Origin of the sequence: Streptomyces sp. NPDC025273 (genome assembly GCF_040638585.1) — a bacterium.
Lineage (GTDB): Bacteria > Actinomycetota > Actinomycetes > Streptomycetales > Streptomycetaceae > Streptomyces > Streptomyces cinereorectus.
In genome coordinates this window covers 1-57,671 of the sequence record NZ_JBEZYP010000025.1, presented here as the reverse complement: position 1 = coordinate 57,671, position 57,671 = coordinate 1, and the positions used below count along the sequence as shown (strand labels likewise).

Genomic DNA, 57,671 nt, shown 5'->3' with positions numbered 1-57,671 from the left:
CAGGAGCCGGGACGCCCTCAACGCGGCCACCAGCAGGGCCGTCAAGGACGGGCACCCCGATCTGACCCCCGGGCATCTGCTGCTCGCACTGCTCGCGGGCGAGGACAACGCGAACATCATCGATCTGCTGGCGGCGGTCGACGCCGACCAGGCGGCCGTGCGTGCCGGGACCGAACGGCTCCTCGGCGCGCTGCCCAGCGTCACCGGGTCGACCGTGGCGCCGCCCCAGCCCAACCGTGAGCTCCTCGCCGTCATCTCCGACGCCGCACAGCGGGCGAAGGAGCTCGGCGACGACTACCTCTCCACCGAGCACCTGCTGATCGCCGTGGCGGCGAAGGGCGGCCGCGCCGGTGAGATCCTCGACGGGCAGGGAGCCGGCGCCAAAAGGCTGCTGGACGCATTCGAGAAGAGCAGGGGAGGGCGCCGGGTGACCACTCCCGACCCCGAGGGCCAGTACAAGGCCCTGGAGAAGTTCGGCACCGACTTCACGGCCGCCGCGCGCGAGGGCAAGCTGGACCCGGTCATCGGCCGCGACCAGGAGATCCGCCGCGTCGTACAGGTGCTGTCGCGCCGCACGAAGAACAACCCCGTGCTCATCGGTGAGCCCGGCGTCGGCAAGACGGCCGTCGTCGAAGGGCTCGCCCAGCGCATCGTCAAGGGTGACGTCCCGGAGTCCCTGAGGAACAAGCGGCTCGTGTCCCTGGACCTCGGTGCCATGGTCGCGGGCGCCAAGTACCGCGGCGAGTTCGAGGAGCGGCTCAAGACCGTCCTCTCCGAGATCAAGGAGAGCGACGGCCAGATCATCACCTTCATCGACGAGCTGCACACGGTCGTGGGCGCGGGCGCCGGCGGCGACTCCGCGATGGACGCGGGCAACATGCTCAAGCCGATGCTGGCGCGCGGTGAGCTCCGCATGGTCGGTGCCACCACCCTGGACGAGTACCGCGAACGCATCGAGAAGGACCCCGCCCTGGAGCGCCGCTTCCAGCAGGTCCTGGTCGCCGAGCCGTCCGTCGAGGACACCATCGCGATCCTGCGCGGGCTCAAGGGCCGCTACGAGGCCCACCACAAGGTCCAGATCGCCGACTCCGCGCTGGTGGCCGCGGCGACCCTCTCCGACCGTTACATCACCTCCCGCTTCCTCCCCGACAAGGCCATCGACCTGGTCGACGAGGCGGCCTCCCGGCTCCGTATGGAGATCGACTCCTCCCCCTTGGAGATCGACGAGCTCCAGCGCGCCGTCGACCGGCTGCACATGGAGGAGCTGGCGCTCAAGAACGAGACCGACGAGGGTTCCAAGCAGCGTCTGGACAAGATCCGTCGCGACCTCGCCGACAAGGAGGAGGAGCTGCGCGGTCTCACCGCCCGCTGGGAGAAGGAGAAGCAGGGCCTCAACCGCGTCGGTGAGCTCAAGGAGCGTCTGGACGAACTGCGCGGACAGGCCGAACGCGCGCAGCGCGACGGCGACTTCGACACCGCGTCCAAGCTGCTCTACGGGGAGATCCCGGGCCTGGAACGCGAGCTGGCCGAAGCGGCCGAGGCCGAGCAGGAGGCTGCCCGGGACACCATGGTCAAGGAGGAGGTCGGCCCAGACGACATCGCCGATGTCGTCGGCGCGTGGACCGGCATCCCGGCCGGACGCCTCCTGGAGGGCGAGACCCAGAAGCTCCTGCGCATGGAGTCCGAGCTGGGCAGGCGCCTGATCGGGCAGGGCGAGGCGGTGCGCTCCGTCTCCGACGCGGTGCGCCGCACCCGCGCGGGAATCGCCGACCCCGACCGCCCCACCGGCTCGTTCCTCTTCCTCGGCCCGACCGGTGTCGGCAAGACTGAGCTGGCCAAGGCCCTCGCGGACTTCCTGTTCGACGACGAGCGGGCCATGATCCGCATCGACATGAGCGAGTACGGCGAGAAGCACAGCGTCGCCCGCCTCGTCGGTGCGCCGCCCGGCTACGTCGGCTACGAGGAGGGCGGCCAGCTCACGGAGGCGGTCCGCCGCCGCCCGTACAGCGTCGTCCTGCTGGACGAGGTCGAGAAGGCCCACCCCGAGGTCTTCGACATCCTGCTCCAGGTCCTCGACGACGGCCGCCTCACCGACGGGCAGGGCCGGACGGTCGACTTCCGCAACACCATCCTGATCCTCACGTCGAACCTGGGCAGCCAGTTCCTGGTCGACCCGCTCACCGAGCCCGAGGTCAAGAAGGAGCAGGTCCTGAAGGTCGTGCGGGCGTCGTTCAAGCCGGAGTTCCTCAACCGGCTCGACGACCTGGTCGTCTTCTCCGCCCTGTCGGGCGAGGAGCTCGCCCACATCGCGGGCCTCCAGATCGGGCGCCTCGCCGGCCGGCTGGCCGACCGGCGGATCACCCTCGACGTGACCCCGGACGCCCTGGCCTGGCTGGCCGACGAGGGCAACGATCCGGCGTACGGCGCCCGGCCGCTGCGCCGGCTGATCCAGACCGCGATCGGGGACCGGCTCGCGAAGGAGATCCTCGCGGGCGAGGTCAAGGACGGCGACACGGTGCGGGTGGAACGTTCCGGGGACGGCCTCCTCGTGGGGACGGCGCCCCCCGCCAAGACGCTGTAGACCGCGTGTGTGCCCCTGGCCGGAACCGATCGCTGTCCCGGCCGGGGGCACACGTGTGCCGGACGTCGTCGCATTGACGGGTGTATTCAGCACTCATTGCCCGGCGAAGCCATTCGGTCCGACCTCGCGGAGGCGCCCACGAAATTGCGCCGAAAATTTGCATTCCATGGCTGAATGGCAGACGCAAGCGGTCCGATCCTTGCTATTTGTATCCTGACGGTACATATCGCCACCCTTGATCGCTGTGGATCCGGGCCGGTGAGGACGCCCGGGATTCCGCCCGATATCCGGATATTACGGACCGCGTTTCCTTCTCTGTGAGCGAGGTCCAGGGCAATTCGGCAGCCGGTATGGTGCGCGCATGACGGATCGGGAGCCTGATGGGATGAGTGCGGAGCCGGATGATCGCAGAAGTGACAGCCTCATTCGCCTCAGCGAATTCCGTACGCTGTGGGCGGCTTTCGCGCAGTCGGTGCTGGGCGACCAGCTGGCGCGGGTGGCGCTGTCGCTGCTGGTCTTCGAGCGCACCGAGTCGGCCGGCTGGACCGCGGCGACCTACGCCCTGACAAGTCTGCCCGCCCTGCTGTCCGGGGTGCTCCTGACCGGGCTGGCAGACCGTTTCCCCCGGCGCACGGTCATGATCGGCTGCGACCTGGTGCGTGCCGTACTCGTCGGCCTGATGGCTCTGCCCGGTACCCCGTTGCCGCTGCTCGCCGGACTGCTGGTGCTCGCGCAGCTCGCCGAGGCCCCGTTCGGCGCCTCGCAGGGGGCCCTGATGCCGGCCGTACTCGGTGAGCGCCTGTACGAGCGGGGGCAGCGGGTCATCATGATCACGCACCAGGCCGGCCAGCTGGTCGGCTTCGCGGTCGGCGGTGTGCTCGTCGTGTGGCTGGGCAGCCACGTCTCACTGGGCCTCAACGCCGCGACGTTCCTGATCTCCGCGGTCCTGATCCGGCTGGGCGTGAAGGCGCGTCCGGTGGACGCGAGCGCCGGCGCTCGGCCGAAGCGGGTGCACACCCAGATATCGAGCGCGGCGGCCCTGATCTGGGCGGACCCCCGGCTGCGTTCCCTGGTCGCGCTCGGCTGGCTGGCGGGGTTCATCGTGCTGCCGGAGGGCCTTGCCGCTCCCTTCGCGGAGGAGGCCGGCGCGAGCGCCGCATCGGTCGGGCTGCTGCTCGCCGCGCACCCCACGGGCATGGTCCTGGGCGCCGCCCTCCTGGGGCGGGCGTCCGTCGGTGACGAGCGGCGCCGCCGGCTGCTCGGGCCGCTGGCGGTGGGCGCGAATCTTCCGCTGCTCGTCTACTGGGCGGGTCCGGGGGTGGGGATCGCCCTGCTGGTGCTGATGGTGTCGGGCATCTGCTCGGCGTACCAGATCACCGCAGGAGCCACCTTCGTGCTGCTCACCCCGGCCGGCCAGCGCGGTCAGGCGCTGGGACTCGCCCGGTCCGGGCTGACCGCCGTGCAGGGGATCGGTGTCGCGGCGGGCGGGCTGGCCGCGCAGCTGTCCGGGTCCTCGGCTGTGACGATCGGCGGGGCGGGCCTCGTCGGGACGCTCTGCGCGATCATGGTGGCGTTTTCCTGGGCGAGGGCCCGGGAGACGGGCGCCGGGACGATTCCCCTGAGCGCGTAGGACTACTGGCCGCCGATCGCGGCTAGGGTCGATGGCAGGAAACCACGAGCGATCCACAGGAGTACCCAGCGATGTCTATCGATCCGTCCTCGATTCCCAACTTCGGGGGCCAGCCCGAGCCGCAGCCGACAGGACCTGAGGGCCCCGTTGTCCCTGACCAGGACCTCGTCAAGCAGCTCCTCGAGCAGATGGAGCTGAAGTACGTCGTCGACGACGAGGGTGACCTCGCCGCGCCGTGGGAAGAGTTCCGCACGTACTTCATGTTCCGCGGCGAGGAGGAGCAGCAGGTCTTCTCGGTGCGTACGTTCTACGACCGCCCGCACGCCGTGGACCGGCGTGCCGTTCTCCTCGACGCGATCGACGACTGGAACCGCCGCACCCTGTGGCCCAAGGTCTACACGCACGCCCACGAGGGCGAGGAGGGCGCCGCGGCCTCCGTCCGGCTGATCGGTGAGGCGCAGATGCTCATCGGCACCGGCGTCAGCCTGGAGCACTTCGTCTCCTCGACGGTCAGCTGGGTGCGCGCCTCGATCGAGTTCGACAAGTGGCTCGTGGAGCACCTGGGCCTGGAGACCGGTGAGGGGAAGACCGAGGGCGGCGAGCCCACGGAAGCCTCCCCGGAGGCCTGATCCGGCCCCACCGACGCAAGCCCGGCCCGGGGCGGCGGTCATCGCGACCTCTGCCCCGGGCCGGGCTTCTCGCCGCTCCGGACGGTCTCAGCGCACCGCGAGACTCCTCAGCCGGCCGACCGCCTCGGTGAGCACCTCCGTACGCTTGCAGAACGCGAAGCGCACGAAGGGCGCGCCCTGGTCGCGGTGGTCGTAGAAGACCGCGTTCGGGACGGCGACGACCCCGCACCGTTCGGGCAGCGCCCGGCAGAACGCCAGGCCGTCGCGTTCACCCAGCGGGCGGATGTCGGTGGTGACGAAGTACGTCCCGGCCGGCCTGTAGACCTCGAAGCCGGCCTCGGTGAGGCCGCCGCTCAGCAGGTCCCGCTTGGCGCGCAGGTCCGCGCGCAGCTCGTCGAAGTAGCTGTCGGGCAGGCGCAGCGCCTCGGCGACGGCGTACTGGAGCGGCCCGCCGGAGACGTACGTCAGGAACTGCTTCGCGGAGCGGACCGCGGTGACCAGCTCCGGGCTCGCGGTGATCCAGCCGATCTTCCAGCCGGTGAACGAGAAGGTCTTGCCGGCACTGCTGACGGTGACCGTGCGCTCGCGCATGCCGGGGAAGGAGGCGAGCGGGATGTGCTCGCCCTCGAAGACCAGGTGCTCGTAGACCTCGTCGGTGACGACGAGAAGGTCGCGCTCGCACGCGAGTTCGGCGACGGCGGCCAGCTCGTCGCGGGACAGCACGGTGCCGGTGGGGTTGTGCGGGGTGTTCAGGAGGATCAGGCGGGTGCGGGGGGTGACGGCGGCACGGAGCTCGTCGAGGTCGAGCTGGTAGGCGCCGTCGTGCGGGTGGAGCGTGACGGGGACCCTGGTGCCGCCCGCCATGGCGATGCAGGCGGCGTACGAGTCGTAGTACGGCTCCAGGGCGACGACCTCGTCGCCGGGCTCCAGGAGCGCCAGCAGGGCGGCTGCGACGGCCTCCGTGGCGCCGGCGGTGACCAGGACCTCGGTGTCGGGGTCGTACGCCAGTCCGTACCGTCGGTGCTGGTGCTCCGTGATCGCGCTACGCAGCTCGGGCACGCCCGAGCCGGGCGGATACTGGTTGCCGTGGCCGGCGCGCAGGGCCCGGACCGCGGCCTCGCGGACCTCCTCGGGGCCGTCGGTGTCGGGGAAGCCCTGGCCGAGGTTGATCGATCCGGTCCGTACGGCCAGCGCCGACATCTCGGCGAAGATCGTCGTGCCGAACTCGGCGAGGCGGCGGTTGAGCAGCGGTCGTCCCTGTGTCATGGGCGCCATCCTGTGCCGAAGCTCTGGAGTTGCTCAACTCCGCTTTGGCTCGGGCGGGGCGTGGGAATCGCCCTGTCACGGAAGAAGCGGGGACCTCGCTTCGGGGGAAGAGTAAGGATGTGAGGTCGGTGGAGCTGTTCATCTTCATCGTGTTCATCGTGCTGGTGTGTGTGGGGGCGGGAGCCCTGATGTCGGGAAACCGGAAGAAGCCGACGGCGGGACGCCGCGGGCGTGGGGGGCGCCGGAGCGCGGACAGCGGCGGTTCCGGCGGTTCCGACGGCGGCAGCTGGTGGGCCGGTGACGGCGGGTCCGGCCACTCCTGCGGCGGCGGAGGCGGCTGCGGCGGCGGAGGCGGCGACTGACGGGGCCGCCGCCCTCGGACGGCGCAGGGCCATGCGCCCGTGAGGTGCCCGGGCGGGCCGAACTCCCGCCGGGCGCCTTTTTGTTGGGCCGGGCCAGAACAGATGAACCGTGCTGCCCCCGAGGGGATGGAAACCACGTCAAGTTGGGTAAATACGCTGTGAGTGCGGCGTAGTTCGTGATTCCCTCGCTGTAGCGAACCTTCAGCCCTCGGACCCGAGTTGGGCCGGATCGGGCGTTTCCCTCCCCCCATGTGCACCGCACGGGGGCGCCCCCTGCCCACGTGTCCACGTGTGTTTTGCGGAGCGGACCCATGCTCACGACCCTGCAAACTGCCTATTCCGATACCCGTGCCGCCGATCTGGCCTGGGCGCTGGGGCGGGAACCCCTTCCCGCCCTCGCCGTACTCGACCTCCAGCTGTCCGGCGCCAAGCTGCAGATGAGGCTGCTCGGCGCGTCCCACCAGGTCCTGCTGGAGGAGGAGCGCACCACGTGCTCCGAGACCGTCGCCTGCATCCCCGGCAGCAGTTCGCCCCTGCCCCTCGGTGTCGCCGAGCGGCTGGGCGACCGGGAGTACGAGTTCGCGGCCCGCGTCGAGACGCTCTCCGAGGGGTCGTTCGCGGGGCGCGCGCAGGAGCTGCTCGCACTGGTGGCCGATCATCCGCACGGTCTCGCGGGGACGTTCCCCGGCAGCCCGTACGCCTTCACCGCGATGCTGGCGCAGCGGGCCGACGGTCAGGTGCTGTGGCGCACTTGGCACGCCTACCCGCAGGAGGGCCAGTTGGTGGTGACCCGGACGCGGGTGGGTGTGCGCAGGGCGGCACCGGTTCCGTGAGCGGGTGGGAGCCCCGCGCGTGCGGTGCGGAGCGGATCGGGTCCGGTATGCGCGCGGGCGGTGTCCGGGGTGCGTTACTTACACCCTTGTGGGTGACAAGCGGCGATCTCTCCGTGACGTAGCGTTCCCTTCATGATCGACCAGCAGGTGTCGCTGCGAGGGGGCGCGGCGCGGCTTCCCGTCCGGCCGCGGACCGGCCGGCTCCTCGTGCTGGCCGCGGTCTTCGTCTGCGCCGCGTGCGGCCTGGTGTACGAGCTCGAGCTGGTCGCGCTGGCCTCGTACCTGATCGGCGACTCGGTCACGCAGGCCTCCGTCGTGCTCTCCGTGATGGTGTTCGCGATGGGCCTCGGATCACTTCTCGCGAAACGTTTACGCAGCCGTGCCGCTGTCGGTTTCGGGCTCGTCGAGGCCGCACTCGCACTCGTCGGCGGCACCTCGGCGCTCGTCCTGTACGCGTCGTTCGCCTGGCTCGGTGAGTCGCGCTACGCACTGGTCGGGTTCTCCCTCGCGATCGGGATCCTGATCGGTGCGGAGATCCCGCTGCTGATGACGCTGATCCAGCGGGTCGACCGGCAGGACGCGGGCGGGGCCGTCGCGGACCTCTTCGCCGCCGACTACGTGGGCGCGCTGGTCGGCGGGCTCGCCTTCCCGTTCCTGCTGCTGCCCATGATGGGCCAGCTCACCGGTGCGCTGTTCACCGGAGCGGTGAACGCGGCGGCGGGCGGCGCGCTGGTGCTGTGGGTGTTCCGGCGGGATCTCGGTCCCCGCTCGCGCCGGCTCCTGATCGCCGTCGACGTCACGGTGATCGCCGTGCTGGCCACGGCCACGGTCCTGGTCGACGACTTCGAGCGGGCGGCACGGCGTGCGGTGTACGGGGACGAGGTGCGGGTCGCCGTACGGACCGGGGTGCAGGAGGTCGTCCTCACCGGAGAGGGACAGGGCTCCCTCGGTCTCTACCTGGACGGCCGGCTGCGGGTCAGCTCCCGCGACGGCCACCGCTACCACGAGGCGCTGGTGCACCCCGGGATGGAGGGGCGCCGTGCGCGGGTGCTGATCCTGGGCGGCGGCGACGGGCTGGCCGCCCGCGAGGTGCTGCGCTATCCGGACGTCGGGTCCGTCGTGGTGGTCGAGCTCGATCCGGCCGTCACCCGGTTGGCCCGTACGGATCCGGCACTCTCCGGGCTCAACGGGCACGCCTACGACGATCCGCGGCTGACGGCGGTCTCCGGGGACGCGTTCAACTGGCTGCGGGTTACGCGTGACCGCTACGACGTGGTGGTCTCGGACCTGCCCGATCCGGGGATCACGGCCGGCACCAAGCTCTACTCGGCGGAGTTCTACGGGCTGGTCGCCCAGGCCCTGCGGCCGGGCGGGCGGATCGTGGTGCACGCCGGGCCGCCGGGCAGCCGGCCGGAGACGTACTGGACGGTGGAGGCGTCGATGAGGGCGGGCGGCCTGGCGACCCGTCCGTACCGCGTCGAGGGGCGTCCCACGGGCGTCGCGCCGGGCCCGCACCGGACCACGGACGCGTCGCGGGCGCCGCGTGACTGGGGGTTCGTGCTGGGCGCCCGGCACGAGGTGGGACGGCTCGGCATCGACCCCCGGGCACCGGTGCCGAGGTCGCTGGGGGAGCGGGAGCTGCTGGCGGCCGGGCGTTCGGCGGAGCGCGTACGGCTGCGGGGGGCGCTGCCCTCGACGCTGGCGCACCCGCGGTACCGGGAGGAACCGTGAGCGGACCGGGGCGGTGCGGTCCCCACGGTGTACGGGGTGTGGAAGCGCTGACGGGACGGCCGGGGCTGAGTAGGCTCGGGAGGTATGGAGCATGAGGTGTTCGTTCCGGTTCCGGTCGCGTCCCTTCGTCGGACGCTGGCTGATCCCGTGCGTGTCGCGCGCTGCGTACCGGGACTCCAACAGGACGCCGATGAGTCGGCGGGCCCGCTGGCCGGCCGGCTGAAGATCCGGATCGACGGCCACACGATCACGTACCGCGGGGCGCTGACGCTCGCCGACCGGGGAGGTGACGCCTTCTCCGTGACGGGGGAGGGTGTGGAGGCCAGGGGTACGGGCGGGGTGAAGCTGGCCCTGACCGTCGGGCTCACGGAGACGGACGGCGGCACGAGGATCGCGTACACCGGGTCGGCGAGCGGCGACGGCCGCATCGTGGACCTGGAGGACGCGGCGGCGCTCGCCGCGGCGCACCGGTTGCTGGACCGCTTCACCCAGCAGCTGGTGACGGAGTCGCTGGCCACCCGGGGCGGGGAGGAGCCCGCCTCCGCACAGGTCCCCTACACCGCTCCCGCCTCGGCTCCTGACCCGGCACCCGGGGCCGCAGTGGACGAGGTGCCGGCCGCCGACGTGCCCGACGTGCCCGACGTGCCGCCGTCCCCCGATGCCCCCTCGCCCTCCGACGCGTCGCCCGGAGACAAGGAGTCCGTGTTCGACGCTCCTGTGCCGCCGCCCTCGCTCGACCCTTCCGCGGAGCGGGAGTTCACCGTGCCGGACGCTCCGCCCGCGGAGGCCGCGCATGCCCGCCGCACGATGATCGGCCGCAGCACGGAGGAGGTCGACCACGCCCCGCCGCGCGGCCGGTACGCGCCCGTGCCCTCGCCCGAGGCGGGCGCCGCGGGCATCGCGCTGCGCTGGGCGGCCCCGGCGGCGGCCCTGGCGATCGCCTCGGCCGTGGTGGTGGGCCGGGCCTTGCGGCGCCGGAGATGAGCGGGGCCCGGGCGCCAGTAGTGTCGTGGGGTGAGCAGAGTTGCGAAGGACGTCCGGCTGACCGCCGGCGACGCCGAGTTGACCGTTGACCCCGTCCATGGCTGCCGCATCGGCAGCCTGCGGATCGGAGGCACCGAACTGCTGCGCCAGGGGGAGCGGTACGGCTGCTTCCCGATGGTGCCGTGGTGCGGCCGTACCGGGAACGGCCTGTTCCGCAGCGGCGGCGAGCTGCACCGGCTGCCGCTGAACTCCCCGCCGCACGCCATCCACGGCACCGGCCGCGACACCGCCTGGAAGCCGGCCCGGCAGGAGGAAGCGGAGGCCGCCTTCTTCTACGACCTGGCCGAGCCGTGGCCGTACGAGGGCCGGGTGACTCAGTCCTTCGAGCTGACCGAGGACTCGCTGACGCTCCGTCTCGGCGTCGAGACGTACGGGACCTCGTTCCCGGCGCAGGCCGGGTGGCACCCCTGGTTCCTCCGCAACACAGGGGGCCAGGACGTGCGGATCGGCTTCGAAGCGGCCTGGCAGGAGGAGCGCGGTGACGACCACCTGCCGACCGGTCGCCGGATCGATCCCCTGCCCGGCCCCTGGGACGACTGCTTCGGCATGCCCGAGGGCGTCGACGTGAAGCTGACCTGGCCCGAGCAGCTGGAGCTGACGGTGAAGAGCCGGGACGAGTGGGTGGTGATCTACGACGAGCAGGCGGAGGCGGTCTGTGTGGAGCCCCAGTCGGGCCCGCCGAACGGCCTGAACACCGCGCCCCGGCTGGTCACCCCGATCGAGCCGCTGGAGATCACGACGACGTGGAGCTGGGTGCGGCTCCGGCCGGCGGCACAGGCGCGGTGACGGCAGCGCTTACCCTCGTGGACATGACTGACGTACGCGCTGAGCTGCTCCAGCAGATCAAGGACAAGGCCGTGGTGCACGGCAAGGTGACCCTCTCCTCGGGTCTGGAGGCCGACTGGTACATCGACCTGCGCCGGATCACGCTGGACGGCACCGCCGCGCCGCTGGTCGGCCAGGTGATGCTCGACGCCACCGCCGAGCTGGACTACGACTGCGTCGGCGGTCTGACGCTGGGCGCCGACCCGGTCGCCACGTCGATGCTGCACGCCTCCGCGGCACGCGGGAAGAGCCTGGACGCGTTCGTCGTGCGCAAGGCACAGAAGGCCCACGGGATGCAGCGCCGGATCGAGGGGACGGACGTCAAGGGCCGTCGCTGCCTCGTCGTAGAGGACACGTCGACCACCGGCGGCTCCCCGCTGACCGCGGTCGAGGCGGTGCGTGAAGCGGGCGGCGAGGTGGTGGCCGTGGCCGTGATCGTGGAGCGCGGCGCCGCTGGGGCGATCGCCGAGGCCGGACTGCCGTATGTGAACGTGTACGGGGTTGCCGACCTCGACCTGTCCTGACCTGCTCTTTCTCGAGGGGCGGCCGGTTTCACGTGAAACCGGCCGCCCCTCGCGTCCGCCGCCACGCGTCCCGGTGGACGGGCAGGGTGGAGCCGGAGCGAGAGTCTGGGAAGATGGGGGCGACGATGACGTCGCCCCCAGGTCAGGGACCAGCACTGCACACCCGCACATCCCAAGGAGCGGACAGATGCCCATCGCAACCCCCGAGGTCTACGCCGAGATGCTCGACCGGGCGAAGGCAGGCAAGTTCGCCTACCCGGCCATCAATGTGACGTCGACCCAGACCCTGCACGCTGCGCTGCGCGGCTTCGCGGAGGCGGAGAGCGACGGCATCGTCCAGATCTCCACCGGTGGTGCCGAATTCCTGGGCGGCCAGCACAACAAGGACATGGTCACGGGCGCCGTCGCCCTGGCCGAGTTCGCGCACATCGTCGCCGCCAAGTACGGCATCACCGTGGCCCTGCACACCGACCACTGCCCCAAGGACAAGCTGGACGGGTACGTCCGCCCGCTCCTCGACGTCTCCGCCGAGCGTGTCGCCAGAGGTCTGAACCCGCTGTTCCAGTCCCACATGTGGGACGGTTCGGCCGAGACCCTCGCCGACAACCTGGCCATCGGCCAGGAGCTGCTCGCCAAGGCCGCCGCCGCCAAGATCATTCTTGAGGTCGAGATCACCCCGACCGGTGGCGAGGAGGACGGCGTCACGCACGAGATCAACGACGAGCTGTACACGACCGTCGACGACGCGCTGCGGACGGCCGAGGCGCTCGGCCTGGGCGAGAAGGGCCGCTACCTGCTGGCCGCGTCCTTCGGCAACGTCCACGGCGTCTACAAGCCGGGCAACGTCGTCCTGCGTCCCGAGCTCCTCAAGGACCTCCAGGAGGGCGTCGCCGCCAAGTACGGCCAGGCGTCCCCGTTCGACTTCGTCTTCCACGGCGGCTCCGGCTCCACGGCCGAGGAGATCGCCACCGCGCTGGAGAACGGCGTCGTGAAGATGAACCTCGACACCGACACCCAGTACGCCTTCACCCGCCCGATCGTGGACCACATGTTCCGCAACTACGACGGTGTGCTGAAGGTCGACGGCGAGGTCGGCAACAAGAAGTTCTACGACCCGCGCAGCTGGGGCAAGTCCGCCGAGGCGGGCATGGCCGCGCGCGTCACGCAGGCCTGCGCGGACCTGCGCTCCACGGGCACCAGGCTGAAGTAGGCACTTCCGCACGGACGTCCTGGGCCCGGTCCCCCTTCGGGGGTGCCGGGCCGTTCCGTGTCCGACCGACCCATGAGGGATCCGCTGTGAGCACGCGTGCGCGCTACGACTTCGACACCGTCATCGACCGCCGGGGCACCTGGTGCGTCCAGTGGGACGGGGTCGCCGACCGGTTCGGGGTGGACGGGCTGCTGCCGTTCACCATCTCCGACATGGACTTCGAGACCGCGCCCGAGGTCCTGACCGCGCTCCGGGCCCGGCTCGACCACGGGGTGCTCGGCTACACGACGTGGCAGCAGGACGACTTCCGGTCGGCGGTCGCGCACTGGTTCGCGACCCGGTACGGGACCGAGATCGACACCGGCCGGCTGGTCTACGGGCCGTCCGTGCTCAGCCAGCTCTCGCAGCTGCTGCAGATGTGGACGGCCGAGGGGGAGGGCGTGGTCGTGCACACCCCCACGTACGACGGCTTCCGGAAGGCGATCACCGGGCTCGGACGGGAGCTGCGGGGGGTGCCGGTGGGGGATGCCGGGGCGCTGGAGCGGGAGCTGGCACGGGCCGACGCGAAGGTGCTCGTGCTGTGCTCCCCGCACAACCCGACGGGGCGGGTGTGGACGGAGCCCGAGCTGCGGCAGACGGCCGCGCTCGCCCGGCGCCACGGGGTCGCGGTGATCAGTGACGAGATCCACGCGGACTTCGTGCACGACGGATACCGGCACGTGCCGTGGACGCGGGTCGGCGGTGACGGGCGCTGGGCGCTGATCAGCTCCGGGTCGAAGTCGTTCAACTTCCCGGCGCTGACCGGTTCGTACGGGATCATCGGCGATCCGGCGGACCGGGCGGAATTCCTGCGCCGGATGGAGACGGCGGAGGGGCTCGCCTCCCCGGCGGTGCTGTCACTGGCCGCGCACATCGCGGCGTACCGGGAGGGCGGTCCGTGGCTGGACGCGGTCCGGGCGTACGTCGCCGGGAACCTGGCACTGGTCGCGGAGCGTCTGGACGGGGCGTTCCCGGGGCTGGGGTGGGAACCGCCGCAGGCGGGTTACCTGGCGTGGATCGACCTGCGTCCCCTGGGGGTGGACGACGAGGCGTTGCAGCGGGTGCTCATCGAACGGGAGAAGGTCGCGGTGATGCCGGGGTCGGTGTACGGAGCGCCCGGGTTCCTCCGGCTGAACGTGGGGTGCCCGCGGAGCAAGGTGGAGGCGGGGGTGGGGGCGTTGGTGCGGGGGGTGATGGCCGTGCGGTAGGGGTGGGCGGGGTCGCAGGGTCGCGGGGCGTTGCCCCGGGCCCCTGTTCTGCCCTCGAGCGCCGGGCGGGCTTGAATGGTGCTCGGGTGGGCTTGAACTGTGCTCGGGTGGGCTCGGGCCGCCGTCGGCACCGGGCAGGCTCGCATCGTGCTCCCGGGGGTTCGGAGGTGCTTCCGGGCTTCGGGCGGGTGATGCTGGCCCGTATGAACGACGACGCGGCCGGCGGTGGGATCCGGGTTGCCTCGGCCACCGGGCGGTGGGTCGTGCTGACCACGGTGCTCGGGTCGAGCATGGCCCTGCTCGACTCCACGGTCATCAACGTCGCCCTTCCCCGCATCGGGCAGGACCTCGGTACCGACCTGGCCGCCCTCCAGTGGACCGTCAACGCGTACATGCTCACGCTGGCCGGGCTGATCCTGCTCGGCGGTGCGCTCGGGGACCGGTTCGGCAGACGCCGGGTGTTCGTGGTGGGGGTGGTCTGGTTCGCCGTGGCCTCCCTGCTCTGCGGGCTGGCCCCGAACGCGGGCGTCCTCGTCGTGGCCCGCGCCCTCCAGGGCATCGGCGGGGCCCTGCTCACGCCCGGTTCCCTCGCGCTGATCCAGGCGAGCTTCCACCCGGACGACCGGGCCCGCGCCGTGGGGCTCTGGTCCGGGCTCGGCGGGGTCGGGGCCGCGATCGGACCGTTCGTCGGTGGCTGGCTCGTCGACGGACCCGGCTGGCGCTGGGTGTTCCTGCTCAACCTCCCGCTCGCCGCCGTCTGCGTGCCCGTCGCCCTCCGGCACGTACCGGAGTCCCGGGACCCGGACGCGCACGGCCGCTTCGACGTGCTCGGGGCCGCGCTCGCCGCCCTCGCGCTCGCCCTCGTCACGTACGCCCTGATCGAGGTGCCGGAGCAGGGCGCGTCCGTGCCGGTCGTCGGGGCGGCGCTCGGCGGTGTGCTGCTCGGCGTGGCCTTCGTGCGGGTGGAGCGGCGCCGGGCCGACCCCATGGTGCCGCCGTCGATCTTCGCGTCCCGGCAGTTCACCGCCGTCAACATCGTCACGTTCTGTGTGTACGCGGCCCTCGGCGGCTTCTTCTTCCTCTCCGCGATCCAGCTCCAGGTCGTGGCCGGCTACTCGGCCCTCGGCGCGGGCACCGCGCTCCTGCCGACCACGGTGCTGATGCTGCTCTTCTCCGCGTCCGCCGGTGACCTCGGCCGGCGGATCGGGCCCCGCATCCCGCTGACCGTGGGTCCGCTGCTGGCCGCCGCCGGGATGCTGCTGATGCTGCGGGTCGGCCCGGACGCCTCGTACGCGCGGGACGTGCTGCCCGCCGTCCTGGTGCTGGGCCTCGGCATGGTCACCCTCGTGGCGCCGCTCACCGCGACGGTGCTGGCCGCCGTCGACACCGGGCGGGCCGGGCTCGCCAGCGGCATCAACAACGCGGCGGCGCGGGCCGCCGGCCTGCTCGCGGTGGCCACGCTGCCGCTGCTGGCCGGGATGGGCCCGGAGGCGTACCGCGACGCCGGGGAGTTCGCCTCGACCTTCCGCAGGGCGATGCCGATGTGCGCCGGGCTGCTGGTGGCGGGCGCGGTGATCGCCTGGTGGACCGTACGGGCCTCCCCTCAGGCCGCGCGGGAGCCCCGCCCCGAGTGCGCGGTGCACTGCGGGGTCACGGCCCCGCCCTTGGAGCCGGAGCCCGGACCCAGGCACACTTGAGCCATGTCCATCCACGAGAACCTGCTCGGGGGCCCTGCCCCGACCCACCTGCCCGACGACCCGGAGCCGCGCGAGCTGCTCGCCGGCGGCACGCCGCCCGCCGACGTCGCGGCCAAGTACCCCACGTCCTCGCTGGCCTGGGCGCAGCTCGCCGACGAGGCGTACGAGGGCGGCCGGGTCATCGAGTCGTACGCGTACGCCCGTACCGGCTACCACCGCGGCCTCGACGCCCTGCGCCGGGCGGGCTGGAAGGGCCACGGCCCCGTCCCGTTCGAGCACGAGCCGAACCGCGGCTTCCTGCGCGCCCTGCACGCCCTGGCACGCGCCGCGCAGGCGATCGGCGAGCAGGAGGAGTACGAGCGCTGCTCGTCCTTCCTGCGTGACTCCTCGCAGACCGCCGCCGACATCCTGGGCTGAGCCCGTCTTCCCGGGCCCCGCAGGCACGCACCGTCGCCTGCGGGGCCCGAGGCGTCCCGCGCCGCTCCGGTCTAGGATGCGGGCAGGGGACCGGAGCTCCACCACCTCAGAGGAAGGGGCGGACCGCTACCCGGAAGCTCGTGTCGAGGAGACAGCGATGTCTACGATCCACCCCGACCCCGAAGCCACCGGTGCGGACACCCCGCACCTGGACTTCGCGGGAACGACTCCGTACGAGGACTACGTCCAGGCGGATGTCCTGACCCACCTCCAGCACCTGCGCTCGGACGATCCCGGTGAGATGGTCTTCCTGGTCACCACCCAGGTCATGGAGCTGTGGTTCACGGTCATCGTCCATGAGTGGGAGACGGCGACGCACGCCCTGCGTGAGGACCGCATACCGGTCGCCCGCGACGCCCTGAAGCGCTCGCTGCGGGAGCTGGAGGCGCTGAACGCCTCCTGGAGGCCGCTGGCCGGTCTCACCCCCGCCCAGTTCAACTCCTACCGCGGCTCGCTCGGCGAGGGCTCCGGTTTCCAGTCGGCGATGTACCGGCGGATGGAATTCCTGCTCGGTGACAAGTCCGCCTCCATGCTCGTGCCGCACCGAGGCGCTCCGCGGGTCCACGCCGAGCTCGAGAAGGCGCTCCACGAACCCGGCCTGTACGACGAGACGCTCGCCCTGCTCGCCCGGCGCGGCCACGCCGTGCCGCAGTCGGTGCTCGGCCGTGACCTGTCGAAGAAGTACGAACCGTCCCCCGAGGTCGAGGCCGTCTGGGCGGAGATCTACGCCAACCCGGACCAGAACGACGAGCTCGTGCGGCTCGGCGAGGTGCTGACCGACGTCGGCGAGCTCGTGTGGCGCTGGCGCAACGACCATCTCACGGCCACCCGGCGGGCGATGGGCTCGAAGACCGGCACCGGGGGGTCGGCCGGGGTCGCCTGGCTGGAGAAGCGGGCCACCAAGAGCGTGTTCCCCGAGCTGTGGACGGCGCGCAGCCATGTCTGACCTCCAGGAGCGCGCGAAGGCGCTCGACGCCGCCGACGAACTGGCCGGACTCCGGGACCTGTTCGTCCTCGACGACACCGTCTACCTCGACGGCAACTCGCTGGGCGCACTGCCCCGCCACGTCCCCGCCCGCATGCAGGACGTCATCACCCGCGAGTGGGGCGCGCTGCGCATCCGCTCCTGGGACGAGAGCGGCTGGTGGACCGCGCCCGAGCGGATCGGCGACCGGATCGCCCCGCTGGTGGGGGCCGCCGCCGGGCAGATCGTGGTGGGCGACTCCACCAGTGTGAACGTCTTCAAGGCCGTGGTCGCCGCGAGCCGGCTGGCAGCCGAGGGGCGCGACGAGATCCTGGTCGACGCCACGACGTTCCCCACGGACGGGTACCTCGCCGGGTCCGCGGCCCGGATGACGGGCCGCCGCATCGTCCCGGTCGCCCCCGCCGACGTGCCGGCCGCCCTCGGGCCCCGTACCGCGGTCGTCCTCCTCAACCACGTCGACTACCGCACCGGCAGGCTCCACGACCTGCCCGGCCTCACCGCCGCCGTCCGCGGAGCGGGCGCCGTCTCCGTCTGGGACCTGTGCCACAGCGCGGGCGCGCTGCCGGTCGGCCTCGACGCGCACGGTGTGGACCTGGCCGTCGGATGCACGTACAAGTACCTCAACGGCGGGCCCGGTTCGCCCGCCTACCTGTACGTCGCCGAGCGTCACCAGGCGGCCTTCGACTCGCCCCTGCCCGGCTGGACGTCGCACGCGGACCCGTTCGGGATGACCCCCGGATACGTTCCCGCGGACGGCTCCGTACGGGGCCGGGTCGGCACCCCGGACATCCTGTCCATGCTGGCCCTGGAAGCGTCGCTGGACGTGTGGGAGGGCGTCGCGGTGGAGGCCGTGCGCGCCAAGTCCCTGGCGCTGACGGACTTCTTCCTGGAGTGCGTCGCCGCTTACGTCCCCGAGGGCCGGGTCACCCCGGTCACCCCGGCCGCCCACGCGGAGCGCGGCAGCCAGGTCTCGCTGCGGTGCGGGAACGCGGACGAGACGGAGCCGGTGATGCGCGCGCTCATCGCACGCGGGGTGGTCGGCGACCTGCGCCGCCCGGACGTGCTCCGCTTCGGCTTCACCCCGCTGTACGTCGGGTTCGCCGACGCGGAACGGGCCGCACGCGTCCTCGGCGAGGTGCTGACGCCGTAGGGGCCTCCCGCTCCGGACGGGCCCGGTTTCCGGACCGGGCCCGTTCATCCCCGGCGCCGTGCGCCCCCTCGGGGCTTGATCGGTGACGGTCCGTCCGATGACCCTGCGCCGTACTGATACCGTCCCCGCAGGTCGGTCCAGTCGGGCATATGCGTAGGACGGTGGGAGCAGCATGTCGGATTCTGCCGCGCGTGATCGTGACGCCGCCGAGACCGGGTCGGCGTTCGCGCACCCGGCGGTCGCCCCCGATCGGTCCGCCGCCTACGGCAGCCACCCCGACCAGGTGATCGACTTCTTCGCCCCGCGAGACGGCCGGGACCGTGCGCCGCTCGTGGTCGTCCTGCACGGCGGTGCCTGGCGGGCACCGTACGACCGGCAGCACGTGTCGCCGTTCGCGGACTTCCTGGCCCGGCGCGGATTCGCCGTGGCCAGCGTCGAGTACCGGCGTGGCGGCGAGATCCCGCAGCAGGGCGGGGCCGGACCCGTGGCGGGACGCTGGCCCGAGACGTTCGACGACGTGGCCGCCGCGATGGACGCCCTGCCGGAGCTGGCCGCCCGCGAACTGCCCGGGGCGGACGTGCGCAGGACCGTGGTCACCGGGCACTCGGCCGGCGGCCAGCTGGCGCTGTGGGCCGCCGCCCGGCATGTGCTTCCGCCCGGTTCGCCGTGGCGGCTGCCCGCGCCGCCGCCGCTGCGCGGGGTGGTGGCACTGGCGCCGATCGGTGACTTCGCGAGCGCGGTCGAGCTGGACGTCTGCTCCGGGGCCGTGCGGCAACTCCTGGGCGGCGAGGAGCACGTCGGGGCGCGCGGTGCCCTCGCCGATCCGGCCGTGCTGCTCCCGACCGGGATCGCGACGGCCGTCGTCCAGGGCGTCGACGACCTCACCGTGCCCCAGGCCGTCACCGACGCGTTCGTGGACGCCGCGGCGAGGGCCGGGGAGATGGTGGGACTGACACTGCTGGACGGGGTCGGGCACTTCCCGCTGATCGACCCCTCGGCGGACGCCTGCGCCGTGGTGGCCGAGGAGATCGCCCAGCTGGCCTGGTAGGTAGTACTTGCGACGGACGGCACAGGATCCGTATCACTGCTGACGACCCCGGCCGCCCCGCCGCCTACCTTGGGGAGCGTGACCGAGACCAAGACCAGAAGCCCGGAATTCCGGCTGGCCGCAGGGGCGATAGGCGGCCTGCGGCAGGACCTCTTCCACGATGTGTTCGCCTACCGCCCGCTGGACCCGCTGGGGGACGGCGGTCCGGTGATCAGGAGGCTGCCGGCGTCGATCAGGAAGCGGGTGGTCTGGGCACCGCACGCGGTGGTCGGGGCGGTCGCGCTGATCTCGGTGCTGGTGGGCGTCTTCGACGCGAACACCTACTCGGTCTTCGGGATCGCGACGTTCATCACCGGCTTCGTGCCGGCCGCCGCGCTCATGATGACTCTGGTCCGCCCGGTGCTCGCGTTCTGGGTGTCGATCGCGAGCACCCCGGTGGTGGCGGCCGCGGGCAGCGGGGACGACTGGCCGTGGGGGCCGAACGCCTTCGTCTGCCATCTGGGCGTGCTGATCGTCGTCGCGGCGAGGACCCGGCCGCGCACCGCCGCCTGGATGTGGCTGATCACCCTGCTCGTCGGGAGCTTCCTGGGCAATGTGGGCCCCGGCTTCTCCAACACCGCGCCGATGGCGGTCGCCTCCGCGTTCGCCCTGCTCCTGGTCACCGTGGTGCAGGTCCGCCGCGAGGCCGAGCGCGAGGTGACCGTGCAGCGCACCGTCACCGCCGTCGAACGCGACCGGCGCACGCTCCTGGAGGAGCGCACCACCATCGCGCGTGAGCTGCACGACGTCGTCGCCCACCACATGTCCGTCGTCGCCATCCAGGCCGAGGCCGCCCCCTACCGGGTGGAGAATCCGCCGCCCGAGCTGGAGCAGGCGTTCGTCACCATCCGGGAGAACGCCGTCGCCGCGCTCACCGAGCTGCGCCGTGTACTCGGCGTCGTACGGGCGGAGGACTACGAGGCGCCGGACGCCCCGCAGCCCACCCTCGCCGAGATCGACCGGCTGCTGGACAACGTCCGGGAGACGGGCCTGGAGACGGAGAAGACGGTCACCGGGGCGGTGCGGGAGCTTCCCCAGGGCGTCGAGCTGTCGGCCTACCGGATCGTCCAGGAGGCGCTCAGCAACACGCTCCGGCACGCACCCGGCGCCTGCGCCAAGGTGGAGATCGGGTACGTGCTCGGCGGACTCGGGCTGCGGGTCGTCAACGGGCCCGCGCGGGGCCTCGTCAAGCCCTCACCCGGGGCCGGTCACGGCATCACGGGGATGCGGGAGCGGGTCCAGATGCTGAACGGTGAGATGACGGCCGGGCCGACGGAGGACGGCGGCTACGAGGTCGTGGTGTTCCTGCCCGTGCCCGCGGCGCACAACGGTGCGGAGGAGGGGGCATGAGCGAGTCCACCATCCGGGTGCTGATCGTCGACGACCAGATGATGGTCCGCGAGGGGTTCTCCGTCCTGCTCAACGCGATGCCCGGCATCGAGGTCGTCGGCGAGGCCGTCGACGGCCGGCAGGCCGTGGCGCAGGTCGCCGCCCTGCGGCCCGACGTGGTGCTGATGGACATCCGGATGCCGGAGCTCAACGGCATCGAGGCCACCCGCGAGATCGTCGCCGCCGACGCGGACGCCAAGGTGCTCGTCCTGACCACGTTCGACCTCGACGAGTACGTGTACCAGGCGCTGCGGGCCGGGGCCTCCGGCTTCCTGCTGAAGGACGCGTCCGCGCGCCAACTCGCCGACGGGGTGAGGGTGGTGGCGTCCGGGGAGGCGCTGCTCGCACCGACCGTGACCCGGCGGCTGATCACCGAGTTCGCCAAGCTCGCCGAGGCGCCCAGGCCGCCCGCCATGGCCCGGATCGGCGATCTCACCGAGCGCGAGACGGAGGTGCTCGTACTGATCGCCCAGGGGCTGTCGAATCTGGAGATCGCCTCCCACCTGGTCGTCGCGGAGTCCACCATCAAGACGCATGTGAGCCGCGTCCTGGTGAAGCTCGGGCTGCGCGACCGGACCCAGGCGGCCGTGTTCGCCTACGAGGCCCGGCTGGTCACGCCCGGGTAGCGTCGGCCCATGCACGTGTCCTTCGACCCCTGGTCCCCGGCGTTCGTCGCCGACCCGTACCCCGCCTACGCCGCGCTGCGCGCCACCGGCAGGGCGCACTACTTCGAGCCGACCCGGCAGTGGCTGATCCCGCACTACGCCGAGGTGTCCGGGCTGCTGCGCGACCGGCGGCTGGGCCGGACGTATCTGCACCGCTTCACCCACGAGGAGTTCGGCCTCGCCGCCCCGCCCGCCGCCCACGAGCCGTTCCACACGCTCAACGGGCAGGGGATCCTCGACCTGGAGGCCCCCGACCACACCCGGATCAGGCGGCTGGTGACCAAGGCCTTCACCCCGCGGACGGTCGAGAGACTCGCGCCGGCCGTGCAGCGGCTGGCCGCCGGGCTCGTCGAGGACTTCGTCGCGGCGGGCGGCGGCGACCTGCTCACCGCGGTCGCCGAGCCGCTGCCCGTGGCGGTCATCGCCGAGATGCTCGGCGTCCCGGAGTCCGAACGGGCACTGCTGCGGCCCTGGTCGGCGGCGATCTGCGGGATGTTCGAGCTGAACCCGCCGGAGGAGGTGGCGCGGGCGGCGGTCCGGGCGTCGGTCGAATTCTCCGCGTACCTCCGCGGGCTGATCGCCGCCCGGCGGGCCGATCCCGGCACGGACCTGATCTCCGCGCTCATCGCCGCCCACGACGGCGGTGTCCGGCTGACCGAGCAGGAGATGATCTCCACGTGCGTCCTCCTGCTGAACGCCGGCCACGAGGCGACGGTCAACGCCACCGTCAACGGCTGGTGGACGCTCTTCAGGCACCCGGAGCAGCTGGCCGCGCTGCGTGCCGACCACGGACTGCTGCCGACCGCCGTGGAGGAACTGCTGCGGTACGACACCCCGGTGCCGATGTTCGCGCGCTGGGTCCTGGACGACATCGAGGTCGACGGCACCGTCATCCCGCGCGGTTCGCAGGTCGCCCTGCTCTTCGGGTCGGCCAACCGGGATGCGGAGCGCTTCACCGGCGCCGGGACGCTGGACCTCTCCCGTGCGGACAACCCGCACATCTCGTTCGGGGCGGGCATCCACTACTGCCTCGGAGCGCCGCTGGCCCGCCTCGAACTGGCCGCCTCGTTCGGCGAGCTGCTGCGCAGGGCGCCCGGCATGCGGCTGGTCGCGGAGCCTGAGTGGAATCCGGGGTACGTGATCCGGGGGCTGCGGGGACTGCGGGTGGAGATCTGAGCCGACGGTCCCGGAGAGCCGCACGGAGTCCGGGGCCGGATGTCCCGTTTCCCCGTGCGGACCGGGATGTCGTCCCGGCCGCGTCCCGGCTCCCGCTACCTGGTCTCCAGGTCCCGCCGCCGGAACCCCTCCAGCCCGAACCGCAGCAGGCCGGCCGCGACCAGGGTCAGGACCACCATCGGCGTCCAGCTCATCCCGGCGGCGGGCAGGTTCGGGACCTGCCCGACCGGCGACAGGGCGTTCGTCCACTCCGGGAATCCCAGGAGCTTGCCCAGGTAGCCGGTGACGAACGCGTACACCGGTACGATCCACGCCGCCGAGGACGCCCGGGGCAGCCATCCGAAGAGCACGGCGGCGACCCCGGCGGTCACCCACAGCGCCGGTGCGTAGGCGAGTGCCGCACCCAGCAGTCCGGGCACCAGCCCGGCGTCCCCGGTCGACGCCGCCCCCGCGACGCCGATGCCGAGCCCGCCCAGGAGCAGTACGGCCGTGCCGCCGACGAGGGCGACGGCGAGATGACTGCCCGCCCAGCGGGTGCGGGACAGACCGGTCGCGAGGAGGGACTCCACACGGCCCGCGTTCTCCTCGCTCCGGGGCCGCAGGGCCGCCGTCACGACGTACACGGAGGCGACGACGGCGAGGACGACGATGACCATCGACGCGAACGACTCGGCCGTCGTGGCTCCGCCGGTCCTGCGGAGCGCCTCCTGGATCCCGTCGATGTTCTTCAGCATGTCGTCGGCCTGGCCGAGGATCGACCCGTACATCACGCCCATCAGGAACAGCCCGGCCCCGAAGCCGGCCAGCAGGGAGCGGTGCAGCCGCAGCGCGAAGCCCAGCGGCCGGGTCAGCGCGGCCGAGGGCACCGGGCTGCCGGGCCTGGTGGCGCGCAGTCCCGCCCCGACGTCGCGCCGGACCGACAGGACGAATCCGGTGCCGGCGCAGAGCACGGCGAGTGCCAGGCAGAGCAGCAGCGGCCACCAGCGGTTGTCCACGTAGACGTAGGTGCGCTGGGCCCAGCCGATCGGGGAGAGCCAGGACAGCGCCGCGGTACCGCCCGCGTCTCCGGCGGCTCGCAGCACGTAGGCAAGGCCGATGACGGCCAGCGCCGCGCCGGACGCGCCCCGGGTGTGCGCCGTGACCTGTGCGGTGATCGCGGCGACGGAGGCGAACACGATGCCCACGGCCGCGTACGCCAGGCCGAGGAGCAGTGAGCCGGCGGCGCCGTCGGGAGCGAGGTCCATGCGCCCGAGGCCGACGGCCACCAGCAGGGCGAGCGCGAGGTTGGCGAGCACCGCGACCGAGAGCGCGGCAGCCAGGTGCGCGTGCCGTCCGACGACGGTGGAGCGGACCAGCTCGGCGCGGTTGGTCTCCTCCTCGTCGCGGGTGTGGCGGGTGATGATCAGGACGCTCATGAAGCCGGTGAGGACGGTCATGAAGCCGAGCAGCTGATGGCCCGCCATCGCGCCGAAGGTGTAGTCGGCCAGATAGCGCCGGGGTCCCGTCATGGCGAGTCCGGCCGGGCTGCCCAGGGTCGCGGCTACGGAGGCGCGGGCCTCCGGATCGGCGTACAGCGTCGTGTAGTTGCGTGCCGTGGACACCGTGCCGAGGAACAGCGCGAGGATCCACACGGGCAGCCGGACGCGGTCCCGGCGCAGGACGAACCGGATCAGGGTGCCGGTCCCCGCCAGCGGTCCGGTGCCGGGGAGGGGCTCGGTGGGCGAGGCTGCCCGGGGGGCGGTCACCGTGGCTCCTCGGGACGGTGGGCGGTGAGCTCGTCGCCGTAGTGACGGAGCATCAGCTCCTCCAGGGTCGGCGGGTGGCTGACCAGACTGCGGACGCCGAACCCGGCGAGCCGGCTCACCGCGGCCTCCAGGTGGCCGCCGTCCACGGCGAACCGCACGCCCGCGCCCCCGGCTCCCTGGGCGGTGATCTCCACGGCGTGCACGCCGGGCAGCTCGTCGAGCCCGACGGCCGGGCGGGCCGTCTCGGCCTCGACCGTCGTGCGCGTGAGGTGCCGCATCTCGCTCAGCGACCCGGACTGCACGGTCCTGCCGGACCGGATGATGCTGACCCGGTCGGCCAGCTTCTCGACCTGGGCCAGGATGTGGCTGGACAGCAGTACGGTCCGGCCCGCGGCCTTCGCTTCCAGGATCACGTCCTGGAAGACCACCTCCATGAGGGGATCGAGCCCGGAGGTCGGTTCGTCGAGCAGCAGCAGCTCCGCGTCCGAGGCCAGCGCGGCGATGATGGCGACCTTCTGGCGGTTGCCCTTGGAGTAGGCCCGGCCCTTCTTGGTCGGGTCGAGGCCGAAGCGCTCGACGAGTTCGTGGCGGCGCCGCCGGTCATCCCCGCCGCGCAGCCGGGACAGCAGGCCGATGGTCTCGCCGCCGGTCAGGCTGGGCCACAGCTCCACGTCGCCGGGTACGTAGGCCAGGCGCCGGTGCAGAGCGACGGCGTCGTGCCACGGATCCTTCCCGAGCAGCCGGGCCACGCCCGAGTCGGCGCGCAGCAGCCCCAGCAGGACCCGGACGGTGGTGGACTTCCCGGCGCCGTTGGGTCCCAGGAAGCCATGGACCTCGCCGGTTTCGACGGTGAGGTCGAGGCCGTCCAGCGCGTGTGTCCGCCCGAACGACTTGCGCAGTCCGGCCACGGAGATCGCCTTCGTCATGTTTCTGAACGTACGTTAGCTTCACAAGATTGTGAAGTTAAGGAAGCGTATAAAGTCGGCTCCATGATCGGAGCGGTGGAGGCGGCGGAGCGATGACCAGCGGGACCGGAGAATTCGCCGGGCGGGACGAGCAGGCCGTGTCGCGGTTCGTCGAGGGCTTCGCGGCCGAGATGACGGAGGCGGGGATGCCACGGATGGCCTCGCGCGTCTTCGCGGCGCTCCTCGCGGACGACGACGGCTCCATGACCTCGGCCGAGCTCGGCGAGCAGCTGCGGATCAGCCCGGCGGCGGTATCCGGCGCGATCACCTACCTGACCCAGGTCAGCATGGTCGGCCGGGAGCGTGACCCGGGCTCACGCCGCGATCGCTACCGGCTGCACAACCAGGTCTGGTACAGCGCCCTCACCGACCGGGACCGCCTGCTGACGCGCTGGGAGCGCACGCTGAGGGACGGGGCGCGGTCCCTGGGCGAGGACACGCCCGCCGGTGCGCGGATCGGGGAGAGCGCGGAATTCCTGGAGTTCCTGCAGAAGGAGCTGGCAGGTGTGATGGACCGGTGGCGGGAGAGCCGCGGGAGCGGCGGGGGCTGAGCCCGCCGGTCCGGCCCCGCCGGCCCACCCCCGTCGGTCCGGTCTCACGCCGCCGGGAGTATCAGCCCCCACGCCCCCGCCCGCACCGTCCAGGTGCGGGTCCGGACCGGCCCCGCGACCTGTATGTCCGCGCGGTAGCGGAAGTCCGGGCCGGACACCGTGACCGCCTTGGCCTCCGCCGTCACCGTCTCGCCGGACGAGGTGTGGATCACCACGTCCGCCAGGCCACCGTCGCCCTGCGTGGTCACCGAGACGCCCTCGACCGGCCGGTCCAGGGCGTTCAGCAGGACTCCGTCCGCCTCCACCCGCAGCCGGTGCGCGTGCGGCGGGGCGGAGGGCGAGGGCGGGGCCGGACGGACCAGGGCGGCCATCAGTGTGCGGCAGGTGTCCCAGACCGCCGTGACGCCCGAGTGGTGCGCGCCCGTGCCCGGGCCCGATGTGAGGGCGGGGATGCGCAGGTCGCCCAGCACGACGCCGTCACTGTCGTCGACCAGCAGGTCGAGCCGGTGCGCGGTCCCGTCCAGCGCCGTGCGCGCCGCCGCCACCGCGCCCCGGGGCACACCGAGCGCGTGGGCGAGCTCCAGGGTGTGTGCCGCGCCGACCGGAATCAGCGAGAGCGCGACCTCGGCGAGCTCCCGTTCCCGGTGGAGCTGGGCCACGGCGCGCAGCAGCGCGTGGTCGTCACCGACGACCACAGGCCGTCGTCCGCCCCGCCGGGACAGGGCCCGGGCGAACTCGTCCGGGCCGTCCGGAAGGCAGATCTTGGCATGCGCGCCGGCGCTCAGCACGTCCTTCGCGATGCGCACGGACTCGCCGTCGTAGCGGCGGGCAAGGGGGTCGATGAGCACGAGTAGCTGGTGGTCGCCGTCGCCGGGGGGCTCTGCAGCCGACACCTCGGTCCTTCCTCGGGTAGCATCTTGGTGCAAGAGCCCCTTGCGCTATTGCGCCAGGGGCTTCGTCTATTCCGGGGCACCCGGTTCGACGGCTCAGGCTTTGCCGTACATCGTCGTGCGGCAGGTACGACCTTTACGTACGCCCCCTGACCTTGGACATGCCCCGCCCGGAAGGGGTGTACGCCTGTGCCCGCACTTGTGCTGCTCGGTGCTCAGTGGGGTGACGAGGGCAAGGGGAAGGCCACCGACCTCCTCGGTGGATCCGTCGACTATGTGGTGCGTTACCAGGGCGGCAACAATGCCGGCCACACGGTCGTCGTAGGCGACCAGAAGTACGCACTGCATCTCCTCCCCTCCGGAATCCTGTCGCCGGGGTGTACCCCGGTCATCGGTAACGGTGTCGTGGTCGACCCGGCGGTCCTGCTCTCCGAGCTGAGCGGTCTGAACGAGCGAGGCGTCGACACGTCCAAGCTCCTGATCAGCGGCAACGCTCATTTGATCACCTCGTACCACACCACGGTCGACAAGGTGACGGAACGCTTCCTCGGCTCCCGCAAGATCGGTACCACCGGTCGCGGTATCGGACCGACGTACGCGGACAAGATCAACCGCGTCGGTATCCGGGTCCAGGACCTCTACGACGAGTCGATCCTCGTCCAGAAGGTCGAAGCCGCCCTCGACTTCAAGAACCAGATCCTCGCGAAGCTCTACAACCGGCGCGCGATCGAATCCGGCCGCATCGTCGAGGAACTGCTCACCTACGCGGAGCAGATCAAGCCGTACGTCGCCGACACGACGCTGATCCTGAACAACGCCATCGACGAGGGCAAGGTCGTGCTCTTCGAGGGCGGCCAGGGCACCCTGCTGGACGTCGATCACGGCACGTACCCCTTCGTCACCTCGTCGAACCCGACCGCGGGCGGCGCCTGCACCGGATCCGGCGTGGGCCCGACGAAGATCAGCCGGGTCATCGGCATCCTCAAGGCCTACACCACGCGCGTCGGTGCCGGACCCTTCCCGACCGAACTTCTCGACGAGGACGGCGAGGCACTGCGCCGGATCGGCGGCGAGCGGGGGGTCACCACCGGCCGCGACCGCCGCTGCGGCTGGTTCGACGCCCCGATCGCGCGGTACGCGACCCGGGTCAACGGCCTCACCGACTTCTTCCTCACCAAGCTGGACGTGCTGACCGGCTGGGAGCAGATCCCGGTGTGCGTGGCGTACGAGATCGACGGCAGGCGCGTCGAGGAGCTCCCGTACAACCAGAGCGACTTCCACCACGCGAAGCCGATCTACGAGATGCTCCCCGGCTGGTCCGAGGACATCACGAAGGCCAAGACCTTCGACGACCTTCCGAAGAACGCGAAGGCGTACGTGAAGGCGCTGGAGGAGATGTCCGGCGCTCCGATCTCCGCGATCGGTGTCGGCCCCGGCCGCACCGAGACCATCGAGATCAACTCCTTCCTGTAGGAGTTGTCACCGCAGCGGCGGCCGCCCTGCCCGGCAGCGGCGGCCGCCGTCGCGCAACCAGCTCCGCGGGCCGGATGGTGTGACTAGTCTGTCCGCGATGAAGGAGACAGGATGCTGCTGAGATTCCGGGTGGCAAACGTCCGGTCCCTGCGCGATGAGCAGGAACTGTCATTTGTCGCGCCCGAAAGCAGTGACCGGGAGCGTGCCGCCGCGCGCGAGTTGCAGCTCTCCGACGGTCACCACCTCGCTGTGCACACCGTCCTCGGTATCTTCGGAGCCAACGCGTCCGGCAAGTCCAACGTGATTGCCGCGCTGAAGAGCATGAAGCACGCTGTCATGCGCTCCTATGCCGACTGGACGTCCTACGACGGCATCCCGCGTGACGAATTCGCCCTGGACCCCAAGGCTGCCTCGGAGACGTCCCTGTACGAGGCGGACTTCGTCCTCGGCGACGGCGTCCGTTGGACCTACGGGTTCGAGCTGGGCGCCCGACGGGTCGAGGCCGAGTGGCTCTACGCCTACCCCAAGGGCCGCCGCCAGGTGTGGTTCGAGCGGGACGCATCCCGGGAGAAGGACTTCGACTTCCCGGGCGAGCGTCTCCACGACCGCACCCGCCTCGCCCGCACGACACGTCCCGACGCCCTCTTGCTGACACGCGCCGCCAACGACGGACACGAGCAGCTGACTCCGGTCTTCGACTGGTTCAAGAACAACCTCTGGGACGTCACCCCCGAGACCGAGCGCACCCAGCGCGAGGACTACACCGCTGTGCAACTGCTGCGGAGCGATGACTTCCGGCGGAGAGCCGAAGAGCTGCTGCGGGTGGCAGATCTCGGAATCGCCGGCGTGGAGGTCGAGCAGTCGTCGTCCGGCAGGCCTCTGGTCCGCCTGATCCACTCGGGCGGCGGTGAACACACGGCACTGGACTGGTCGACCGAATCCTGGGGTACCCGCTCCTGGTTCGCGCTGATCGGACCGCTCCTGCTCGCGCTCGACAGGGGTGCGGTGCTACTCATCGACGAGCTGGACGCCAGCCTGCATTCGCGCTTCGCGGCAGAGGTCGTACGCCTCTTCCAGGCGCCCTGGGTGAATCCGAAGGGCGCGCAGCTGATCTTCACCGGGCATGACCCCTCCCTGTTGCGGACTCCGGGCGGTGGCAGGCTCCTGGAGCCCGGTCAGCTGTGGCTCACGGAGAAGGACGAGCGGGGTGTGACGGAGCTGTCGTCGGTGGCGGACTGGGAGCCGACGGACGAAGAGGACCTGATGTCCTCGTATCTCGCGGGATCCTTCGGCGCGGTACCGAAGGTCTCCGAAGGGCAGATCGGGCGACGGCTGATGCGGACGGACGACTTGGCGCGGATGGAGGCGGAAGAGGTCTGATGGCCAGGTCAAGGGGAGGGGACAGCGTTTCCCGTAGGAAGGGTGCAGGAAAGGGCCGCACGAACCGCGCCCGTCAGGTGTACATCTTCACCGAGGGTGAGGTCACCGAGCCCGAGTACATCGACATCATCGTGAAGAAGGGCACACTCGCCAAGACCGGCGAGAGCGTCGAGCACCACATCGAGAACCCGAACGCCGTCGGCAAGCATCGTAAGCCGCACGCCATGGTGCAGGACGCGGTCCGTACGCTGCGCAAGGTCGAGCGCGAGGCCAAGGACGCGGGGCTGAAGGACCGGGACTGGAACTGGCCCCAGGTGTGGGTGCTCTTCGACCGTGACGATCACCTGAACATCCGCGAGGCCAGACAGCTCGCGGACAAGGAAGGCGTCAGGATCGCCTACTCGCACCCCTGCTTCGAGCTCTGGCGGCTCCTGCACTACACGAACTACACCAGCAGCTTCGGCGGCGTCTGCGATGACGCCAACAGCCGTATCCGGTCCCGCCCCGGCTTCGCGGCGACGTACGGGCGCAACGTGCGCACTGTGTCCAACCAGGATTCGAAGCACATGCGTGAGGAACAGGTGCTGAGCAAGGATTTGCAGCGCTACAAGGACGCCAAGAAGTACGCGCAGGCGATCAACAAGCGTGTCGAAGCGGTCAATCCTGAGAAGTGGGATCCGTACACAGACGTCTGGAATTTCGTCGAGGACGGACTTCTCCTCAGCGGCTACTAGGCTGCCTCGACGTACGTCTTCGACGCCCCCGTGGCCTCGCTGCCGACCCCTTCGTACCGCACCGACATCACACCCTCTTGGAGTCCCGTCCGTGGCCAAGCTCACGCTCGATCAACTGGAGCGCCACCTTTTCGCCGCCGCAGACATCCTGCGTGGAACCATGGACGCCGCCGAGTACCGCGACTTCCTGCTGGTGCTGCTGTTCCTGAAGCGGGCGAACGACGAGTTCGATGCCGCCCGCGACGAGATCATCGCGGAGGAAGAGGCGTCGGGGGCCACCCGTGAGGAGGCCGAGGAAGAAGCGGACGCCCCCAACCGCTACACGGCGCGGCGGGTCATCTACGTCCCCGAGGACGCCCGTTGGAAGCGGTTGGACGGCGCGGTGAACGATGTGGCCGGGAAGTACCTCCAGCCCGCGCTCGACGCTCTGGAGGGGCAGAAGGGCAACGAACGGCTGCGCGGCCTGTTCGGCCGGGTGAACTTCAACCGCATCGGCGGGGGCGGCGGCACCGGCACATCGGCGGCCAACCTCGCCGACACGCGTCTCTCCGCACTCATCGGGCACTTCGGCACGCTGCGCCTGCGCGGCGAGGACTTCGAGTTCCCCGATGTCATCGGTGCCGCGTACGAGTACCTGCTGAAGGACTTCGCCGACACGGCGGGCGCCAAGGGCGGCGAGTTCTACACCCCGCGTGCGGTCGTACGGATGATGGTCGAGCTGGCGCGTCCCCAGGCCAACCAGCGGGTGTACGACCCGTGCGTCGGATCGGGCGGAATGCTCATCCACGCCAAGGAGTACATCGAGGAGGACGGCGGCGACACCGAGGACCTGGCGCTGGCAGGCCAGGACGCCAACGACGGCTCCTGGGTCATGGCCACGATGAACATGCTGTTCCACGGCGCCGTCGACTTCGACCTGAAGGTCGGTGACACACTCACCAACCCGCTGCACCTCGACAAGTCGTACGACCTCGTCCTCAGCAACCCGCCCTTCTCCATGGACTACCGGGCCACGGGCATCCTGGACCTCGAAGACCGCATGCCGTACGGCCGGACGTCCGAAAAGGGCAAGGCCGACCTGATGTTCCTCCAGCACATGCTGCACATGGTCGAGGGCAGGGGCGGCTCCGTCTTCACCGTGATGCCGCACGGCGTGCTGTTCCGGAGCGGCGCGGAGGGCGACATCCGCGCCCGGCTGATCGAGGACGACCTGCTGGAGGCCGTGATCGGCCTGCCGTCGAACATCTTCTACGGCACCGGAATCCCGGCCTGTGTCCTGGTCCTGCGGGCGAAGGGGCACAAGCACGTGGACCGGCACGACAAGGTCCTCTTCATCAACGCCGACCGGGAGTTCCACTCCGAGCGCGCGCAGAACGTCCTGCTGCCGGAGCATGTGGAGAAGATCGTCTCCACCTTCCACGCCGAGGCGGGCGAGGACGTGCCGCGCTTCGCCCGGTGGGTGAAGCGGAGCGAGCTGAAGGAGAACGCCTACAACCTCAACATCCGCCGCTACGTGGACAACACCCCGCCGCCGGAGCCGCAGGACGTACGCGCGCACCTGACGGGCGGCGTGCCGAGGTCGGAGATCACGGCGGACGAGAAGGCGAAGCTCCTGGGGGCGTACCGGATCGGCATCACCGACCTGTTCGCCGAGCGCCCGGCCGACGCGGACGGGACCGAGTCGGCGTACGTGGACTTCCTCCCCGAGGACCGGCGCCCGGACGCGGAGCGGCTGGCGGCACTGGCCGAGGGCCGGGAGCGGGAGCTGTGGGAGTCGTTCGACAAGTGGTGGGCCGTGGAGACGGAGCAGATCGCCTCTCTCGCGCCGCACGAGGGCGACGACCGTACGGAGTTCGAGAAGCGGTCCCAGCTCGCGCGTCTACGGGTCGACCTGATCCACTCGTTCCGTGAACTGCTGCTCGGCGTGGGCCTGCTGGACCGGTACGCGCTCGCGGGAGCGGTCGCCGGCTGGTGGCAGGACGCCAGGAACGAGCTGAAGGCACTGTCCGGGAACGGCTTCAAGGGGGTCGTCGAAGGCTGGGTCGACACGGTCGAGACGCTGCTGGAGCCGGAGCCCAACCCGTGGACGGGCGGAGCGCGTAAGCGGTCGGGTTCGGAGCGGCGTCAGGCGTACGGGCACAAGGTGGTGGCCCGGATCGCCCCCGACTTCCTGCGCGAGCTGGCCGAGGCGGACGAGCTGAAGGCGAAGCTGGACGTGAAGGTCAAGGCGGCCGAGGAGGCGGAGGCCGCGCGGGCCGCCGCTGTGGCGGGCGTCACGGAGGACGGTTCGGAGGACGGGGACGCCTCGGAGGAGGCGACGGGCCTTGACCCGGCGGTCGCGGAGGCATTGCTCAGCGAGCCGGACCTGAAGAAGGCGAAGCGGGAGCGGACGGCGGCCGGCAAGGCGGTGAAGGCGCTGGAGGAAGCGTTCTATCCGCTGGACGGGATGGGGGACGGTGCGAAGGCCGTCTCTGGTGCTGCCGCCAAGGCTGCGAAGTCGGCCTCCACCGGGCAGACGGCGCTGGATGTGTCGGTCGCCGACGCGGAGGAGGAGCGGCCTACGCCCGGCCTGCATGAGGTGCGGGACGCGCTGACGGAGGAGGGCGCGCGCGAGATCGTGCTCGGCATTCTCCGGGATGACCTCGCATCGAAGCTGGAAGGTCATGTTGTGCGCAGGCGTCGGGAATTGATCGATACGTACTTGGGCTGGGAGCGCAAATATCTGGTGTCGCTGCGCGACATTGAGGTGCGGCGTGAGGCTGCGACGAAGCGGCTGGAAGGCTTCCTGAAGGAGCTGGGTTATGTCGCCTGACCCCGGATGGGAGACGGCGCCCCTCAGTAGCCGACTTGTTCGTGTTGACGCTGGGCACAGTCCTGATTTGTCTGACGTCCCTGCTGGGGCAGGCCAGTGGGGGGTTCTGAAGGTCAGCGCTGTGCACACGAATGGGTTTCGGCCGAGTGAAAACAAGGCTATCGGGTCGGCCACGGCACTGATCGATCCCCGCTACGAAGTCCACCCTGGCGATCTGCTCTTTTCGCGCGCGAACACTCCGGAGCTCGTGGGCGCGGCTTGCCTCGCGACAGACACGGATGAGCTTTTGATGCTCTCGGACAAAACGTTGCGTCTTGTGCTTGATCCAGATAGGGCAGATGCTCGTTTCGTGAACATTTGCTTGGCTAGTCCTTCCGTGCGGCGACAGATCGGACTGGGTTCATCCGGCAGTAGTCGGAGCATGCAGAACATCTCTCAGCGGGCGCTTGGGAAACTGCTCCTGAAGTGGCCAACGTTGAAAGATCAGCGTCAAATCGTTGAGGTCATGGAATCGGTCGCTGAATCGGAGCGCGCCGAGATGGTGGAATTGAACAAGCTTAAAACAATTCGGAGAACCCTCATTGAAGGGCTCGCTCTGTGTGAATGTTTTCCGATGGCGGAAATTATTGTCGATGGGCCTAAGAACGGTATCTACAAGTCTGAGGACCAGTACGGTGGTTCGGGTACTCCGATTGTTCGTATCAATAGCTTCGAGGGTGGTCCATCTGACCTGACGCGTAATCTCCTGCGTGTCAAGGTCGCTGGCGACGAAGTTCGCAGGTATGCCGTTTCTGTTGGCGACATATTGATCAACCGAGTGAATGCGCCGGGTCTGGTTGGGAAGTCTACAATGGTGGCGAGCATTCATGAGCCAACTCTTTTCGAGTCGAATATAATGAGATGCCGTTTTGACGCCTCCAGGATGAACCCTAAGATTATCGAGGCGTGGCTTTCCGGCTCTGTGGCGCGTTCGCATTTTGCTGCACGAACGAAACCGGCCGTTTCTCAGGCGAGTATCAATCGGTCTGATGTTCTCTCTTGCCCTATTCCTGAGATGGATTCTGATATGCAGGCAGAGTTCCTCGAAAGGCTTGAGGCTTTGGACTCCCTGGTTGATGAGATTCGTTTGAGGGTAGTGAAACTGAAAAATTTGCGAGCAGGGCTCGCGGAGGACCTCCTTGGTGGCCGGGAATATGGTAGGAATTCCGAGTGAGTCACGTGATTGATTGACGTAGGAAGGTGGAATCGTGCCCGTCCGAAAGCCACCCACCGCTCGCCAGCGGCGGCTCGGGGCCGAGCTCCGGCGGATGCGTGAGCACGTTGGGCTCTCCCTCACGGAGGCGGCCGTGCTGCACCGTGTGGACAAGACGGCGATCAGCAACACCGAGTCCGCGCGGTTCGGCGTCAGCGCAGACCGTGTGCGCGTGTGGGCATCGAACTACTCGTGTCCTGATCACGCCTACGTAGATGCCCTGGCGGACATGGCTCGGGAGCGTGCAGGATCGAACTGGTGGGACGGGTTCAGGGATTCGGTGGCCTCGTTCATGCTGGACCTGGTCGAGTTGGAGCATCATGCTGTCTCGCTCCGGCATGTGCAGATCACGCACCTACCTGGCCTGTTGCAGCACGAGGACTACGCTCGCGCAGTCTTCGCGGAGGCGATGCCGCCGTTGACCCCGGAGGCGATGGACCTCCAGGTGGACTTCAGGACGAGGCGGCAGGTTCTGCTCGGCAGGCCTGAGCCGCCGGACTGTTCGTTCCTTCTCCATGAGGCGGCGCTGCGGATGCTCTTCGGCGACCGGGTGGTCGTGCGCAGGCAGTTGGAGGACTTGCTGAAGCATTCTGAGCGCGACTCCGTGACGCTGCGAGTCCTGCCGTTCGCCGCCGGAGGGTTTCCCAGCGCGGGCAGCTCGACGATGTACGCGCATGGCCCGGTCCGGCAGTTGGACACGGTGCAGATCGATGTACCCAACAGCATCACGTTCCTCGATGCCGAGACCTACCTGACCAACTACCGTGCTGTGCTCGACCGCATGGAGATGCGAGCCTTGGAGCCGGGGCCCTCGCGCGACTTCATCCGTGAGGTGCTGCACGAGCTATGAAGGTTGAGGATCGTGACGGTTCAGTGGCGTAAGTCTTCGTTCTCCGAGCAGTCGGGCAACTGCATCGAACTTGCCGTTGTGGACGGTGGTGTCCTCGTCAGGGAAAGCGACGATCCCGAGGTGATCGTCCGTACAACTCCCGCCAAGCTGGCGGCTTTCCTGGCAGGAGCCAAGGCCGGGGAGTTCGACGACCTGGCGTAGGGCTGCGGTGGCCAGCCAGCAGCTGCGCCCCGTATGAGGTTGGCATATGCCGATCCCGAAGATTCTCATCTAAACATTGATGCATCAGCACGATTGAGGCTAGCCTTGGTTTCGTGCGGTAGCCGGGTGGCTACCGCATGAAACTGAAGCGCCCCGGCGGTGTCTCACCACCCCGGGGCATGGCCAACGCCTCTCAGGAGCGTCAGCATGTTCCACCGTATCCGGGCAGACCTCGCGCGAACACTCGTGCCCCTGCTCCTGCTTCCCCTGGCGTGCGTTCTGCGCGCCCCCGGCATCGTCATCAGGCGAGCCTCGGCGCCCCGGCCCGCCACCTTTGTACAGCCGCCACTTCCGCAACAACCGTCCCCCATCGCCCTCGTACCCCGCACCCGCCCGTACGTACTCGACAATGAACGCCGCACCCGCCGCACCGCGATGCGCCTCGCGCTCGACGGGTTCGTCGTCCAGCCGGATAGCGGTCACACACTGACGAAGGTGGCAGTCTGATGAGCACGTCTCAGGTGCAGGTCAGCCGGGTGCCCAGTAAGCCCGTGCGGCGGGAGGCGGACGGGTCGCTTTCCATCGACCTCTGGTTCCGGCGTGACGGGGCCTTCGAGGCGGACACGGCACTGCGGTTGACGCCTGCCGAGGCGGAGATGCTGCATGCCCAGCTCTGCTACGCCCTCGACGACTCGACGGCTGCCCTGATCACCCCGCCGGCCAGTCGGCCCGACTGCCGGAAGGACGTGCTTACCACGCGTACCCAGCCCTGACGGACGCATCCCGGACACGCAGTCCCCGCAGTGCAGTTGCGGGGTCTGTACCCGCACGCACGTCCCACCCCTGACGCACAATGGACCCTTGCACGGTCCAGCGGTACGTCGGTACGCAGGGGAGGCGCGGGGGCATGGCTGCCGAGGCGGGCGGGGGGACGATCGAGCAGGTCGAGGCGGAGTGGCCGCTGTTGGCGCATCTCAAAGCGATGGGATGGCAGCACATCCAGGGTGCCCGGCTGAAGAGCGACGGGGAGCGGGACGACTTCAGGGACGTGCTGCTGGAGCGCCGGCTGCGGGCAGCCGTACGCCGGTCGTCGCCGTGGATGGAGCAGGACGCGCACACCGCTACGGCCGTCACGGCGCTGCGGTCCGCCGCCCGTCATGTGTCGGCGCAGTCGCTGCCGCAGGCCAACCGGGAGGCGACCGAACTCCTGCTCCACGGCGTCCTCCAGCCGGGTCCGGACGGCAAGGACGTGAAGACGGAGTTCGTCGACTGGTCGTACGAGGCGCTGGAGGGCAGCCGGGCGGAAGTCCTGTCCCGTAACGACTACCTGGTCGTCGATCAGCTGCGGGTCTGCGACGCGGACGGCAAGCCGGCCGTGCTGGATCTCGTCCTGTTCGTGAACGGCATCCCCCTCGTCGTCATCGAGTGCAAGTCGCCGGACGTAAGGGACCCGCTCGGCAACGCCATCCGTGACCTGCGCGCCTACACCGGGCGGCCGGTCGACGACGACACCCGCAGGGGACCGGGCGCACTGCGGGGAATACCGCATCTCTTCGCTCCCGTACAGCTGCTGGTGGCCGCCGACGGCACGGACGCGGCCCTGGGAACGTACTCCTCCGACGAGGAGCACTACGCACTGTGGCGCAGCATCACCTCGGACTACGAGACTCTGGAGGCGCTCCGCCGGGAGCTGCGCGGCTGGGCGCTCCTCGGTGCCGCCGACCGGCCGACCCTCCAGCAGCAGCTGGCCGCGATCGTCCTCAAGCCCGGCAACCTGCTCAACATCGTCCGGCACTACGTCTTCGAGCTGCCGCTGGGCGACGACAGGAGTACCGGGGCGAACAGGGGCCGGGCGAAGGGCCCCCGAACGGCGAAGGTGGTCTGCCGCCATCAGCAGTACCGGGCGACGGAGAAGATCGTCGAGCGGCTGCGGACGCGGCGCAGCCGGGCCCTGACCGGCGAGGACATCGACAGGCGTGGCGGTGTCATCTGGCACACCCAGGGCGCGGGCAAGAGTTTCACCATGCAGTTCCTGGCCAGGCGCCTGCACAAGAGCCCGGACCCCGAGCTGAATCGCATCACGCTGATTGCCGTCACGGACCGCAACGACCTCCAGCGGCAACTGCGCAAGGCCGTCGGCCTGAGCGAATCGGAGGTGCGTGAGGCCACCTCCCGGACGGATCTGGAGAAGATGCTGCGCCGGGCAGGACGCTCCGGCGGGCGGGCGGTGATCTTCGCGACGATCCAGAAGTTCCTCGGTGATCTGGTCGGAGGCAAGGCTGGGGCCGATGACGCGGCTGCGGACGAGGAGCGGGCGCTGGACGAGAACTTCGAAGCGGGGAGGAAGAGGGCCGCAGCGGGCGAGAGCGCGCAGGAGATCGCCGATCCCACTCCGGACGACAAGACGCTGAAGAAGGCCGCACGGATCTTCCCCGAGTGCAGTGACTCGGACCGTGTCCTCGTCCTGGTCGACGAGGCCCACCGCTCCCACACCTCCGTTCTGCATGCCTGTCTGCGTAAGGCCCTGCCCAACGCGGCCAGGGTCGGATTCACGGGCACTCCGCTCATGGAAGGCAGAATCACCGACACCGGGCGCATCTTCGGCCTGGAACCGAGCACCGAGCCGGGCGGGGCACCGGAGTTCCTCGACACGTATCGCATGGCCGAGGCCGAACGCGACAAGGTCGTCGTGCCTGTGCGCTACGAGGGCCGGGCCACCAGTGCCGAGGTGCGCGACAAGGAGCAGCTGGACGAGTGCTTCGAGGACCTCATCGAACCGCTGGAGCAGACCGAGCGGGCGCGGGTGCGGGAGAAGTACGGAACACCGTCCAAGCGGGCCGTGGCCGAGTCGGCGCCCCTGATCCGGCGCAAGGCCGTCGATATGCTGGAGCACTACGTCACCGGTCCGCTGACCGGCGGTTTCAAGGCCCAGGTCGCCGTGGTCAGCAGGCGGGCCGCTGTGCTGTACCGGAACGCACTGCGGGACGCCCGTGCCGAACTGCTCTCACGGGTCGCGGAGTTCGACCGCACTGGGCGCCGGGAGGGTCTGAGGGGGCGGGCCCCGGAGTCCTACACCCGGGAGGAATCGCTGCTTCTGCGTGCCTGGCAGTTCCAGGAGGTGCTGCGGCGCATCGACTTCGTCCCGGTGATCTCGGCGGGTTCGGAGCAGAAGGACGGTCTGTGGCGCGAGTGGACCGACGAGAGCAGGCAGCGCGAGCACATCGCCCGCTTCCTGGCCCCCTTCCCGCAGCTGCCGCCGGAGAACCCCTGGGCCACCACGCCTCCCGTGGAACCGGATCCCGTACCGGCCGGCGGGGTGGCCACCGCGGGTTCCGGTATGAATCCTTGGAGCGATCTGGTCTGGGAGACGAAGGAGGAGGCGGCCCCGCCTCCTGTCGCCTTCCTCATCGTGAAGTCCATGCTGCTCACCGGTTTCGACGCACCTGTTGAGCAGGTGCTCTACCTGGACCGGCCGATCCGCGACGCAGAGCTGCTCCAGGCGATCGCCCGCGTCAACCGGCCCGCCCGCCGCAAGACCGAGGGTCTGGTCGTCGACTACTACGGCGTCCTCAACAACCTTGCCGTGACCCTGGCCGCCTACCAGGGCAACCCGCCCGCTCTCGACTCGCTGCGCAGCATGACCGAGGAGCTTCCCGAGCTCGGCCGTACGGCGGAGGCCTTCCGTGCCTTCCTGGCGGGGGAGGGAATCGACGCGGACAGTCTCACCACCCGGGCGGGCCTGGGACGCGCGGTGCTCGCCCTCGCGGATCCTGCGCGAAGGGCACGCTTCGACGAGAAGCTCGGTGCGTTCCTGGGGGCGGTGGACCGGGTGCTGCCGCACGAGGACGCGCTGGATCATCTGCCGGACGCGCGGACGTGGAGCGTGCTCCAGATGCGCGTACGCCGCCACTACCGGGACGACACCGGTGGCGGGTTCGTCATGCGCGGCTACGGGCGCAAGGTGCGTGCGCTCATCGCCGATCACCTCGAAGCGCAGGCGGTGGAGCAGGCGATTCCACCCGTGTCGATCCTCGCCCCGGACTTCGCCGAGGTCGTCGGCGACCTCCCGGTCCGTGAGGCGGCGGCCGAGCAGGTCCAGGCCCTCCGCTACCACCTGGAGGAACGCCAGGCGGTGGAGGACCGGGAGGTGTACCGGCAGCTCTCCGTGGAGCTCGAGCGGGTGCTGCAGGAGTTCGCGGGACGCTGGGACGTCATCGGCCGCGAGCTCGGTCCCCTGGTCGAGCGGGCCGTGCGCGCCGAGCGGATCGATCCGGCCGTGGCCGACCTGACACCTATGGAGCAGCGGCTCCATGTGCTGCTCGGCGAGAAGCTGGCGGAGAGCGAGCTCTTCGACGACCCTTCACCCGAGGAGCTGCGCAACCTTGTCGCGGAGATGTACGAAGAGATCACCGACCGGGTGCGGCTGGCCTCGTTCGGCGGTGAGGACGCGCACATCACCATGCTGGAGGCGCGCCTCTACGAGCGGCTGCGCAAGGCCGGCTACCGGTACCGGGGCGAGGGTCGGAAGGAAGTCGAGAGGCTCGCGTCGACACTCGCCGGGTACACCGCGCAGCACCTGGAGTCGTTCCGGGCCGAGGCACGGAGAGAATAGGTGCATGACGTCTCTGCCCGCCGGCCCCGCGCCTCGCCCCGGTGAACCCGTTCTCACCGAGGACGGGACGCTTGCCGTCGACGGACGGGAGCTGCGCGTGCGGATCAGTCTTCGCCGCCGCCGTCTGGGCCTGACGGTCGAGCGGGACAGGTCCCTCACCCTGCATGTGCCGCAGGGGTGCGAGGTCCGGCGTGCCGAGGCGTTCGTACGTGGCAGCGGCGGCTGGATCGACGACAAGGCCCGCCTCAGTGAGGAGCGCAAGCAACTGCATCCCGTCCGCAGCCTCAAGGACGGTGAGATCCATCGCTACCTGGGGCGTGACTACCGGCTCCTTGTCGTCGGTGCCGGGCCTGAAGGACTTTTGCCACAGACTGAGGGCGGCTCCGCTCCCGGTGTCCGGCTGGTGGCCGGCCGGCTGCGGCTGGACAGCGCGCTCGCGGCCGATCCCGCTATGGCTCGGAAGGCGCTCGCCGACTGGTACAGCCGGGCCGGGCAGCGCTGGATGCGAGGGCGGCTCCAGCCGTGGGCAGGCCGGATGGATGTGCCTGAGCCGGTGGTCAGGGTGCGCGACCTGGGGCACCGGTGGGGAAGCTATCGGGCCGGTTCGGACGGTGCGGGAGTGATTTCCCTGCACTGGGCCACATTCCAACTGCCGATCGTCCTGGTCGATTACGTGGTTGCACACGAGCTGGCCCACGTCCGCGTGTCCGGGCACGGCCCGGACTACTGGCGGCTGCTGGGCAGAGCGCTGCCGGAGTGCCACCGGCTGAAAACAGAGCTGGACGAGCTGGGCCGGAGGGTATGGATGGGAGACCTCGGGGCCTGAGGGGCGGCGGACCGGGCTGGGCGTCCGTGAAGCCCACGGCAGCGACTGCCGGGAGCCTCACGAGTCTCCGTCCGGGGTCAGCCGGTGCGCCGGTAGGTGAACGGTGCGTCGTCCTCGTCCGAGCCCGGCCAGGTGATGGACAGCCCGTCGGCGCCCTTCATCTGCACCGTGCGGGCTCCGGCGTTCTCCGGTCCGGTGTGTGATGGGTCGTCATATGCCAGCTGATTCACCATCGGATCCTCGTACAGAGGCCTGTCCGGGCGCGGGGACAGCACGCTGTGGTGCAGTTCCGTTACCCGGCGGACACCCCGGGCCATGGGTTTCATTCCCCGGCGCACAGCGCCATCCCCTCCGGGGTGGCGCACGGCAGGTGGCCGTGGTCGAGCATGATGTCCTGGCCGCCGCCGCGGCTCAGGTAGTCCAGGAAGCCGGCGGCGGGCGAGCCGGCCGGCGGGCGTCCGTACGTGTAGGCGTACTCGGTCTCGCGGAACGGGTACGAGGACGAGCCGATGGTCCCGATGGACGGGAGGGCGCCGTCCATGGCCAGTGGGTGCAGCCCCTTCGTGTCCCTGCCCTCGCGCAGCTCGCCGTATCCGATCGCCCCCCTGACCCTGGCGACCGTGGACAGGACCTCCTCCGTGCCGTCGAGCTCGCAGCGGATGTAGGGGACGTCCGGGGCGCTCCTGGTGGTGCAGTCGCGGGAGGAGAAGGTGGGTTCGCTGCCGCCCAGCACCCGGCGCCGGAACACCTCGCGGGTGCCGGAGCCGGCGTCCCTGCTGATCAGCTTGATCGTCATGTCGGGGCCGCCGATCTCCTCCCAGTTGAGGATCTCGCCGCGGAAGATCTTCCGGATGGTGCCGAGGTCGAGGTTCCGCACCCCGACGTGGTCGTTGACGACCAGGTGGAAGAGCGAGATGCCGACGGGGGTCTCGCTCAGCTCCGTGTACGCCTCGGGCCTCACGCCGTCGGAGAGGGCGACGGTGCTGTCGGCGTTCCCCGGCTTCGCCCCCTCGCCGACGAGCCGGCGCAGACCTTCGGCGCTGCCGCTCGCCCGCACCTCGATGCGGACGTCGTCGCACTTGCGCTCCAGCTCCTTCTCCGCCGCTTCCAGGACCGGAGCGAACGCCGTGGAGCCGGTGACCGTCAGGCTGCCCGGGGCGCACTCGATCGGCGGCGGGGGAGTGTTCCGTACGAGGATGATCGAGGCGAGCGTGACGACGCAGATCGTCAGGGCCACCGTGATGATCCTGGCGGAGCGGCCGAAGACGGGGGGCTTCTCGTCCGGCCGCAGTGCCGTGTTCGGGGACACCTCGCCGTCCCGGATGCCTCCGGTCACCCTGATCGGACTGCCCACGTTCGCTCCGGTGAGCAGGACCAGGAGCTTGAAGTGCTCGTTGCGGTTGAGCGGGACGCGCGGCAGCCGGATGAGTGCCCCCGTGTGCCGCAGCCCGGCCGCCGGGGTGAAGTGGTCCATCAGATGGTCGGCGCCGGGGGAGTGGGTCACCGCGACGCCGCGGACGGTACGGCCGGTGAACTCGGCCGTGAGGCCGTGCAGCTGCTCGCCCTGCCCGGTGTAGTCGTCGTTCGCGATCGACTGCGAGCCGTCGTTCTCTACGCGCAGCAGGACGAGCGTGGCGTCGGCCATGTCCGGGGTCTCGCTGAAGAGCCCGAGCCGTACGTTGGCGCGGCCCTGGCTGACGCCGCTGCCTATCGGGGTGTCCATCTGGACGCGGTAGCCGATGCGTTTGCGGCGCGGGACGCGGCGTTCGTACCAGAGCACGCCCGCGGAGGTCGCCACACCCAGCGCGGCGGTGAGGACGGCGATGACGTTCTCGGGGTCGAACCACGCCATGGCTGTTCCCTCGGGGTGCGGTGGGCCGGTTCGCGTCACCGTACGACGTGTCGGCCAGGGGCGGCCGGGTTGCCGGATTCCTTACGGTGAAGTTCGCCCGGCGTTCAACAAGCTTGCGTGCAAGGGAAGTTGAAGGACGAAGGGGGATTGCCGATTCTGGTCTAGACCTTGACAGGTCCAGACCATCGACGGTTGAGTGGCGGTACCCCCATGGCGGCGCGGGCGCACGCCCGCGCCGCACCGAAGGAGTGATCACGTGATCAAACGTGTCATGAGCCTGATCACCGCGCTGGGCGCGGTCGTCGCGATGCTCGTCTTTCTCCCCGCCACCACGGCCTCGGCCGCCGCATGCGCTCCTGCCTGGAACTCCTCCTCCGTCTACTGGGGCGGTGGCGCGGCCTCGTACAACGGGCACAACTGGTCCGCGAGGTGGTGGACGCAGAACGAGACCCCGGGCAGGGCCGACGTCTGGGCCGACCAGGGCAGCTGCGGCTCCGGCGGTACGGACCCGGGCCAGCCGGACCCCTCGGGCTTCGTCGTCAGCGAGTCCCAGTTCAACCAGATGTTCCCGAACCGGAATTCGTTCTACACCTACGGTGGCCTCACCGCGGCCCTGAGCGCCTACCCGGGCTTCGCCGGCACCGGAAGCGACACGGTCAAGAAGCAGGAGGCGGCGGCGTTCCTCGCCAACGTCAGCCACGAGACCGGCGGACTGGTCCACATCGTGGAGCAGAACACCGCCAACTACCCCCACTACTGCGACACCAGCCAGTCCTACGGCTGCCCGGCCGGCCAGGCCGCCTATTACGGCCGCGGCCCGATCCAGCTCAGCTGGAACTTCAACTACAAGGCCGCCGGTGACGCGCTCGGCATCGACCTGCTGGGCAACCCCTGGCAGGTGGAGCAGAACGCGTCCGTGGCCTGGAAGACCGGGCTGTGGTACTGGAACACCCAGTCCGGTCCCGGCACCATGACGCCCCACAACGCCATGGTCAACGGCGCCGGATTCGGCGAGACGATCCGCTCGATCAACGGCAGCATCGAATGCAACGGCGGCAACCCCGCACAGGTCCAGAGCCGCATCGACACGTACAAGGCGTTCGTCCAGATCCTCGGCACCACGCCCGGCTCGAACCTGAGCTGCTGAACTCGGCCCCACCCCGAGGAACGGGGGGCGTGCCCGGCTCCGGCCCGGTACGCCCTCCGATTCGTGCCCCGGGAGGGGCTGTTGGCAGGATCACGCGGCACGCCGTCCGCGAGCACCGAGGACCGGCTCGCCCGGATCGAGCACCTCCTCACCCTGCCCTTCCCGGCCGGGGAGGAGAGCGAGGACAGCGGCGTACGCAGCAGCGGCCCCGGACACCACCTGCTGATCCTGCGGGCGAGCCAGGACTTCTGGGACGACCGGTCCCCGGAGCGCGTCGAACCGGCCGAGCGGGAGACCGAGGACGAATTCGGCGCCCTGGCCACCGCGCTCACCGAGCGCTGGGGCGAGCCCGGGACCGTCGACCTCCGGCCGTACCTGCGGGAGGGTGCGCCCGCCCCCGAACCGATGGGCCGGCTCTGCAATCTGGCGGGCGGCATGCAGGTCTGGCACCCCTCGCCGGACGCGTCGCAGGCCGGCGGCCGGTGGCTCGGACCGACCGTGGGCCAGGCCGACCCCGAGTTCCCCGTCCGGCTGCTCGCCGCCGTCGGGAGGACGGCGACCCTGCGGTGAGGGCGGTCCCGGTCAGAGCAGCGCGGGCTTCACGGACATCAGCAGATGCTGGTGCGCGGGGGCGTCCGCACCGTCCCCGCCGGTGATCATGGCGCGCTGCCCCGGCCCCATCAGGCTCATCCGGACCGTCGGATCCTCGAAGGAGGACAAGGCGTCCATGAGGTACGCGGGGTTGAAGGCCACCGTCATCTCCTCGGCGCCCTCCCACACGGCGGGCAGCCGCTGGGACGCGATGTCGTCCTCGTAGCCCGCCTGCAGCAGCACCGAGCCGTCCGGGCCGGGGGAGAAGGTCAGCTGCAGCGGACTGCCGCCGTCCGCGACCACGGAGACGCGCTTCACGGCCTCCAGCAGCCGGGCCCGGTCCAGCACCGCGACCGTGGGATCCGCCAGGGCGAACAGCTTGTCGTGGCGCGGCAGCCGGCCGTCCAGGAGGCGTACCGTCGTCCGCATACCGGCGTGCTCGAAGCCTGCCGAACCCGCGTCCAGGGCGACGCTGACTCGGCCCGGGCGGCCCACCGAGCGGGCGATCTCGGCCAGCCGGCGGGCCGACACCACGACTTCGGCCGTCGCGTCGGGCGCCGCCGCCCGCCAGGGCAGGGTGCGCACCGCGAAGCGGTACCGGTCGGTGGCGGCCAGCGTCATGGTGGAACCGTCGAGCCCGATCCGGATCCCGGTGAGCGCCGGCAGGGTGTCGTCCCGCCCCGCCGCCACCGTGACCTGGGCGACCGCCGCGCTGAACTCCGCGGCGTCCACCAGCCCGCGGACCTCGGGAAGGGGCGGCAGCGCGGGGTAGTCGTCCAGCGGCAGCACCGAGAGCCCGAACCGGGCACCGCCCCCGGACACCGTGCACCGCGAGCCCTCCACCGCGCACTGCACGGGCCCGTCGGGCAGCACCTTGCAGATGTCCAGCAGCCGGCGCCCCATGACGAGCACCTGCCCGGACCGCACGGTGTGCGCTTCCACCTCGACCCGGGCCGAGGCCTCGAAGTCCAGTCCGGAGACCCGCAGTCGGCCGTCGGCCACGTCGAGCAGCAGCCCGCCCAGTACGGGAACGGGGGACCGGGCCGGCAGCACCCGGGCGGCCCAGGCCACGGCATCGGTCAGTGCGCCACGCTCCATGCGGAATTCCACGGCGGCCTCTCTCGTCCGGCATACGACACGGTCGGGACGAACGCTATGCGGCACCACTGACACCGGCCGGCGGCCGACGACAGCGACCACCCCCGTGAGCCGCTGCCGCCGCACCCTTCCGACGCCCCCCCCGACGCCCTCCGGCGCGCCCCGGATCCGGGCCTCCGACGCCCCCCCGACGTCACCCGGCACTCCCGGAACACCCTGGGGACTCTAGGGGGACGGGGCGGCGGCCGGGGAGATTCAGTTCGCCCTGCGAGGCGGGTGCGGGGTATCGAACCGCACAGCCGGACCAGTAGCCTGCACTCCGGTTTTCGGCCAGGAACGGAGGACGGGTGCGCGCGGGGGAACGGGCGGACGACCTGCTGCGGATGTACCGGCTGGCGAGGAGGGGCGGTTCACCGGAGGTGCTGCGCCGGCTCGCCCAGCGGGCCGAGGGCTGGGCCGGGATCGTCGACGAGGACGGCACGGTGCTCCAGGCCATGGCCGGGAACACCCGGTGGCCGGGGTTCGAGGCCGCCGGGCTCGCCGCCGAGGGGGCGCGGGAGCTGACCGCCCGGGGCGCCGGTGCCTACTCGCTCGACCGCGACGGGTGCACCGCCCTGATCCTCCCCCTCGACACCACGTCGGGCCCCCGGGGCACGGTGCTCGCCGTCGTCGCGCCCCGGCCCCTGCCCGGCGGACTGGCCGCGCTGCTGGCCGACGCGACGATGCCCCTGGCCCTGTCCTGGTCGGCGGAGAGCGTCGAACGCAAACGGCGCCGGGTCGACCTCGCCGAGTCGAGGGGCCGGGAGGCGGTGCTGCACCTCCTGATGACGGGTCAGCTCTCCATCGCCCGCCAGGTGGCCGGCGCCCTGCGGCCGAGACTCCCCGACCCGGTGCGCGTCTGTGTCGTCGAGTGCTCGGGCGGACGGCGCGAGGAGGTGGCCCGGATCTGCGCGGACGCCTCCGGCGGCAGGACCTGGATCGTGCGCTGCCCGGTGTACGCCCGTCATCTCGTCCTGATCACGCCGGCCGGGGACGAGGCGGGACCGGAGCGGCCCGCGGACGGTGCCGCGGTCGGCGCGACCGTCGCGGCTCTGGTGGACGACTGCGTCGTGGGAGTCAGCGAGGAGGTGCAGCTGTCCGACACGGCGACGGCCTACCGGCAGGCCTTCCACGCACTCGCGGTCGCCCGCGGACTCCCCGGCCGTCACGCCAGGTTCGGTTCGTCGCCGGAACCCGCCCTGGTCGTCGGCGGCGCCGGGGCCCGGTGGGCCGACGCGCTGCTCGGGCCGCTCCTCACCCATCTGCCGCGCCGCCCGCAGGACCCGGGCAGCCAGGAGCTCGCGGCGACCCTCGCCTCCTGGCTGGCGTTCTCCTCCCACGCCACCCAGCACCTGAAGATCCACCGCAACACCCTGGCCGCGCGCCTGAGGGTGATCGGCGAGCTGCTCGGCCTGGACCTCCACCGGGTCGCGGACCAGGCGGCGCTGGACCTGGCCCTCTGCATCAGGTCCACCCCCGCACCGCGCCGCCCCGGCGACCCGGGCACCGGCACCCCGGCGGACCTCGACGCGATCCTGCGCGGCCCCGGCGTCCAGGAGTGGGCGTCCCAGCAGCTCGGCCTCCTCGCCCCGGCAGGCCCCACCGCTCAGGAGACGGTGCGCACCTGGCTGCGGTGCGAGGCCCGACTGGGCCCGACCGCGGCCGAGCTGGGCATCTCGGTGCCCGGGGTGCGCAAACGCCTCACCCGGCTGGAAGCCGTGCTCCGCCGCTCGCTGCTCCGGACGCCGAGCGCGCGCCACCACCTGTGGCTCGCGTTCAGGGCGGTGGACCTCTCGTCACCGTGAGTCCCGGGACGGGGAACCGGCGCCGTACGGCCGGGGAGGGTCAGCCCGAGGTCTTCGTGTACGTCAGGCTCTCGCCGGTGTCCGCGATCTCACGGCGCAGGCTGCCGTCGGGCAGCAGGGTCAGGACTGTGGGCCGGCCCGGGGTGCACGACGTCATCGGTTCGCCGACGGTGACCTCGGAGGAGCCGATGCGGACCGAGGAGCCGGGGGCGGGCTCGGTCTCCAGGGGCGCCTGGAACACGCAGTGGTACGAGCCCCCGGTGCCGAGCGGCCCGTCGGCGGTGAGGGACAGGACCGTGTCGCCCACCTCGCCCTGCTGGACGACGAGCCGGCGGGTGGACCGTCCGCCGTCGCCCTCGATGGCGGAGGACCAGGTGCCCAGGTAGCCCTCGGGGATGACGCCCGTACCGCTTTCCCCGTCGGGGGAGGGGCCTGGGCCGGAGGGGGAGTGGGACCCGGTCGAGGTGGGGGTCGGCGAGGTCGTGGTGCGTCCGTCGCCGTCCCTCATGAAGGTGTGGACCGACCAGCCGGCCCCGATCGCGACGAGCAGGGCGACCGCGACCAGCAGCACCGTCGGTCCCGTCGCGCGGCGGCGCCGCGGCGCGGGAGGAGGAACGGGGAAGTGGGGCGGGCCGTACGGCGCGGTGGGCCCGTAGCCGGTGCCGTACCCCGGGGCGGGCTGCCGCGGGTAGCCGTAGGAGGGCGGCGGAGGAGTCCGCAGGGGCGGAGGCGGTCCGGCGAGGGTGGGCTGCGCGTGCGCGGCGCCGGGCAGTCGCTGAGGCGCCCCCGGGGGGTGCGGGGCGGCCGGAGCACCCGGGGCTGTCACCGGGTGGGGGGCGTGCGGGGCCACCGGGGCCTGTCCGGCGGGCTGGTGCGGTCCCTCCTCCGGGTCCTCGGAGTCCAGCAGTTCCACCGCGTGCCGCCCGAGCTGGGCGATCAGCGCACCGGGCAGCCAGGGCTCCGCGGTCCCGGTCTCGCCCAGCCGCTCCAGGACGGCGTCCGTGGAGGGCCGCGCCCCCGGGTCCTTGGCCAGGCAGTCCCGGATCAGCTCGACCAGGTCCACGGGTACGCCGGTCAGGTCCGGGTCCTCCTGCGCGATCCGGAACATCAGCGCGTGGACCCCGCTGTCCGCCGCGCCGAACGGAAGCCTGCCGGTGGCCGCGTACGCGAGGACGGAGCCGAGGCAGAACACGTCGCACGCCGTCGTCACCCGCTCGCCCCGGACCTGCTCGGGCGCCATGAAACCGGGCGAGCCGATGAGCGCCCCGGTACGGGTGAGACCACCGTCGGTGACCGTGTCCAGCGCCCGGGCTATGCCGAAGTCGATGACCCGGGGCCCGTCGATCGTCATCAGGACGTTGGACGGCTTCAGGTCGCGGTGGATCAGCCCGGCGCGGTGGATGTCCTGCAGGGCACCCGCGAGCCCGGCCGCCAGGATGCGGACGGAGCGTTCGGGGAGAGGCCCGTACGCCCCCGACTCGGACACCGGGACGCCCGGACGGCCCGAGACGATCCGCTGGAGCGCCGGGCCGGCGACGTAGCCCGTGGCCACCCACGGCACCGTGGCGTCGGTGTCGGCGTCGAGCACCGGCGCGGTCCAGGAACCCCCGACCCGGCGGGCGGCCCGCACCTCCGCGCGGAAGCGGTCGCGGAACTGCTGTTCCGCCGCGAGCTCGGGACGGACCAGCTTGATGGCGACGGTGCGTCCGCGGTCGGAGCGGGCCAGGTACACCCTGCCCATCCCGCCCGCGCCGAGCCGGCCCAGCAGGCGGTAGGTGCCGATGCGTTGCGGATCGCCGGAGCCCAGCTTCTCCATGGTGCTCTTCCTCCCCCGTGCGGTCGTGGCCGACCGAGGACGAGAATAGCGGCGGGCTCCGCGGACCGGACCGAGGGCCGGACGCCGCGTTCCCGGCACCTTCGTCGGCGGAAACGGGTACCCGCCCGGCGGTTCCCGGACGGGTGATTCGTTATTCGCCCCGCGGGTACAAGAGAGGCTGCGCGCGCATTCTTTCCGGTCGTCGAAGTTTTGCGCATGCCGAACTCCCGCGGCGATTATCCGCGAGATGATTGTGCTACCCGCAGGTAATAAATGGATTCGCCGGAGCGACGGCCGGCAGTCCGCACGTGAAACGCGGCATTGCGGGCAGGGGACGTATTGCGGAGTGGCGGGCGGGGACTGTCGGAATATTTCGGCTCGGTCAGCCTCGGCGGAGAGTGTTCACGCCTATGGAGACGCTGTGCGGTACCGCCACGGTTGCAACCCAGTCCGTCGACAATCCGAGATCCCGCACCGCCCACGCGTCCGGGGTGCCCGGGACACCCGCCGCGACCCTGGCGGGGTCCGGGTGATCCGGGTGGGTCTCGATGCTCCTCAGGTCGGCGGCCAGGCCGATGCCGACCGCCTTGAGCACCGCTTCCTTCCGGGTCCAGCAGCGCAGGAACGCCCTGCTCCGTTCGATTCCTGACGGAGCGTCGCGGACATGACGCCGCTCGGCCGCGGTGAGCGCGACCTGCCCCATCGAGTCCGTGTCCAGGACGCGTACCCGCTCGACGTCGACGCCGACCGGGACCCGGGCGACCGCGAGGATGCAGCACCCCGCGGAGTGGGAGAGGCTGATCCGGTAGGGGTTCGGAGGGCTGACCACCGCCGGTGGTCCATGCCTTTGGTTCCCGCAGCCGGGACAGGGAAGCCGCCCCAGTTCGATCTTCGCCGGATCGGCGTCGAGGAGCTCGGACAGTGCGCGCCGGGTCCCCGCGCGGCCGGCGGCGAACTCAGCTGCCGCGGCGGGGTTTTCGAGGCGGCTCAGCCGGTCGCGCTCGCCCGGGTCCAGGAGGGCGAGATCGGCCGGATCGGGCTTCTCCGCGGCCGACAGCCACCATCGAACGGTCACTTCGGTCGCTGCCGGAGCGTGGGATTCGGTCATTGGGGGAGGGTAGGCGGGCCCATCGCGTTCCAGTGCTGGATGGCCTCTACCGGACACCCTCGACTCCGCTCCGTGATCTCGTGATCACATACCGCAGGGTAAGCGGAATGTGAAGGGTTCGAATAGACGGCCAGGATGCAGCTTGGTGACATTTTCGTGCCACTGGGTGGAGTCGGGACCGGCTGGAGGTGAAATCGCGGACTCGATCCGTCCGCTTGTGCCGGGCGGCCGTTGACTGGTTCACGTCCGAGATCTAATGTCTGGGAAAGTTGGACGTTGGCGCGTTAGTGCCCCAAGGGAAACGCAATCGATTTATCGGTCAACATCCTTTGGCTCTGCGGTGCCCTTTGGGGAATGAATCCAGCACGGGTGATTGTTTCCCGTCTGGCATATTAGTGAACGAGGGAGCGGAATGGGTTCGGTGGTGACGGATGCGCCTGACGGTGTGTGCGGTGCTGATTCCGTGGAGCGCGCGCTGCTGGAGGCGCGGGCGCTGATCGAGTCCTCGGTGTCGCTGCATCGCAGCCGGCCCGGCGGTGCGTCGCTGCTGGTACGTGCGGACGACGGCTCGGTGGACAACGCGGTGAAGCGGGTCATGGCGGGTGCGAAGTACTCGGCCCATCTCGCGGTCACGGGCAACTGGAAGCACTCGGCCGTGGTGATCAAGGCGGTGGCCGGGGCCGTGGCCCCGCCCACGACCCCGAGAAGGCGGGGTCAGCTGGCGGTGCGCCTGCTCGCCGCAGGCCGGGCGCTCGAACTGTCCGCCGACTGCCGGCAGGGGTTCGCCGACACCTCGCTCGAAGTGCGCATGACGAACGGTGAGCTGCGTGAGGCGCTGATCGTCGACGGCCGGACCGCTCTGGTCCAGTCGGGCGACGGAACGGGTGGCAGGCACGCGGCGGTCATCACCGACCCGGCGGCGGTCGGAGCACTCGATCTGCTCTTCGCCGGTGCCTGGGCCGTGGCCCGTCCCGTCGCGGACGAGCTCCGCCTGGACCGCAGTCTGCGCAGCGAACTGGCGCGGCGGATCCTGGAGCAGCTTCGGGCGGGGCGCACCGACGACGTGGCCGCGCGGGAGATCGACGTGTCCCTGCGCACCTACCGGCGCCATGTCGCCGCGATCATGCGCGTACTCGGGGCGAACTCCCGTTTTCAGGCAGGAGTTCGCGCGGTGGAGCTGGGGTTGCTGGAACGGTGCTGACCCGTCGGCCCGTGCAGTGACACCCGCAGTGGATCAACGGGGGCAACAGGAAGATGACCAGGACGACACCTGCGACGGGCCCGGGTGCAGTGGGCGACGAAGGGCGTGGACCGAAGAGCGCCGGTGAGGAACCGCTCAGACAGCCCGATGCCGGGCCGGACAGGGCGGAGGAGGGGCAGGACGCCATCGAGCAGGCGCTGCTCCAGGTCCGGGCCCTGATCGAATCGACGGTGGAGCGGCACCGCAACAGGGTCTCGTGGGACCACCAGATCATCGCCGTGGACGGCCAGCGGGCGGAGGTGCTGAGCGAGGCGCGCAAGCTGGTGCTGCAGGCGCGGTCGACCCTGGACGTGGTGCTGGCTTCGGGGCCGAGCTGCGGTACGGAGGCCAAGGGGTCCCTGCGTGAGCTGACCTACATGGTGCCCGAGACCGTCCGCCTGCGGCTGCTGTGTTCGCCGGCGATGATCGACGAGGACTTCGTGCGCGAGCAGCTCGCGAAGGGCTCCCCCATCGAGATCCGGGTGGCCCGGGTCCCACCCCTGCAGGCCGTGATCGTGGACGGAGCGGTGGCGCTGGTCTCTGCCGAGTCCTCGACCGGCCGCCGCGCCTCGCTCATCAAGGTGCCCGACGTCATCAGCACGCTCCGCACGCTGTACGAGGGGGTGTGGCGCAACGCGGTGCCCGCCTACGCGCGCATCACCTTCGGTGACCACTGCCGCACCGATCTCGCCCGGCAGATACTCGGGGCCCTGCGCGCCGGGGTCACCGACGAGGTCGCCGCACGGGAACTCATCGTATCCGTACGCACCTACCGGCGGTACGTCGCGGAGATCATGACGCTGCTCGACGCCAGTTCCCGCTTCCAGGCGGGGGTCAGGGCCGCTGAACTCGGGCTGCTGAACGGCATCGAGAGCCTGGGGCAGCCCTCGGCGCCACCTTCCGAGGGGACCTGACGGACCGTAGGCGGCGGTCCGTGCTGGCAGCTTCCTGAAGTTGCCGTTGTCGGGCCGGGAAGCGGAAGGCTACAACTGGCTGCGTCGACCGGGGTCACCTGTGCGCCCCGGCGGAGTACCGCCAGGAAGTACCGCTGACGCGAGGTGCGAACAGAATGAAGGCCGGCACGGACGGCGGAGGGTTCCGCCGCCACAGGGCTGCGACGTCCCGCCGGAGGCTGCTGGTCCTGCCGCAGGCGGGAGGTCACGCAGCGTGCCCTCGCCGGGGCGCGGACACCGAGGTGCGGGTCCCGTGCCGGAAGGCCGCCCACGGTTGCGACCCGCTCGTCCCGCGCACGGGGGACGAGGTGATTCCGGTCGCCGGGGTCGCACGCTCCGGCGGCTCGGACGGGACGACTCCGCGAGGGCCGGCCGTGGGGGCCTTCGGGCCGCCCTCGCTCCGCGCCGGCGCCGCGAGCACGCGGACCCGCTGTCGGCGGGGCGCCCCGCCGGCCGGGCGTCCGGTCCGCGGCTGCGCCGGTGACCACGATCGCGGGATGACCGGGACCGGCGTCGCTCCCGCCCGGCACGCCCGGAGGGGCTTTCCCGGACGCCACGTCCGTCTCATCGCCCGGCACGCCGAACCGACCGGTGCGCCGGCCGAATCCCTGGAGGGTGTTCGATGACCACCTTGACCTGCTCCGCCCTCGACCTGCCCCACGACAGCGGGGTGGGCGTGCTCAACAAGGCGTCCCTGCTGTTGAGCGTGCTGGAGGACGGCCCGGCATCGCTGTCCCGGATCGTCGTGGTCTCCGGGCTGACCCGACCCACCGCCCACCGGCTGGCCCTGGCGCTGGAGCGGCTCCGGCTGGTCACCCGTGACGCCAGAGGCCGGTTCCAGCTCGGGCCCCGGCTGGGCGAGATGGCGGTCGTGGTCCACGGTGACCGCATGCTGACCCTGGCCGGGACCGTGCTGGCGGAGCTGCGCGACCGCACCGGGGCCGGTGCCCGGCTGTACCGGCGCTGCGAGGCCGGGCAGCTGTGCGTGGCCGCTGCGGAGGTCCCCACGGCCGGGAAGGACGCGGTGCCGGTGGGTACCGCCTTCACCCTGCGGTCCGGTGCGGTCGCCCAGGTGCTGCTCGCCTGGGAGCACCCCGAGGTGCTGTACGCGGGCGTCAGCCGGGCGCGGTTCACCGCTGCCGCGCTGACACAGGTGCGCCGCCGTGGCTGGGCGCAGAGCTTCGGCATCTGGGACACCGACGCCGTCACACTGGCCGCTCCCGTGCGGGGTCCCGGTGGCCGTGTGGTCGCGGCGCTCTCCCTGTCGGGTCCGGCCTCGGTGCTGACCAGGGAGCCCGCCCGGGAGTTCGGCGGTGCCGTGATCGACGCGGCACTGCGACTGGGTGAAGCGTCTGACGGATGACCTCCCCCCACCAGGGCGGGTGGCGGACCCCGCTGACGCATCAGCAGGAGCCCGCGCCCCCGATGGAGTTCAGAATCCTCGGCCCCACGGAGATCTGGGCCCGCGGAACCCGCATCCCGCTCACCGCGGCCAAGCAGCGCACCGTGCTCGCCGCGCTCCTCATCGCGCCGGGACGGTTCGTCTCCGATCTGTGGCTCGCCGAACTGCTGTGGGGGGCCACACCGCCCGCGACGAAGTCCGCGCAGCTCTACACCTATATCTCACGGCTGCGGCGCAGCTGCGAGCCCGGCCTCCGGCTGGTGCGCAAACACCGCGGCTACGGCCTGGTCCTGGGGCAGTCCGGCTTCGACTGGAAGACCTTCCAGCAGCTCGCCGACCAGGGGCGCCAGTACCTGGCGCAGCGCCGCTACGCGGAGGCCGCGGCGAGCCTCGAACCCGCGCTGGGACTGTGGAGGGGTCCCGCCCTGGCGGACGTGACGGAGGTCCTGGCCCGGACCGAGCTGCCGCTGCTGGAGGAGGCACGCCTACGGGCGGTGGACCACCACATGGAGGCGGTCCTCGCCCTGGGCAGACACGACGCCGCTCTGCCGGAGCTCACCCGGCTGGTGGCGGAGAACCCCGCCCGGGAGTCGCTGCGCGGGCACCTCATGACCGCTCTGTACCGCTGTGACCGGCAGATGGACGCCCTGCGGGTGTACGAACAGGGCCGCCGCGTCCTCCAGGCGGAGCTGGGGGTGGCCCCGGGCGCGTCGCTGCGCGCGCTCCACCGCGCGGTGCTGCTGGAGGAGCTTCCCGGACCCGCCGCCGCCGAACCCCTCACCCTGACCGTGCGTCGCGCCGGGGCCGTACCCGTACCGCAGGGTGCGTCCGCGCCGGACGGTGTGCGGCGGGGCCGCGTCGCGCACAGTCCGTGGAACGGCCTGGTTCCCGCGATGCTGCCGATGGACGCGGCCGGGTTCGTCGGCCGACGTTCCGAACTGACTTGTGTCGTACAGGAGTTGCGCAGCAGTGTCAGTCCGTACCGGGGGGTCGTCCTGACCGGCGCGGCCGGGGTGGGCACCTCGGCCCTGGCCGTGCGCGCGGGGCACGTGTGCCGGGACGACTTCCGGCAGGGCCAGCTCTACATCGATCTGCGCCACGAGGGCGGCCGCCCCAAGGATCCGCTGGACGTACTCGGCAGCTTCCTGCGCGCGCTGATGTACGTACGGGCGGAAGACCTGCCCGCCACGCTGGACGAGCGGGTACAGCTGTACCGCAGTGCCCTGTCCCGTCGCCGGGTCCTTGTGGTGCTCGACAACGCGGTGGACGAACGACAGGTGCGGCCCCTGCTGGCGGGCGGCTCCGGCTGCCGGGTCCTGATCAGCGGTGGCCGGCAGCTCGTCTCGATGGAGGGCGTCAGGGCGGTGCCGGTCGGTCGGCTCGACGACACGGAAGCGCGGGAGCTGCTGTCCTCCCGTATCGGTCCGGAGCGCCTCCACGCCGAACCGGCCGCCACGGTGAAGCTGTTGGGGCTCTGCGAGGGACTGCCGCTGGCGCTGCGGTTCTGTGCGGCCCGGCTGGTCGCCCGCCCGCAGTGGCCGGTGGGCAGGCTGGTGGACGGGCTGGAGAACGGACAGGTGCGGCCGGACGAGTGGGGGGAGGGGGCCCGCGAGCTGTGGACCGCACTGCGGGCAGGCGTCATGCGGCTCGAACCGCCGCTGCGCCCGGTCCTGCGCACGCTGGCCCGGACGGAGCCGGGCGTCTTCTCGCCGGCCCGCGCCGCACAGCTGCTCAACTGGTCCGAGGACCGGGCCCGCAGGGCGCTGGACGCCCTGGTGGAAGGTGGTCTGCTGGAGCTCGCCGACGGAGCGCCCCGAGTGGGCGCGGCGGCCGACGTGGGCGCGGAGGTGACACCGGGCGGCTTTCCTCCCCTTGCGTCCGGCGGCCCGTCCGGCCTGCTCCCGGCGCAGGACCGCTACCGGTGCACACCGCTGGTCCGGCTGATGGCCCGTTAGCCGGCGTCCGCCGCGTGCGGCGCCCCTGACGCCGGCCCTCGCGGTCAGTCGGCCGAGGGACCGGGCGGAGGGGGCTGCACGTCGTTGATGAACGCCGCCAGCAACGCCGCCCAGCGCAGCCCCTGGTCGTCCGCCGCCGGGTCCTCCTCCGCGTACCCGATCTCCTCCGCGGGACCGCCCCCGCCGCAGACCTCGCCGGGATCCTGTGGATGGCACGCGTGCCACTGCGCCCCGGTCGGTGCCGCGGTGTCCGGCACCTCGGTCGGATCCGGTGCGGCGTCCTTGCCCATGTGTCCCTCCTCCTCGAACCGCCCCTGCCGGGCGTTGGCTCCAGGGTTGGGTACATACCTATGCGTTTTCTATATTCCGGCTCCTCGGATGCATACCTGGGCCCCGGCTCCCGGTCTGCTGGCAGCTTCCTGAAGCGGGTATTGCCGAGCGTGCCGCGCTCGCAGTTCCATGGACGCATCAGGCGCAGTGCTCGCCCCGATCGCGGAGCATGGCCTGTCCGGCGGGCGATCCCCCCCGTGCCGCCGGGACGCCGGGGGTCCGGCCCCTTCGGGGTCCGGGCCGTCGGGTCCGATGCGTGTCGTGCCCGCCGTGCACCTCCACGACGGCGCGAGCCCGCTGAGAAGAGGACGAGCACATGACTGTCACCACCCTGCCCGGTTCCGAGCTGCTCGCCCACATGGCGGCGCACGACCCGTCGTTCCGGGATCGGACGGCGGAATCCCTGCTCGCCGTCGAGAAGCGTCTGCTGGGCTGCGCGGCGGACGCACCCGATCCACGCGTGGCCGAGCTGGCGGGCCACATCGCGGCGGCCGGCGGCAAACGGCTGCGCCCGCTGCTGGTGCTGCTCGGCGCCGAGTTCGGGGAGCCCTGGCGGGACGGGGTCGTCGAGGCAGCCGTGATCGCCGAACTCGTCCACATCTCCTCCCTGTACCACGACGACGTGATGGACGGGGCGGAGCTGAGGCACGGAGTGGCCAGTGCCAACGCCGTCTGGGGTGCGCGCCTCGCCGTGGCCGGCGGCAACTGGCTGCTGGCCCGCGCGGCCCGGCTCGCCGCCGAACTGGGCCAGGACATGGTGCGGTTCCAGGCCGACGCGGCGAGCGAGCTGGTCGTGGGGCAGCTGCGCGAGATGACGGGGCCCGTCGAGGGCGAGGACCCCGTCGACCACTTCTTCCATGTCGCCTCGGGCAAGACGGCGGCCCTGCTCGCCATGGCGCTGGGGGCCGGCGCTCTGCGGGCGGGTGCCCCGGCCGCGTACGGACGCGCCCTCGCCGAGTACGGCCGCCAGCTGGGCATCGCCTTCCAGATCTCGGACGACCTCCTCGACCTGGTGGCGCCCGCCTCGAGCACCGGCAAGGAGCAGGGCGCCGACCTGGCCGCCGGGGCCCCCAGCCTGCCGGTGCTCCTGGCCGCCGCGGACCGGCGCCCGGCCGGTGCCGAGCTGCGGGAACTGCTCGCGGCCGGACCGCTGGAGGACCCGGACGACCGGCGTCGCGCACTGCGCCTGTTCGAGGATTCGCCCGCCCCGGCGGCTGCCGAGGCCCATCTGGTACAGCGGCTCGACCTGGCCCGGGCAGCGCTGGACGTGCTGCCGCCGGGGCCGGCGCACCGGTCGCTGCACGCCCTGTGCGACTACGTCGACTCACGCGTCGCCCGCACGGTGGACGCGGGGCACTGACCCGACCAGCAGACACGACAAGGGGTAGGACATGCCACGGGAAACATGGGGCGAACTGGCGGTGATCCGCGCCGAAGCGCTGCGCGGACCGAGTGACCGGGCGACCGAGGCGCAGCATGCCAAGGGCAAGCTGACGGCGCGGGAGCGCATCGAGCTGCTGCTGGATCCGGGTTCGT

The 57,671-nt window shown here is 71.2% G+C and carries 49 protein-coding genes (1 of these 49 running past the window's edge); 39 read left to right on the top strand and 10 right to left on the bottom strand.

From position 1 onward, the window contains the following. The 3 genes from clpB to AB0F38_RS29055 form a co-directional block, all read left to right on the top strand. Positions 1 to 2,581, top strand: the 3' portion of a protein-coding gene (gene clpB / locus AB0F38_RS29065) for an ATP-dependent chaperone ClpB (RefSeq protein WP_361899598.1). The gene continues 20 nt to the left of window position 1, outside the view; 2,581 of the gene's 2,601 nt are visible here — the last part of the coding sequence; its start codon lies beyond the left edge, outside the window; the stop codon is at positions 2,579 to 2,581. Between the two features lie 385 nt (positions 2,582 to 2,966). Beyond that, positions 2,967 to 4,211, top strand: coding sequence for an MFS transporter (locus AB0F38_RS29060; protein WP_361899595.1), 1,245 nt, complete (start codon positions 2,967 to 2,969; stop codon positions 4,209 to 4,211). Positions 4,212 to 4,282: 71 nt separating this feature from the next. After that, positions 4,283 to 4,840, top strand: coding sequence for a YbjN domain-containing protein (locus AB0F38_RS29055; RefSeq protein WP_361899592.1), 558 nt, complete (start codon positions 4,283 to 4,285; stop codon positions 4,838 to 4,840). A gap of 87 nt (positions 4,841 to 4,927) precedes the next feature. Here the strand turns inward: AB0F38_RS29055 and AB0F38_RS29050 are convergent, their stop codons facing one another. Then, on the bottom strand, positions 4,928 to 6,106 hold the full coding sequence (locus AB0F38_RS29050; protein ID WP_361899589.1) for a pyridoxal phosphate-dependent aminotransferase: 1,179 nt from the start codon (positions 6,104 to 6,106) through the stop codon (positions 4,928 to 4,930). A 128-nt stretch (positions 6,107 to 6,234) separates the two neighbouring features. Here AB0F38_RS29050 and AB0F38_RS29045 point away from each other — a divergent pair, with 128 nt between their 5' ends. The 16 genes from AB0F38_RS29045 (at position 6,235) to AB0F38_RS28970 (ending at position 22,508) form a co-directional block, all read left to right on the top strand. Next, entirely contained in the window at positions 6,235 to 6,468 is a 234-nt protein-coding gene (locus tag AB0F38_RS29045; RefSeq protein WP_361899586.1) for a hypothetical protein, read from the top strand. A 311-nt stretch (positions 6,469 to 6,779) separates the two neighbouring features. Next, the gene (locus AB0F38_RS29040) at positions 6,780 to 7,301 is read left to right on the top strand and encodes a DUF2617 family protein (protein ID WP_361899583.1); all 522 of its coding nucleotides are present in this window, start codon (positions 6,780 to 6,782) and stop codon (positions 7,299 to 7,301) included. 132 nt (positions 7,302 to 7,433) lie between these two features. After that, the gene (locus AB0F38_RS29035) at positions 7,434 to 9,032 is read left to right on the top strand and encodes a polyamine aminopropyltransferase (RefSeq protein WP_361899580.1); all 1,599 of its coding nucleotides are present in this window, start codon (positions 7,434 to 7,436) and stop codon (positions 9,030 to 9,032) included. Positions 9,033 to 9,116: 84 nt separating this feature from the next. Further along, positions 9,117 to 10,016 (top strand): SRPBCC domain-containing protein, encoded by a 900-nt coding sequence (locus tag AB0F38_RS29030; RefSeq protein ID WP_361899577.1) that lies wholly within the window; start codon positions 9,117 to 9,119, stop codon positions 10,014 to 10,016. A 30-nt stretch (positions 10,017 to 10,046) separates the two neighbouring features. Beyond that, positions 10,047 to 10,862, top strand: coding sequence for an aldose 1-epimerase (locus AB0F38_RS29025; RefSeq protein WP_361899574.1), 816 nt, complete (start codon positions 10,047 to 10,049; stop codon positions 10,860 to 10,862). Positions 10,863 to 10,885: 23 nt separating this feature from the next. Continuing rightward, positions 10,886 to 11,425 (top strand): orotate phosphoribosyltransferase, encoded by a 540-nt coding sequence (pyrE, locus tag AB0F38_RS29020; protein WP_361899571.1) that lies wholly within the window; start codon positions 10,886 to 10,888, stop codon positions 11,423 to 11,425. Between the two features lie 187 nt (positions 11,426 to 11,612). Further along, the gene (fbaA, locus tag AB0F38_RS29015) at positions 11,613 to 12,635 is read left to right on the top strand and encodes a class II fructose-bisphosphate aldolase (protein ID WP_361899569.1); all 1,023 of its coding nucleotides are present in this window, start codon (positions 11,613 to 11,615) and stop codon (positions 12,633 to 12,635) included. An 86-nt stretch (positions 12,636 to 12,721) separates the two neighbouring features. After that, positions 12,722 to 13,882, top strand: coding sequence for a MalY/PatB family protein (locus AB0F38_RS29010; RefSeq protein ID WP_361899566.1), 1,161 nt, complete (start codon positions 12,722 to 12,724; stop codon positions 13,880 to 13,882). 203 nt (positions 13,883 to 14,085) lie between these two features. Beyond that, positions 14,086 to 15,579 carry an MFS transporter gene (locus AB0F38_RS29005; protein ID WP_361899563.1) on the top strand — a complete coding sequence of 498 codons (1,494 nt, stop codon included), beginning with the start codon at positions 14,086 to 14,088 and terminating at the stop codon, positions 15,577 to 15,579. A 3-nt stretch (positions 15,580 to 15,582) separates the two neighbouring features. Continuing rightward, positions 15,583 to 15,996, top strand: a complete 414-nt coding sequence (locus AB0F38_RS29000) for a DUF3151 domain-containing protein (RefSeq protein ID WP_361899560.1) — start codon at positions 15,583 to 15,585, stop codon at positions 15,994 to 15,996. 157 nt (positions 15,997 to 16,153) lie between these two features. After that, complete coding sequence (locus AB0F38_RS28995; protein ID WP_361899557.1) at positions 16,154 to 17,002, top strand: tryptophan 2,3-dioxygenase family protein; 849 nt, start codon at positions 16,154 to 16,156, stop codon at positions 17,000 to 17,002. After that, positions 16,995 to 18,191 carry a kynureninase gene (kynU, locus tag AB0F38_RS28990; protein ID WP_361899554.1) on the top strand — a complete coding sequence of 399 codons (1,197 nt, stop codon included), beginning with the start codon at positions 16,995 to 16,997 and terminating at the stop codon, positions 18,189 to 18,191. Before AB0F38_RS28995 ends, kynU begins: the two co-directional genes overlap by 8 nt. A 172-nt stretch (positions 18,192 to 18,363) precedes the next feature. After that, positions 18,364 to 19,239 (top strand): alpha/beta hydrolase, encoded by an 876-nt coding sequence (locus AB0F38_RS28985; RefSeq protein WP_361899552.1) that lies wholly within the window; start codon positions 18,364 to 18,366, stop codon positions 19,237 to 19,239. A gap of 78 nt (positions 19,240 to 19,317) precedes the next feature. Next, the gene (locus AB0F38_RS28980) at positions 19,318 to 20,628 is read left to right on the top strand and encodes a histidine kinase (RefSeq protein ID WP_361899549.1); all 1,311 of its coding nucleotides are present in this window, start codon (positions 19,318 to 19,320) and stop codon (positions 20,626 to 20,628) included. Beyond that, positions 20,625 to 21,293: a response regulator transcription factor gene (locus AB0F38_RS28975; RefSeq protein WP_361899546.1), complete on the top strand. Its 669-nt coding sequence runs from the start codon at positions 20,625 to 20,627 to the stop codon at positions 21,291 to 21,293. Before AB0F38_RS28980 ends, AB0F38_RS28975 begins: the two co-directional genes overlap by 4 nt. 9 nt (positions 21,294 to 21,302) lie before the next feature. Continuing rightward, the gene (locus AB0F38_RS28970; protein WP_361899543.1) at positions 21,303 to 22,508 is read left to right on the top strand and encodes a cytochrome P450; all 1,206 of its coding nucleotides are present in this window, start codon (positions 21,303 to 21,305) and stop codon (positions 22,506 to 22,508) included. A 95-nt stretch (positions 22,509 to 22,603) separates the two neighbouring features. On the opposite strand, the gene AB0F38_RS28965 is transcribed toward AB0F38_RS28970, so the two are convergent. Further along, positions 22,604 to 24,253, bottom strand: a complete 1,650-nt coding sequence (locus AB0F38_RS28965; RefSeq protein WP_361899540.1) for an ABC transporter permease — start codon at positions 24,251 to 24,253, stop codon at positions 22,604 to 22,606. Then, positions 24,250 to 25,179, bottom strand: a complete 930-nt coding sequence (locus AB0F38_RS28960; RefSeq protein ID WP_361899537.1) for an ABC transporter ATP-binding protein — start codon at positions 25,177 to 25,179, stop codon at positions 24,250 to 24,252. Before AB0F38_RS28960 ends, AB0F38_RS28965 begins: the two co-directional genes overlap by 4 nt. 92 nt (positions 25,180 to 25,271) lie before the next feature. Between AB0F38_RS28960 and AB0F38_RS28955 the strand changes: the two genes are divergently transcribed. Further along, complete coding sequence (locus AB0F38_RS28955; protein ID WP_361899534.1) at positions 25,272 to 25,769, top strand: MarR family transcriptional regulator; 498 nt, start codon at positions 25,272 to 25,274, stop codon at positions 25,767 to 25,769. A gap of 44 nt (positions 25,770 to 25,813) precedes the next feature. Here the strand turns inward: AB0F38_RS28955 and AB0F38_RS28950 are convergent, their stop codons facing one another. After that, on the bottom strand, positions 25,814 to 26,662 hold the full coding sequence (locus tag AB0F38_RS28950) for a diacylglycerol kinase (protein WP_361899532.1): 849 nt from the start codon (positions 26,660 to 26,662) through the stop codon (positions 25,814 to 25,816). A gap of 186 nt (positions 26,663 to 26,848) precedes the next feature. Between AB0F38_RS28950 and AB0F38_RS28945 the strand changes: the two genes are divergently transcribed. From AB0F38_RS28945 to AB0F38_RS28895, 11 genes are all read left to right on the top strand, one after another. Beyond that, positions 26,849 to 28,132, top strand: a complete 1,284-nt coding sequence (locus tag AB0F38_RS28945) for an adenylosuccinate synthase (RefSeq protein ID WP_361899529.1) — start codon at positions 26,849 to 26,851, stop codon at positions 28,130 to 28,132. 111 nt (positions 28,133 to 28,243) lie between these two features. Continuing rightward, positions 28,244 to 29,512 (top strand): ATP-binding protein, encoded by a 1,269-nt coding sequence (locus tag AB0F38_RS28940; protein ID WP_361899526.1) that lies wholly within the window; start codon positions 28,244 to 28,246, stop codon positions 29,510 to 29,512. Then, positions 29,512 to 30,246 (top strand): RloB family protein, encoded by a 735-nt coding sequence (locus AB0F38_RS28935; protein WP_361899524.1) that lies wholly within the window; start codon positions 29,512 to 29,514, stop codon positions 30,244 to 30,246. The genes AB0F38_RS28940 and AB0F38_RS28935 overlap by 1 nt, the downstream gene beginning before the upstream one ends. A 91-nt stretch (positions 30,247 to 30,337) precedes the next feature. Continuing rightward, positions 30,338 to 33,058: a class I SAM-dependent DNA methyltransferase gene (locus tag AB0F38_RS28930; RefSeq protein WP_361899521.1), complete on the top strand. Its 2,721-nt coding sequence runs from the start codon at positions 30,338 to 30,340 to the stop codon at positions 33,056 to 33,058. A gap of 67 nt (positions 33,059 to 33,125) precedes the next feature. After that, positions 33,126 to 34,271 carry a hypothetical protein gene (locus AB0F38_RS28925; RefSeq protein ID WP_361899518.1) on the top strand — a complete coding sequence of 382 codons (1,146 nt, stop codon included), beginning with the start codon at positions 33,126 to 33,128 and terminating at the stop codon, positions 34,269 to 34,271. A 34-nt stretch (positions 34,272 to 34,305) separates the two neighbouring features. Then, a complete protein-coding gene (locus AB0F38_RS28920) occupies positions 34,306 to 35,160 on the top strand; it encodes a helix-turn-helix transcriptional regulator (RefSeq protein WP_361899515.1) in 855 nt (284 codons plus the stop codon). Positions 35,161 to 35,163: 3 nt separating this feature from the next. Then, a complete protein-coding gene (locus AB0F38_RS28915) occupies positions 35,164 to 35,361 on the top strand; it encodes a DUF397 domain-containing protein (protein WP_361899512.1) in 198 nt (65 codons plus the stop codon). A 207-nt stretch (positions 35,362 to 35,568) separates the two neighbouring features. Beyond that, positions 35,569 to 35,868 (top strand): hypothetical protein, encoded by a 300-nt coding sequence (locus AB0F38_RS28910; protein ID WP_361899509.1) that lies wholly within the window; start codon positions 35,569 to 35,571, stop codon positions 35,866 to 35,868. Next, positions 35,868 to 36,134 carry a hypothetical protein gene (locus tag AB0F38_RS28905; RefSeq protein WP_361899506.1) on the top strand — a complete coding sequence of 89 codons (267 nt, stop codon included), beginning with the start codon at positions 35,868 to 35,870 and terminating at the stop codon, positions 36,132 to 36,134. The genes AB0F38_RS28910 and AB0F38_RS28905 overlap by 1 nt, the downstream gene beginning before the upstream one ends. Before the next feature lie 134 nt (positions 36,135 to 36,268). Then, positions 36,269 to 39,973: a type I restriction endonuclease gene (locus AB0F38_RS28900; RefSeq protein ID WP_361899503.1), complete on the top strand. Its 3,705-nt coding sequence runs from the start codon at positions 36,269 to 36,271 to the stop codon at positions 39,971 to 39,973. A gap of 4 nt (positions 39,974 to 39,977) precedes the next feature. Further along, a complete protein-coding gene (locus AB0F38_RS28895) occupies positions 39,978 to 40,799 on the top strand; it encodes a SprT family zinc-dependent metalloprotease (RefSeq protein ID WP_361899500.1) in 822 nt (273 codons plus the stop codon). 77 nt (positions 40,800 to 40,876) lie between these two features. Here the strand turns inward: AB0F38_RS28895 and AB0F38_RS28890 are convergent, their stop codons facing one another. Next, positions 40,877 to 41,029, bottom strand: a complete 153-nt coding sequence (locus AB0F38_RS28890; RefSeq protein ID WP_361899497.1) for a hypothetical protein — start codon at positions 41,027 to 41,029, stop codon at positions 40,877 to 40,879. Positions 41,030 to 41,121: 92 nt separating this feature from the next. Continuing rightward, positions 41,122 to 42,651, bottom strand: a complete 1,530-nt coding sequence (locus tag AB0F38_RS28885; RefSeq protein ID WP_361899494.1) for a substrate-binding domain-containing protein — start codon at positions 42,649 to 42,651, stop codon at positions 41,122 to 41,124. A 256-nt stretch (positions 42,652 to 42,907) separates the two neighbouring features. On the opposite strand from AB0F38_RS28885, the gene AB0F38_RS28880 reads away from it, so the two are divergent. Both AB0F38_RS28880 and AB0F38_RS28875 read left to right on the top strand, forming a co-directional pair. Further along, positions 42,908 to 43,798, top strand: coding sequence for a glycoside hydrolase family 19 protein (locus AB0F38_RS28880; protein ID WP_361899492.1), 891 nt, complete (start codon positions 42,908 to 42,910; stop codon positions 43,796 to 43,798). 81 nt (positions 43,799 to 43,879) lie between these two features. Further along, positions 43,880 to 44,368 carry a hypothetical protein gene (locus AB0F38_RS28875; protein WP_361899489.1) on the top strand — a complete coding sequence of 163 codons (489 nt, stop codon included), beginning with the start codon at positions 43,880 to 43,882 and terminating at the stop codon, positions 44,366 to 44,368. A 12-nt stretch (positions 44,369 to 44,380) separates the two neighbouring features. Here the strand turns inward: AB0F38_RS28875 and dnaN are convergent, their stop codons facing one another. Continuing rightward, complete coding sequence (gene dnaN, locus AB0F38_RS28870; protein WP_361899486.1) at positions 44,381 to 45,499, bottom strand: DNA polymerase III subunit beta; 1,119 nt, start codon at positions 45,497 to 45,499, stop codon at positions 44,381 to 44,383. 371 nt (positions 45,500 to 45,870) lie between these two features. On the opposite strand from dnaN, the gene AB0F38_RS28865 reads away from it, so the two are divergent. Further along, positions 45,871 to 47,331: a helix-turn-helix domain-containing protein gene (locus AB0F38_RS28865; RefSeq protein ID WP_361899622.1), complete on the top strand. Its 1,461-nt coding sequence runs from the start codon at positions 45,871 to 45,873 to the stop codon at positions 47,329 to 47,331. A 40-nt stretch (positions 47,332 to 47,371) separates the two neighbouring features. On the opposite strand, the gene AB0F38_RS28860 is transcribed toward AB0F38_RS28865, so the two are convergent. Next, complete coding sequence (locus tag AB0F38_RS28860) at positions 47,372 to 49,147, bottom strand: serine/threonine-protein kinase (protein ID WP_361899483.1); 1,776 nt, start codon at positions 49,145 to 49,147, stop codon at positions 47,372 to 47,374. 382 nt (positions 49,148 to 49,529) lie between these two features. Continuing rightward, positions 49,530 to 50,255, bottom strand: coding sequence for a 4'-phosphopantetheinyl transferase superfamily protein (locus AB0F38_RS28855; protein ID WP_361899480.1), 726 nt, complete (start codon positions 50,253 to 50,255; stop codon positions 49,530 to 49,532). 463 nt (positions 50,256 to 50,718) lie between these two features. Between AB0F38_RS28855 and AB0F38_RS28850 the strand changes: the two genes are divergently transcribed. The 4 genes from AB0F38_RS28850 to AB0F38_RS28835 all read left to right on the top strand — a co-directional run bounded on the left by AB0F38_RS28850 (position 50,719) and on the right by AB0F38_RS28835 (position 55,805). Beyond that, positions 50,719 to 51,456, top strand: coding sequence for a hypothetical protein (locus AB0F38_RS28850; protein ID WP_361899478.1), 738 nt, complete (start codon positions 50,719 to 50,721; stop codon positions 51,454 to 51,456). A gap of 53 nt (positions 51,457 to 51,509) precedes the next feature. After that, a complete protein-coding gene (locus AB0F38_RS28845; RefSeq protein WP_361899476.1) occupies positions 51,510 to 52,409 on the top strand; it encodes a LuxR family transcriptional regulator in 900 nt (299 codons plus the stop codon). 691 nt (positions 52,410 to 53,100) lie between these two features. Continuing rightward, positions 53,101 to 53,811 carry an IclR family transcriptional regulator C-terminal domain-containing protein gene (locus tag AB0F38_RS28840; RefSeq protein ID WP_361899619.1) on the top strand — a complete coding sequence of 237 codons (711 nt, stop codon included), beginning with the start codon at positions 53,101 to 53,103 and terminating at the stop codon, positions 53,809 to 53,811. Continuing rightward, positions 53,808 to 55,805, top strand: coding sequence for a BTAD domain-containing putative transcriptional regulator (locus AB0F38_RS28835; protein WP_361899473.1), 1,998 nt, complete (start codon positions 53,808 to 53,810; stop codon positions 55,803 to 55,805). The genes AB0F38_RS28840 and AB0F38_RS28835 overlap by 4 nt, the downstream gene beginning before the upstream one ends. A gap of 44 nt (positions 55,806 to 55,849) precedes the next feature. Here AB0F38_RS28835 and AB0F38_RS28830 read toward each other — a convergent pair whose 3' ends face one another. Next, entirely contained in the window at positions 55,850 to 56,095 is a 246-nt protein-coding gene (locus tag AB0F38_RS28830; protein WP_361899470.1) for a hypothetical protein, read from the bottom strand. Positions 56,096 to 56,451: 356 nt separating this feature from the next. Here AB0F38_RS28830 and AB0F38_RS28825 point away from each other — a divergent pair, with 356 nt between their 5' ends. Then, entirely contained in the window at positions 56,452 to 57,495 is a 1,044-nt protein-coding gene (locus AB0F38_RS28825) for a polyprenyl synthetase family protein (RefSeq protein WP_361899467.1), read from the top strand. Positions 57,496 to 57,671: the final 176 nt, after the last annotated feature.

Bases quoted from the DNA above. Each gene is read 5' to 3' on its own strand.
- AB0F38_RS29005 (WP_361899563.1), top strand. From the start codon at position 14,086: ATGAACGACGACGCGGCCGGCGGTGGGATCCGGGTTGCCTCGGCCACC.
- AB0F38_RS28960 (WP_361899537.1), bottom strand. From the start codon at position 25,179: ATGACGAAGGCGATCTCCGTGGCCGGACTGCGCAAGTCGTTCGGGCGG.
- AB0F38_RS28975 (WP_361899546.1), top strand. From the start codon at position 20,625: ATGAGCGAGTCCACCATCCGGGTGCTGATCGTCGACGACCAGATGATG.
- AB0F38_RS28865 (WP_361899622.1), top strand. From the start codon at position 45,871: ATGTACCGGCTGGCGAGGAGGGGCGGTTCACCGGAGGTGCTGCGCCGG.
- AB0F38_RS28905 (WP_361899506.1), top strand. From the start codon at position 35,868: ATGAGCACGTCTCAGGTGCAGGTCAGCCGGGTGCCCAGTAAGCCCGTG.
- AB0F38_RS28860 (WP_361899483.1), bottom strand. From the start codon at position 49,147: ATGGAGAAGCTGGGCTCCGGCGATCCGCAACGCATCGGCACCTACCGC.
- AB0F38_RS28910 (WP_361899509.1), top strand. From the start codon at position 35,569: ATGTTCCACCGTATCCGGGCAGACCTCGCGCGAACACTCGTGCCCCTG.
- AB0F38_RS29035 (WP_361899580.1), top strand. From the start codon at position 7,434: ATGATCGACCAGCAGGTGTCGCTGCGAGGGGGCGCGGCGCGGCTTCCC.
- AB0F38_RS28940 (WP_361899526.1), top strand. From the start codon at position 28,244: ATGCTGCTGAGATTCCGGGTGGCAAACGTCCGGTCCCTGCGCGATGAG.
- AB0F38_RS28835 (WP_361899473.1), top strand. From the start codon at position 53,808: ATGACCTCCCCCCACCAGGGCGGGTGGCGGACCCCGCTGACGCATCAG.
- AB0F38_RS28845 (WP_361899476.1), top strand. From the start codon at position 51,510: ATGACCAGGACGACACCTGCGACGGGCCCGGGTGCAGTGGGCGACGAA.
- AB0F38_RS29060 (WP_361899595.1), top strand. From the start codon at position 2,967: ATGAGTGCGGAGCCGGATGATCGCAGAAGTGACAGCCTCATTCGCCTC.
- AB0F38_RS28985 (WP_361899552.1), top strand. From the start codon at position 18,364: ATGTCGGATTCTGCCGCGCGTGATCGTGACGCCGCCGAGACCGGGTCG.
- AB0F38_RS28935 (WP_361899524.1), top strand. From the start codon at position 29,512: ATGGCCAGGTCAAGGGGAGGGGACAGCGTTTCCCGTAGGAAGGGTGCA.
- pyrE (WP_361899571.1), top strand. From the start codon at position 10,886: ATGACTGACGTACGCGCTGAGCTGCTCCAGCAGATCAAGGACAAGGCC.
- fbaA (WP_361899569.1), top strand. From the start codon at position 11,613: ATGCCCATCGCAACCCCCGAGGTCTACGCCGAGATGCTCGACCGGGCG.
- AB0F38_RS28825 (WP_361899467.1), top strand. From the start codon at position 56,452: ATGACTGTCACCACCCTGCCCGGTTCCGAGCTGCTCGCCCACATGGCG.
- AB0F38_RS29030 (WP_361899577.1), top strand. From the start codon at position 9,117: ATGGAGCATGAGGTGTTCGTTCCGGTTCCGGTCGCGTCCCTTCGTCGG.
- AB0F38_RS28955 (WP_361899534.1), top strand. From the start codon at position 25,272: ATGACCAGCGGGACCGGAGAATTCGCCGGGCGGGACGAGCAGGCCGTG.
- AB0F38_RS29040 (WP_361899583.1), top strand. From the start codon at position 6,780: ATGCTCACGACCCTGCAAACTGCCTATTCCGATACCCGTGCCGCCGAT.
- AB0F38_RS29050 (WP_361899589.1), bottom strand. From the start codon at position 6,106: ATGACACAGGGACGACCGCTGCTCAACCGCCGCCTCGCCGAGTTCGGC.
- kynU (WP_361899554.1), top strand. From the start codon at position 16,995: ATGTCTGACCTCCAGGAGCGCGCGAAGGCGCTCGACGCCGCCGACGAA.
- AB0F38_RS29055 (WP_361899592.1), top strand. From the start codon at position 4,283: ATGTCTATCGATCCGTCCTCGATTCCCAACTTCGGGGGCCAGCCCGAG.
- AB0F38_RS28885 (WP_361899494.1), bottom strand. From the start codon at position 42,651: ATGGCGTGGTTCGACCCCGAGAACGTCATCGCCGTCCTCACCGCCGCG.
- AB0F38_RS28830 (WP_361899470.1), bottom strand. From the start codon at position 56,095: ATGGGCAAGGACGCCGCACCGGATCCGACCGAGGTGCCGGACACCGCG.
- AB0F38_RS28900 (WP_361899503.1), top strand. From the start codon at position 36,269: ATGGCTGCCGAGGCGGGCGGGGGGACGATCGAGCAGGTCGAGGCGGAG.
- AB0F38_RS29000 (WP_361899560.1), top strand. From the start codon at position 15,583: ATGTCCATCCACGAGAACCTGCTCGGGGGCCCTGCCCCGACCCACCTG.
- AB0F38_RS28855 (WP_361899480.1), bottom strand. From the start codon at position 50,255: ATGACCGAATCCCACGCTCCGGCAGCGACCGAAGTGACCGTTCGATGG.
- AB0F38_RS28895 (WP_361899500.1), top strand. From the start codon at position 39,978: ATGACGTCTCTGCCCGCCGGCCCCGCGCCTCGCCCCGGTGAACCCGTT.
- AB0F38_RS28970 (WP_361899543.1), top strand. From the start codon at position 21,303: ATGCACGTGTCCTTCGACCCCTGGTCCCCGGCGTTCGTCGCCGACCCG.
- AB0F38_RS28995 (WP_361899557.1), top strand. From the start codon at position 16,154: ATGTCTACGATCCACCCCGACCCCGAAGCCACCGGTGCGGACACCCCG.